The sequence below is a fragment of the Ruminiclostridium papyrosolvens DSM 2782 genome (genome assembly GCF_029318685.1).
GTDB lineage: Bacteria > Bacillota > Clostridia > Acetivibrionales > DSM-1351 > Ruminiclostridium > Ruminiclostridium papyrosolvens.
On the sequence record NZ_CP119677.1, the window covers coordinates 3,611,443 to 3,669,113 of the forward strand.

The following is a 57,671-nucleotide window of genomic DNA, read 5'->3' on the forward strand; positions in this document are numbered from 1 at the left end:
GCAATATGTGTTTTACCTACACCAGAGCTACCTACAAGTATTATGTTTTCCCTGTTCCCAATATACTCCCCCTGCATTAACTTCAATATTTTGGGCTTGCGTAGGGACGGGATTACTTTAAAATCAAAACTTTCAAGTGTTTTAATTACTGGAAAGCATGCCTGACGTATGCCTCTTTGAATACGGTTGTTTTCTCTCTGGTGAACTTCCTGTTCCAATACTCCTAACAAGTAACCCTCATAATCAAGATTGTTATCTGCGGCTTCTCTCGCTAAAGACTCGTAGATCTTGGCAGCCTGAGGCATTTTTAGTTTTTTAAAATATGCTTCTAGAAGCATTTTGTTAACGGCCATTAATGATCACCCCCTGTCATCAGTATGCTATATTTATCAAGATTAGGAGGTGTTACAATAACTTCCGGAATGCTCTGAAGCTTGTCCTTGTTAATGGGATCTGCTTTATGGCTTAAAACCAATGTCTGCCCCAGTATGTTAAGTACCCCGTCATATCCGTAAACATTGTATTCCATTGCTATTTCAATAGCTTCAGTTACCTGTGAAGGATGGTAATCTCTATGGAGCATAAGTATTTTTACAAATTCCCGGTTACCTCTGGGATTCCTTGCTAACAGGCAGCGGCGATATTGTTCATAGATAGGGGGAAGTGTCTGAGGGTTGTATACTTTTGTATTTCCTAATGCTCGAGATTTGAAAAGCAAAAGTTCCAGATAGTGATCCAGTATGATACTATCCTTATTGCGGCCATGTATTCTGAAATGTTCTGCGATTGTAGAGCCTTTTGAGATAATTTTAATCTCTTCAGCAGTTGCCCTAACTGTCACCTTTTCTCCAACATATGAAGTAGGGACGGAGTAGCGGTTGGTTTCAAATTGTATCATTGAATATCGGTTAACTTTAGCCTCTTTATACCTTGCTCCATCAAACCTTACTGTGGGCAATGGCCTTAATGCGGATTTTTCAGCTTCCCATTTTGAGTTTTTCTCTAATAGCTTAATACATTCATTATGTAAGTAATGATTTAATTCCTCAAAGGAATTTACATCCGGATAAGGTACAAAGAATCTTCTGACTACTTCTTTACCTGCATTTTCTACTCCGCCTTTTTCATTACCCCTAGCAGGTCTGCAGAATGTAGATTCATAAAGGTAATGAGTGCGAAGAGATATGAATTGCTCCTGTTCTTCCCGATTACTGCCCTGAAGTACCTTCTTAACTGCTGTTTTTAAATTGTCATAGGCTATCTTGTAGGGTACACCCTTCATAAACTCAAAACATTTAATATGTCCGTCAAAGAATGCCTCCTGCTTCTCAAAGGGATATGCCCTTACATAGAAGCCTCCAGAGCCTCTCAATTTCATAACAAAAATATGAGCCTTTGTTTCCTTACCGTTCAGATAGAAATATGCCTCTGTCCAATCTACTTCCGCATAAGTTCCGAGCTCAAATTCCAACGGAAGAAATGCTTCTTTTTGTTTTCTGTATTCCTGCCTGAGAAAGTCAGAAACAGTGTTGTAACCACCGCTAAAGCCTTCTTGCCTTAAAATTCCAAATATTTTTGTTCCGGTATGCCGTTGTTTACGATGCCTTTGCTTATCATCTTCGATAATTTGCCGAATCATTGGTATATATGGTCCTAAAACAGGATGGTTGCGTTCTTTGGTTAGCTTATATTTAGGAGGTTTTGTCTCCTCCAGAGATAAATACTTTGAAATTGTATCCCTGTGAATTCCGGTTCTGCGGCTTATTTCTCTGATACTTAGGTCTTCCATAAAGTACATTTTTCTGATATCTTCTAATTGTGCCATCTTAATCATACCTTTCCTCCTGTACGATAGTGTCTGGATAACAAAATCATACAGGAAAATTTGATTAAGGTGGCCTATTTTTTTACCGGTAAGTGGTACAATTTTAGAATAGCATTAACAACTTCTACCGTTTCGTAAAAGTTTTCTTCGGTAGCTATATAGAACAAATTTACCATATCAAAGTGAGAGCTTCAACTATCAAATTATGAACAATGGAAAATGGCAACGCTATAAACCAGTGCTACAATACTTCTAAAAAAAATCATTAGCACTGCTCCATTGAATTTCATGGAATTACGTTCACCCTGTGGTGGTTCAATAGGGCAATTATCATGTAATTATGATGGTCTTATATATTCTTGTGACGAAGGAAGGATGCTTGCAGAATTAGTAGATGCCGGCTTTAAACTTGGTAATGTTTTTGAAAACGGGTATAAGGATTTGATCAGTAGCCCAGTTACAAGGGCTATAATGTTTGGAAACTATCCACCTTGAATTATTATTTATTTGCTTAAATAAAAGATGTGTACCAATTTGATAATCACGTCAAAATCCGGTACACATCTTTATTATTCAGTACATTACTTTATTATCTAGTATACGACTTTATTAAACTCCAACAATCACTGTGGGTTCTCATAAAGTTTGAGAATGAAATGTCCTGAAAAGTTCATTTTACATTCTTAATCTCATTAAGTTTGAGACTCGTATATCTTGATTTTCGAAAATAAGATGCTTACAATTTAGGCTACTAACGTTGTTTACATGTAAACAACGTTAGTGTTTTTGTGTAACGAATACCACACGTTCTACGTGTGGTTCCGGAAAGCTTATAGCTTTGAGTGGAAAATAAAAAGCCTCCTTGTTAAAATAGTTGCAGGTTTGCCAACCGCAATTACAGTAATAAGGAGGTTATCCAAATGGATAGTGAAAGTTTAGCACACAGTAAATATAATTGCAAATATCATATAGTGTTTGCACCAAAGTATCGCAGACAAGTAATATACGGAAAAATAAAAGCAGATATAGGTCAAATATTGAGAAAGTTATGCGACCAAAAAGGAGTAGAAATAATAGAAGCAAATGCTTGTCCGGACCATATACATATGTTGGTGAGTATTCCACCTAAGATAAGTGTATCAAGTTTTATGGGATATTTAAAAGGGAAGAGTTCGTTAATGATATTTGACCGACATGCCAACTTAAAGTATAAATATGGGAATAGACATTTATGGTGCAAGGGATTTTATGTGGATACAGTAGGCAAAAATAAGAATGCAATTGCAAAGTATATACAAAACCAATTACAGAATGACATAGCAAGTGACCAAATGAGTCTGATAGAGCATATTGACCCGTTTACGGGCGAGCCAGTAAAGAAAGGCAAATAATAACAGCCCCTTAAGGGGCTGCCTGTGAAATAAACGCGGTTGGCGGACAATTCAATATGTCTTTAGACATAGCTAGTAAAATGCCCTTATAGGGCTAGAGCATGCCACACGTTCTACGTGTGGTCATGACTATGAGATGCCTTATATAGGGTAAATATTCACAGTCTCTAAAATTCCAATTTACTGATTAGATTTTATTACGGTCAAAATCCCCTCATTTGAACCATCTGTATTGTTAGATAAAATTTTGTATTTTATTTCTAGGTTGCTTTTTAATGAATGAAGTATAACAATCTTATTGAGAAATTTAAGTTCTTTGGGGCGTAAGCCTTTTTCTAGTTTAAGTTCAACAATATAAAAATCTTTGTCATCATAGGTGTTTTGTGCAACGTATTTGTCTAGTTCAGCATAAAAATCCTCAGATGTATATTCGTGAGTAGCATTTTGGTTTATAGTTACATACCTATTTTGATTTTCTGGTTCTACACCTATATTACTATCCGCTTTAAATCCAAATATACTGCTAATAATTCCGTTATCTTTGCAGAAAGGCTCTGCTATGTACTGACTATAATCATCATTAGGATACTGTTCTCCTTGAAATAGCCTTACAGAAGACTTGTCTATAAATAATTTTACAGTAATGTTTTCATCGGTGTTTTCACTTATGTTATGTATAGCTATAGGAAGAACGCAGTACATACTAATATTATTTATAAAATTTACGAATATTTTGTATACAGCAATTTTATACTGTAAATCAATTATCATATTATGTTTTTGTTCTTCAATATCACTACCGCTGTATTTATATGATGTGTTTCTATAACTACCATAGTTCATTTCTTTTTTAAAATTACCAACAAAGAAAAATTCTTTTTCTATATCAATATCAAACAATTCTTTAATTTCTCTAATAGATTCTTCTTTCTTTGTATCAGAAATTTCAGCATAGTTACTAAGAAATTCAAGCATATTTGGTATAAAACTTGAACTATCAATGGGAACCAAATTCTTAAGAATATCTGAACCGATAAGACTTTGAGGTTTAGGATTTATTTCATCTATAATTGTTGTTATATTATTTTCTTTCTCCTTTGGTTTCACAATATCGTGAGTCGGTAATTTAATGCTATCTATAGCCATAATTAATTTAATACAACTATTTGTATAATCCTGTAGGTATTTTCTATAACTGTAGTACTCCGTAATATAGCACTCAGACATAGTAGGTGAGTATTTATTTGTTTCTTGATTATAAAACACTAACTCATGTTTAGCATGTTGAAAAACACTTTTTAACATGCCCACACTTGTAAGGTCTATCCAATCAAAAATTATTTTATCAAAGTCTACCTTTGATATGCTATCTCCTTCTATTCCTAGTAACATTTGCTCAAAAGTTAAGGCTTTTGATATTAATTCTAACCTTTTGAATTCTAATTTAAATTCTTTAAAGGATATATATCTGTGTAGTGCATCTCTTGTTATGCTTTGTAAAATTGATTCATTAAAAGGTAGCACAGTAATTGTGATATTATGGGTATCAAAAATAGTTGTATTGAAGCCTTTTAAGGATTTTTTGGATTTTTTAGGAATCGTTCCTGTTTTATAGTATGATATAGCATTTATGAATGTAGTTGCATCCTCATCACATGAACCAATAAGAAAAATTGAGTATTCCTTGGATTTAGCTTCAGTAGTAAGCTCGTTAATCCATTCCGCTATGCTACTCTTACTAAATAAATTTATGGATGACTTTACTTGTATTGATTTTATCAAACAGCCATTTAGCTCCAATGCTATATCTATTTTATTTCCAACTGGGTATTCAACGTAAATCCTATCCCAATAATCCTGTGTTAACGCCTCTAATACAGATGCAAATCCTTGATAAATAAAACCGCGAATAGACTCTTTACCACCCATATAATCACCTTCACTTTCTTATAAAAAATTATATATCGTGCTTTTTACTTGTCCCAACATCAACGTATCATTAAGTTTTTTCCATATATGCATTATAATATTTAAAGTGGACTGCCATTAAAATCATATGAATTGACATAATAAATATAAAATTTGATTACTGATTCTTTGGAATCCATAGCATTTCCATACTTAAGTATTTTCTGATACCTTACTATTAATTTCTTTTAGCTTTTGTTTCAATAAAAGATCTAAACTATCCCGTTCTGATAACTCATTTTTAATTGTCTTATCAAAGGCTGAATCATCTTTATATAAAATTTTTTCTTTATAACCATTACTCCACCACATTGTCATTAGGTCATCTAAGGCTCTTGTTAGTTTCTCCTCAGTTAAGAATATATTAAAAACTTCTTTTTGGGTATCGTTTGCATTTTTTATCATTATCTCTTTTAGCTGTTTCCGTGAATGTATCCTCATAACCAAATGAGCAGGATAAAATCCAAATTCTCCATACTCGGGAAATTTATCAACAAGGTATTTTACTTTTAGTGTATTATAGCCTATCTTACTTGTAATAATTTCTTCAATTCTCCCTAAAGATCCGTCATTAGTATAAACATAGTCGTTAATTTCATATACGTTTTTAAACAAGGGAGCTATCCAAATATTACTCTTATCAAAACTTGCAACCAATTCAGGTATTTCCTTGTTTGCATCATGAGGGTAAAGATCCAATAGTATTTGACATTTATTTATTATCAAGGTTATTATCAACATTTCAATCTTTACAGCATTTTCAATCCAATCTTTATCAACCTCATTTAAATTTACTCCATTATGAATTGAATTACTAGCTTGAGAATACTTCTGGTAGGATAACCCCAACATAATTTTTTCATAGATATTTGCTTTTGGAATAGCTTTTAGAAGCATACCCCTTAGGCTATTTTCATTTGTTTTAATTAATAACCCATTAATATCATACGGCTTTATTTTTTGATTAATAAACCAACAATTATTCTCTTGTATCGTTATAAAACACTTTTTCAACTCTTCAGTAATTTCACTCAAATAAAAGAGCTCACTGTTAGGTGCTTCACTATAAAAGTCTTTATAGTCTTTTATAACTCGTTTTTGCCTATTGTAATCATAAAGAAGAACAAAATATTTATAATACTCTTCCTGATTTGTTTCCTGAAATAGAATAAGTTTTGTTAATATTTCAATGTTTTTCTTCTATACATCTGTATTTCATTATTAACAGCCTGAAGGATTGACGTTTCTACTTTTATTTCTACCTCATCAGTAATTTTGTTTTCTTGAATATCTTCAGATAGGAACTCACTCCACTTAAGAATAGAACTTTCCACATTTAATACTTCATCTAGAACTGAACCCATATAGAAATGTTTAAAAACCTGTTGTCTAAAGCTTACTACATATTCTTGAACAGTTAAAGCTTGTCTAAGCTCAACCGTCGCTTTCATAAGAGTTCCTAGCATTCTTTTATTATCCTGTGTAAATATAATCATTCAAATACCCCTTCAAACCTTACCATATTTTGTGCTGATTTTTATGTGTAATGGATTAAAGTATTTAATCCGCTATACACATTTTACAAGGTCTTAAGCCATTTAATATTGGAGTATCTTCATTCTCGTAAAAAATCATATTTTTTGTAAAATATCTCTTCTTTTTACTCGTACTGATAACAAAATACTCGCTTATATTACTTGGTTCAGTTTTTGCCTCGTCTCTACTAATAGGATGTACCATATTACATCCTGCTAAATGATATACATTACTTGAATTACATGAGAAGTATTGAAATTTTGATTGAATATAATCCAAAAATAAGATTAACTTTAACGAGTTTTCTTCTGTACCGTAATTTGTATCAGCTCCATGCAATATAGCATGCCTGCTTGTTTTAGATCCAACAGGTTCTCCATATGTAAAGTCTACCATCATTGAATTTACAAAAAAATCTGAAATGAGTATATTATAACCATTATGTGGGTTAAACGATAAAATTTCATTAATATATGCCTTATAACATGGCTCATGCATTTGTCCTTTGTGGCAAAAGCCTTTTGCAATTACCCCTTCTATCTGAGCTAATAATACTGGTACAGCTAAACTGTATTTACCGGAGATATGTGCATCGATAATATTCTTTAGAATATCCAATCTGTCTTGGAGTATTTTCCTCTTTGACCATTCATTAAGAACATCCTCAAGTAGTTCCTTTCTGTAAAAAGTTATTATTTTTTTATTAATCAATGCCTGTTTTCGATCTATATCTGAGTCATATAATTCAATTATTTTGTTGATTTCTGGTAGAGTTATATGCTTAGCCGGGGTCCACCCATATTTTAATAGTATTGCTGTGTATTTAATATATTTCTTCTCGATATCATTTACGATTTCTATAGAATCAAGAAAAGATTTAGTAAAATCATTTATTGATAAGGATAAATAAGCATATGATATTAAGTTTGATAAATAGTTAAGTTTAGTCGTATCCTTGATTTTATTACATGTGTTGCTGATTTCTTTTTTAGGATTAGTTTGTAGTATAGATATGCTGTCTATGATTTTTGAGAATTCTTCTATTTGCTTAGTATCAATTTTCAACTTTTGATTTGATAAACGAGTATTTAATTTAGAAATCGCTTCTTCTATAGATAGTCTATCAACCATTAGTGTATCTTTTAATAATGCTGATATTGATAAATTAACGTTATCGTTTCCACCCACATTTATCACCTTCAATTAAGTTATTATATTGGGAATTTTGCTATTACTTCATTATATTTCTCCTGGGCATCTGCCAAAGACAACTTTGAATAAACCTCTAGCGTCTGCCGACTCTCATGTCCTGAATATGGCTGAATCAATGAGTCATCAATACCCTGCTTTTTAAGCCATGTAAACAGAAAGTGCCTTAGTTTATGTGGCGATAATGATTTCTGTAAATTAGCCTTTTCTGAATATTTCGCCATTATTTTCCTAATTCCTCTGTCGGTATACTTTTTTTTCCATGAAGATTCAAATAAATATGATGCATTATTTTTTTTCATATTATTATGATGCATGGCCAGCAGCTCTTTGAATGAGTGAGGAAATGGAACTATCCTATCCTTGTTACCCTTGCCATTATTTATCCTGATTTGGCAGTCTTGAAAATCAACATTATCAAGTTTAATATTAATCAACTCACTTACTCTGACACCAGTATATAGTAAGGTTTTGATTATAAGCATGTCTTGAAAATTACTTGAGTTCCATACTTCATTATAGTATCGTTTTAACTCATCTTCTGTAGGAACATAAGGTAATTTTTTCGAATCCGCTTGTATCTCAACCTCAAGTTCTTTCCGCAATTCACGAAATACATTTTTTAAATAATAGTAATCTGGCCTTTCTTCTCTTAGGAACTTGGCAAGTTCCTTGGCCTTCTTCTTTACCGGCGTACGTTTACTCTCCATTTCATTGCTCCTAACTATTTTATCAAAAGTTCCTATAATCATTGGAGTAGGAACTTTATAATGATTTTTGATCTATTTATATACATATAATTAGTGATTGGATACTGAATTTGTTAGAAGTTCGTTTCCTTATAATTGAATCGGAACTTTTATCACTAAGGTTATTCTCTCAATAAAGCACTAATTACTGCATATCATACAATTTACCCCTGAGCTTCATCAGCTCGTCTTTTAACCTTTTATTTTCTTCTTCCAACTCTTTTATACGCTTATTCTTTGCAGCAATTAATATATCCTTACTATTATTAGTCATTTCTCTTTTAACCTGAGATGGGGAAGATAGACCCTCCTGCTGCTTTCGTAAAATATCGATTCTTTCACGTATTTCATCGTTATTGTAAAGGAATGCTTTTGATACTCCGGACTCCATTGAAACACTATTAAAATTGATTTTAGATTTGGATTTAATAAGCTTTTGTATTGCTTCATCAACTTTGGCTATGGTATTTTTGCTCTTCTGTTCAGCATAAGATCTTAATCCCTCAACATTTCTCTCAGAATGAATCATTTTTCCTTTCCTCCCCAACAAATTCTCTACCTTTTTTCCCAGCCTTGTGATATAAGCATCCTGTTTTAAGAACCTCAAGCACTGTCTCATATTTTTCCAGTAAGGCTTGGTTTTTCTCTACCCATACCGTTCTATTTTGCATTTTTCCTCGTTCAATTAAAGCTTTTGTTTCACATATTTCAAATTCATACTGAGGAATAAATTCTGCTGTTGTACACAAATTTCGGCAAGTTAGGCATGGATTTAATTGAGTATGACATTCCTGCTTTTTAGGCTTCATACAATATCCTAAAGGCATACGTACTGCATCAAGATTATACCTTATATACTCCCATTCAATAACATTTTCGTTTTCAATATCGCTTATATCAATCTTTTTTATGTTTCCTGTATCATCAATCTTAAAAATTCCTTGCCGAGCAACTTCCTCCCATGATTTTCTCATTGTTGTATCTAAGATTCTTGCGTATCGTAACGTCATTTCCGGAGATGCATGAGCCATCCACTTCTGAACATGTAGTAGATTCATCCCATTGTTGATCAATTCCATAGCTTTTGTATGCCTAAATGCATGATTTGCAAACTTAAATATTTTTCCTTGATCATCTACAATCTCATATTTATTCGCTAAGCGGTTTAGGGCATCAATTATGTATGATCTTATTGGAGGTTTACCAATTCTTCTTCCTTTGAGTCTGACAAATAACAGCTTATGAGGATTATTTTGCTTTGTACTTTTTTGTTTTACTTCTTCAATAAGTACTTTCACTATGGCTGCTACTTCATCAGTAATAGGTATTCTATGGCCCATTACCTCAGTTTTAACAATGTCACCACAAAGATACCATCCCTGTGAAGTTTTTTGTAAACATTCATTATATTTCAAATTTAATATGTCAGAAATTCTCCATCCTGATATTCTTAACAGTATAACTATTGGAATACAATCAGCTGGTTCAATTTTACTAAAATTTTTCTCTAATTGTATAATCACACCTTCTGGAATATATTTAATATTTTCATCTGCTTTAATTTTCTTTTTGGGGAAGTCCTCATCAAAAATTAATTTACTGATATCTTTAACTGGCGCCTCTGGGTAATCAGCCATTTGAATATAACTAATAAAAAGTTTAAGACTAACAAAATAAGCTATATGAGTTTTTTCCATGCCTTTTGTATAGTTCTTGAACCATGCCAAATAATTCTCAAAATCATTTCGGTTAAGGTCAGTTAAAGTAGTTATGCTTGGATAGTTTTTAACAAAAAATGTGAAAAACAATTTTAAAGACTGTAGGTCAATATAGCACTGATCCCATGAACGACTTACAATTCTAACTTTTAAATATCTTTTTGCTAAGTCACGGAATTGCATTGGTATTTTCAAAAAATCAAGTAAAAATCCTGTATTAGTAATTCCTATTCTAGCACCTGGTATCTTACGGCAGTCCCAAATATCTTTTTCGAACTCGTTTCTGGTATCATAAAAATCAAATACTATTTTAATAAGTTGATTTACCATTGATTCATAATAGCTGTTAGATAATTTACCAGCTTTATTTATTTTTGCACCCTCGCTTATAAGGTATGTAGTCCACTGCCGTTTTAATTTTTCGGGAGAAACTTCTGTCAATGAAAGCATTTTAGGATAATGAGTTTTCACAAATCTTGAAAACCTACTTAGGTGTAGCCCATAATGAATGGCAAGATTTAAACTCATTTTTTGTGAAGTAATATTTATCATAAGGAAATATTTTATTTCTTCTTTAACTCCAGAACTAAGTTTCGAAAAATTGATTACCGATGTTTTCTTATGTAGCTTTTCTGGTCTATACTTATCAAAAATAGGGGAGTTAATATCCCAAATATCATTTTCAAGCCAATACCCGTCTAATTCCGCAATAAGTTTATTTGCTTCTACTTCAATAGGTTGATAACTAATCTTCAACAAAAGTCACTCCTCATCTAATCTACATGTAAAATTTCTTTGGGCATTCTCCCATTCTTTCCTAATGTCATCATCACTGGGATGAACATACATCTGTAATGTCGTTTGTATATGGGCATGACCAGCACGTTTCATCAAATGCTCATCTTTCCATCCAGATCTTCTGAGTTCGGTTAATGAACTATGCCTTAAAACATGGGGCATTATTATAATACCTGTTTTTTCTCCTAACCGTTTAAATAATGATACAACATCTTGATACTCCATAGGCTTATATTTACTTCTACCAGATAGCTTTATAAATACATGATTTGTATCTACTTCATCCGTATGGCATTCAGCAATATAGTCAAAATAGAAATTTATTAAATCGTTAGAGACGTCTATATCTCTGGGGCTGCATACTGTTTTAATTTCTGCCATATTTTCTAGTTGTCCGCGATCTCTAATATGTATTTTATTACCATCTATTTCAAAGTCTTCAAGCCATAAAGCTAGGGCTTCTCCGATCCGGATAGAGCTTTCCCATAGAAGTTGGATTAAAAATTTATCCCGTATATTATTACAAGCATTTATAAGTGTCTCAATATCCTTTTTGGGAATAGTCTTTGGTTTTTGCTTTGGAACTTTGATTTTAAATAATTTTGCATTATATTTTTTATTTTTGCTTATGTGATATAAAAAATCTTTGAATCCTCTTCTTGAACCAGAAATTTGCCTAATCATCTGAACCGATAATTGATTGTTGTATTCTTCATGTCTCCTTATATAGTCATAAAACCCTAAAACAGTAGAAAGTACAGTATTAATAGTTCTCGGTGATCTACCCATTTCTGTTAAAGCTATAGGTGTTACATTTAATTTACCAAATGGACTCTGCAACCACCGAATAAATTCAGCAATATCATCTATCTGTATACTTAAGTAATCCAGATTCTTCTTTTCTAAATATTCAAAGAACAATTTTAAATGATAGCAATATGAACGCAGTGAGTTCCTTGCCGAACCACTATTATCCTTAAACTTAAGATATTTTAAAACAGGTACTACAAATTCACCACTCGTATCTACAAGAGCATAGCGTACTCTATTTTCTGATGTAATAATGGTTTCAACACGCATAAAAATCACATGCTTTCTATGGAAAATTTATCTAGTATCTTTCATTTGTGAAGTTTATAAAACAGAATGGAATTAACCCGCACTGAAAATATTGGAATGATGAAATAGTATTTTAGTAATAGAACGGAATCACTTTAACTTAGTATAAATATATGTATTTAAACATTTAACAGATTGAAATTTATTATATTAGCAGCGATGAATTTATGCGAAATCATTATTAACTGTTTTAAAAAATTTCAGCTTACTAAGAAGCTGGATAGCTTCATATTGGACAGATAGTTGACCAGCTTAATGTCTAGCATATGAGTCCGTTATTGACCATATTGTTTACTATCAAAATTTCTTTAGCAAAATTTTTTGAGCTAGAAAACAAGTATTTATGAGAGTATTTAAAAGTTTCAAAATTGATTTCTTTTACCTCATCCGCATTAACCTGTTCTATAATTCTTCTATATCTTCCCCACGACCCAAACAGGCAAATTTTTTGTGTTAGAGGAAAAGTAACTTCAACTTGTGGACTACTTGCAAACCCACATAACTCCATATTTAGATTATCAGGGTCTTTTATAACAACTGGGTTATCAGATGTTATAAAACTTGTTCCTTCCTGAGCAATAAGTAATGACCAACTCATTCTTAGAAGTAAATGACTTGCTACATGTGTCACTCTTACAACAGAATCCATCATAACTTTTGAAGATAGATTATCATAATCAATTCCCTTAATTGAAAGTTCCTTTATTCTCCCACTTTCAATTAAAACTTTGAATGTTTTACTAAACTTAGGCACTCTTTCAACCATAGAAAATACGAATTTACAAAGCATTAATCGTTCACTTCTTGAAATGTAGTTTAGTTTTACCAACTTTCTAAACACCCGAGATACAGGAGTTTCAATTTCTTTTTCAAATTGGTCTTCCACAATTGAAGAAATATTACCTTCAGAATCCTCAATGTCATTATATCCTTTTTCGTATGCTATATTTTTAGGTGCCTTATTCTTAATTGATTCATCTGCTTTATCATATACCCAAACGTAAGGAGAATATATAGAAGGAGTAGATGGATCAGTAAAATAGTTCAAGTAAAACTGCGGTACATAATGATGATTTCTTTTCTCCATATCATACCTCGCATTTTATAATTTAGCTAGATTAGAACCTTACTTATTGGAGTCAATTTGTGCATTCTTAGTTTAAGTTAATTAAATCTAGAAAATCGACTTCTTTTTTATATAAATACCTCTATTCAATTTATTAATCAATAAAAAACTTCATATCAACTTTATATTTTTCTAATACATCCTTGCTTAATTTTTTCATTAAATAGCCACAATCTAAACATAAATAAGTGTCTGGACAATAATAATTAGAACTTGCACGCATTTCAATCTCATTTCTATAATCTCTAATAATGCCATCCTTAGTTGTTGAATTTGGAAGTTTTTCAACACTATTGCCTTTACAAAATAAGCATTCATGCATATAGCCAATCCCCCTTCAAATTTAGCCCCTTATTAATATTCTACATTACAATTATATCCTTAGTCTACAATAATTCACATTAATTCAATACTACTTCTTATTTGTCACACTTTTAAATGTCTACCACCAATATTCCAATTAATTAGCTGCACCCCTATATGTAAAACAAAATGGACAAACTATATTTTAAATCCCATTCCACTTTAATAATTCCAATTTGTTTTATAAGTTCACAACGTATAATACTATATTTACTATGAATTATAAATATAGTTATATTATATTTAACGAAATAAAAAGACGGATAAACATATCATAGAATACTATGAAGTCTATCCATCTTATTAGTCAAGTTATATGATTCTCAAACTATTTGAGAACCAACAATCACTATTCCCACCCACCAAAGTCCTTCCCTGCCCCTATCCCCAAACCCCTGATTTTACTGGCTCCTGATTTTCCGTCCAAAAACACTTCTTCCGTAAAATCGCCGAAATCTTCTTTTTTCTTTTTCCCGTTCAACCTAATAAGGTTCTTCCGTGAAAAAGGCAGGATTTAGGGGTAAGGGTTAAGGTCCATGTCCCTAAAACCTTGCAACCATGCCCCTTTCAGGATGTCCTAAAATAGTCCTTCCCTCGGCTGTACCTAAAAAGGGACGGAAGAACTTTGGCTGGTCTGCCGTGGTCCTCTCGTCCCTTAATTCTACTGGGTTTTATCTATATTTTTTATCCGTTTTCTTTTTCCCTGGCACGGAAGGGGTTGGGGCGGCTGGGAAGAAGATGGAGGGCTGAAAATATAGTTAAAAGGTAAACAAAGGGATGAAAAGGGAACAAGTTCTCACTACCCCCGATTGGCAAACATAACCACTAAAGGCAGAGCAATCGATACCAACATGAGCAGTACCACCCCTATCGTTGCTGTTCTATTCTTTTTGCTCCAGTTATATTTTGCAAAGCTCATCAAATATATAGCAACTAATAGCAAAAAAACGATCACTATATATCTCATCTACTCTTTCCCCTCCGTTGATATTATAGGAGAGCTTTTCAGCATTGTTCCTGGCTTTCTTATTGTAAATTTTACTTCTGTATTAATCTGCGACTTTTCAAACTGCTTTTTCCAGTTGTATTTCTCCCATTCCTGTATAGTTCCAAACTGCATTATGGCAGTGTCTCCAAAGTTAAATACATCCACTTTCAGGTTTTTGCATTTTTCTATCAAACTATCTAACCCATTCTTTAAATACTGCTCAAAAGCACTCTCTAATAGCGGTTTTAGCTCTGTGCTTTCATAATTAACCCTGGACTGTATGGCGAGAATATCGCCTTCGAGTTGTAATTTTAGATTAATGACAGGCTTTCCTTCCTCAAACTTGATTTTTACATTTGGCTTTCTTGTTTGACGGACATCTAAAGCAATTGCCAGGCCAGGGTTTTTAGGGTCAGGTATAGTGAAAAAACCATTTTTAAAGTCCCCTTTGCCAATAAGCATAACCCTTGTTTCCTCACCGTTGAGTTCACCCACCATCCTATCTCCGTTAAAGAGAGCTGACCCCAAAAACTCAATTTTACTTCCTCCCCTTCTTGGAAGTTCCCCAGCATAGTAATCTACTCTACCTTGGGAATTTTGGGAATTATCTTGAAATTCAGAACTCTTTTCTTTATAATTGTTAAAATCGTTTATTGCTGCAAGGATAGCAATAGGCTGACGGTAAGTGGATTTCATTCCATCATAAAGGTTATTTAGGGTAACATGAGGGAAGAGGCTAATTTCATTTGCTTCCTGTGACATTGTCTCCATCCCCTTTGATAGTGTTGTTCCAAATAGAGGTTTGTTCTCTTTAATAAAATCCGTTGCAGGTTCTTTCGACACAATTACATGGAGAGACCTTCTTATCTCCCTGTATCTCGCCATAGGAGCAAGAAATTCTCCTATCAAGCCCTCTTTAGCCAGTTCCTCTGAAAAAACTAAAACCTGTGTGTGCATAAAGTTTAACCTTCTTGTTATTGTTGTATTTAACATATTGATCCCTGTAAAAAAAGAAGGAGTATCTATTGTGACAAATGTGTAACCATCCTGACTTTCCTCTTGCCCGCCTCCGCTTTTTTTATCTTGCTCCATTCCACCGCCGCCACCTCCCGAACTTTCCTTTGCAGTAGAAAATTGAACGGTTATTCTCCATTTATCCGACACTCCTTTGTCTATCCCTAACGTGACTACATGGGCTGAATCGTCTAACTCTCTTGCATCATAGCAGGCAGTAAGGCCTAACATAAGAATTACACAAGTTGAAATTAACAGGATTATCCTACGCATTCGGTATAGCCTCCTTTTTCCTTATCTTTGCAACGATTAATGCAATTATTGGAGGTATAAACAAGAATATACCGCCGTATTCACGCAATGCCTCAACGCTCCCATAAATAACACTAACCATATCTTTTTGTATCATGGAGCAAAAAAACAGAATGATAGCAGAGGGCATTACAATTGCTTTTCTATCCTGAATTCTGAACATTTTGCTGTATATACTTGTAAAGGTGTAAAAAACTGCTGTAACCGATATGAACGAGCTTATATTCCATATAAAAAGGAAAATAGGCTCAAGTCTTTGTAGGAATCTTCCGTAGTCAATCAAGGTGGCCATCTCATACATTGGAGCAGTCACTTCCGAGGCTACATAGTATGGAAATGTTAGTGTATAAGCAAGAATCGAAATAGATATTAACACTGCTGACATGGCAATACTTATATAACCTACCTTTTTTATATACTTCGTGCCTTGAAGTGAACCTGCAAATACTGCAATAATTATAACTTCACCATAAGCAGAGTTTCTAACAACCCCATTGAAGAATGTTTTATCAACTCCATATCCCCATATTGGAAACAACCGATGAACATCATAATTTTGCCAGCCTAATATAAGAATTGCAAAAAATGCAAATATCATTATGTATGCAGTTAGTTTAGCGCACCTTGCCAACGCCTCTAATCCTAATGAACAAGCTACTGCAACCCCTATAACAAATATTCCCAAGATAAAACTTGGAGGAGTTAGAGGCAATACATAAACCTTTAAGACTTCAGCAAATTCCCTCATTCTTACAGTGGCAATCATCATCATCATAAACGCAAGAATTCCAGAGAAAATAAAGCCTGCAAAACGCCCCAATGTAATATCAAATATCTCCACAAGCCCCTTGTTGGGAAAGCGTTTAAGCAAAAGATAAATAAAGGTAAATCCTAATGCTGCAATTGCAGCAGATATTAACGTCGTATACCAACCTGTGGTTCCAACAAGGGTTGCCAATACTGCAGAGCTTGTATAGAATACCTTTGCAGAGATTGTAATTGTTACAAGCCAAACCGCTTCAGAAACACCAAATTTCCCTTCCTTTATCATTTGTCTTCCCCCTTTTTCTTGGCCCATTTTCTTGTGGGTTCACCCTGCCTTTTTCTGTCAAGGGGGTTCACAAAATCAGGCCTCTCTTTCTGTTCAAAGATAGGACCTACTGCAATTAAGTCATTATTAGCTCTTGTCTTTGGGGCTACGGGTGTAAAATAAGGTACTCCGAAAGACTTAATTCCGCAAGTAATGCAGCCAAAAACAAATATTCCTGCGGAAATACCATAAAAGCCTGCAATTCCCCCAAGAAAAATAAATACAAACCTTAATGTTCTGGCAGTAAACGAAAGTGAAAATGATGGGATTGTAAAACTCCCAATTCCACCTACGGCAACAACAATAATAAGGATAGGGCTTACGATATTCGCTGCAACAGCGGCCTGTCCCAGAATTAATGCCCCTACTATACCCAGTGTGTTGCCTATAGCACCAGGTACTCTTATACCAGCTTCCCTTATAAGTTCAAATGATACTTCCATAAGCAGTATTTCTATGATAGTAGGGAATGGTACATTCTCCCTTGATTTTGCTATTGAAGTAAGGAGTTCAGTAGGTATCATTTCCTGGTGGTACAATGTGAGTGCTACATATAGCCCTGGCAGGAAGAGAGTCATTAATAACCCAAGATACCTTAAAAGCCTTAAGAACGTTCCAAATTGCCACTTCAAGAAGAAATCCTCGGGAGATTGCATTGCTTCAAAAAAACTGGTTGGCACTGTAGATGCAAAAGGGGTGCCTTCAGCAATAATTGCAACTTTCCCATCTAAAATATTTGCGGCTGTTTTATCAGGACGTTCAGTTGTTATAATCTGCGGGAAAAAGCTGTAAGGTTTATCTGCTATCAATTCCTCAAGTATTCCGTTTCCTACCACAAAGTCTGTATCAAGCCCATTGATCCTTCTTTTCACCTCATTGACAATGGCAGGATTTGCAATACCATCAATATAAAGCATTGCACAACTTGTATGATCAGTCTTTCCTACAGGAATTATTTCAGTAATAAGGTCTTTGTTTTTAATAACTCTTCTTATTAGTGTTATATTAGTCCGTAGATTCTCTGTAAAACCTTCCTGGGCACCTCTTATAACATTTTCAGTGACAGGCTTATCTACGTTTCTCTTTTCATAACCCCTGCTTTCTATTAATAGGGACTCCTCATAACCGTCAATAAAGAGGGCTGTAACACCAGATAAAATCTGCATGATTACTTTCTTAAAATACTTTTCTTTTGTAACCTCGTTAATTGATAGAACACTATCAGCAATATAATCCATAGGGCAGCGATCATTAAAGTCACTAAAATGTTCTGGATCCATAAGTTGCCTCAAGATAAAATTATTAATTGTAGTTTTATCTGCCATTCCATCAATATAAACAATAAAAGCATTCATCCTTCTTGCCACTTTAAGATTTCTAATTACAACATCCTGGTTTTTGCCAAAATTCAACTCTTGCTTTAGCCTTTCAAAGTTTGTCTTGAGTTCAGCCGCTATTGTTTCTCCCACCTGTAGATCTTTCTTTTTGTCCTGCTGACTTTTGTTTTTTTTATTTTTTACATTATTCCAACCATCTACAGATAAAGGAGTTTTCGCCTCATTTTTACTACTTTGTCCACTACTTTTCTGACTTTGGCTGGTCTGATTTACGTTATTTTGCTTATCAACTTTTGATTCTATTTTTTGATCTTTACCCTCACTCGTACCTTCTAAAAGCTCAAAGCCTTCAATACTCGTATTTTCTTTATATGATAGAAGGTTTTTAATAATCTTAAATAACGATCCCACTGTTACTTCACCACCGAATCTTATGTAATAACAAATCTCTTTGGGTATGTTCCGATGCCCTAAAAAGTTTACAATCTGCCATTTTAGTTATTCTTTTACCTAAATTATTGCCCATTTAATAATTGCTAAACATTCCCATAAATAAAAATTAGATATTATCAAAAAAAATTAAGTTTATTGATACTTGAAAATTGATTGGTATAAGATATATGTGTATATTTGTAAAAAATGGTGAGTAAAATTATTAAAATGCAAAAGCAAAGGGAGGATGAGATTAAATGATAGCAACACAATACAAGATTATATTACCAAGTGATTATGATATGATTATAATCACAGACAGAGTAAAGAATAATGGTTATATAACAGATGGGTTCGGTAATTTAAAGTTAAAATTGTATCTTATAACAGAAAAAAGGGGAAATAATAGTTTGTCAAATAGTTATTCCCCTTTTTTTCTCCTTTACAGTCCACCCTCTTTTAGTTGCTGTTTACCTTTAAAAATTCCGTTGCTTCTTCTGGTAAAAGAGGTTTACTGAAATAATAACCCTGGATTATATTGCAACCTTTCTCTTTCAGATACTCATACTGTTCTTTTGTTTCTACACCTTCTGCAATTATTTCTGCGTTAATCTTATGCCCGAGGGAAATTATCGCATCAATAATCACTTTGTTTATATCAGCTTTGATATTGAAAACAAATGTTCTTTCTATCTTTAAGCTGTTTGCTGCAAGTGTCTGGACATACTTTAAAGAGTTATAACCTGTTCCAAAATCATCAATAGAAATTTTAACTCCACTCTTGCTTAAACGGTTTAAGTTCCTTTTTACATTATAAACCGACTCTATAAGTACACTTTCAGTAATTTCAAGCATTAGATATTTCGGTAAAAGACCTGTTTCTAAAAGGATTCTGATTACTCCTTCTGCAAAATCAGGCTGCTGCAGTTGAATAGCGGAAACATTTATCGATAAACCACAGTCTGTGCGCCCTGTTTTATGCCATTCCTTCAATTGTTTGCAGGCATTTTTAAGGACCCACTCGCCTATCGATATAATATGCCTTGTCTCTTCTGCAATGGGGATGAATTCTACAGGGCCTATTATTCCTTTTCTGGGGTGTTTCCATCTTATTAGTGCCTCCAAGCATACCGTCTTTTTTGTCTTTGCGTCTATAAGCGGCTGATAGCATAAAAATAACTCGCCATTATGTATTGCATTTTTTAAATCCTTTTTTATATCATTACGCAGGTTTATCTCCCTGCTCAAGTAATTATTGAAATACTGCAGGTTACTTTTGCCTCCTTCTTTTGCCTTATACATGGCTATATCCGCTTTTTTTAGAAGGCTTTTTCCATCTCTTCCGTTATTGGGATATATAGCAATACCTGCACTGACTGTGCTGGAAAATTTGTGGCCACTAACAGTTAGAGGCTGTTTAAACGAATCTATAATTCTTCGCGCAATTTTATCTACGTCATTTAAATTAGTAATATCAGGTACTAACAGTGCAAACTCGTCCCCTCCTATTCGGCATAATATATCTGCATCTCTAATGCATGCTTTAAACCTATCTGCAATTTTCTTCAAAAATCTGTCGCCTATATTTTTTGGCATCCTTTGGATGAATAAGTTTCTTCCATTTCTCATAGTATCCGCAAATTTCTTCTTCCCCAAGGCCCAGCATGATGCTCCACTCTTTAGATATATAGACAGTATCGTTAACCAGGTCCCAATCCCATAACCCATCACTTGCACCTTCAACCACCAGTCTGTACCGTTCCTCACTCCTTTGTAAAGCCTCTTTCTGCTTCTTTAATTCGTATAGGTTGTATTTCAGCTCCTCTTCCTGTGCCATGAGTTCCTCATTCATAGCTGACAATTCTTCCTGCTGGGCCGTCAATTCCTCGTTGGCGGCAGCCAAATCGCTATTTGCCTTTTCAAGCCGCTCTTCAGCATTTTTCAGGTTTGTAATGTCAATTCCTACAGATACAATATGTTCTCTGCCTTCATCATCACTGATTATATAATTGTCCCATTCAATGCAAACCTCTCTGCCGTCTTTTGAAACTAATTGGCCACCGAATCTGTACTGCAGGTTCTTATCTTCAATACTCCTTAATTTCTTTTTAATATGGAAAGCAACATCCTGCGGAATAATTGAATTTATACTTGCTGTTCCATCCAAGCCGTTTTTACTAAAACCAGTTATCTGCCAAGCATGTTTATTAAACCAAATAATTTTGCCGTCTAAAGCCCATACCACTACAACCATCTGACTGTTTTGAAGAATTCTGTTCAAAAGCCCGCCCTTATCTTCAAAATATGTAAAGAATTGATTTGATACCTTATGATAATCTCCTGTATTTAAGTATGGAGATATATCTACATCCCTGTTCACAGCAGTCTTCCTCTCATACGATATTTTCCATATGTTCACTTTTAATATCAATTGCCAACATCTTTAAAAGCCTTTTTATATCTTAAACTTTGAGACAGTCGTTATAAGCAAATTTGACTTTTCGTTTGCTGATTCAGACAGTTTGATAACATCATTCGACATCTGTGTTACGGCTGATGCTTCCTGGGCTATGTTAGCAGCTCCCTGGGCTTCTTCGTTGGAAGCCCCCGCTATTACATTTATAGCTTTGACCATATTCTGGACTGAAGCTAAAAGCTCTTCGGAAGTTGCACCGAAATCAGTCACCATGTCATTTATGCTGGATGAATTCTGACTATATTGCTCACTGGATTCGACAAGGTTTTCATAGTCACTCAATACCTGTTTGTCAATGAACTCCAGGATCTCACTTGAGCTGGCTGAAAGGTTATTGACGGCTTCCAGTATTACTTTGGTGACTTCCTGTATCCTGGTTACCGTATTTTTAGAATCCTCTGCCAGCTTTCGGATTTCATCGGCGACAACTGCAAAACCTTTGCCTGCTTCACCAGCTCTGGCAGCTTCAATAGCCGCATTCAACGCAAGCAGATTGGTTTGCGAAGTTATTGCAAGGATAGCCTCGGATAATTCATTGATTTGGTTAACCGCTTTTGATTGTTCAATTGCTCTCTGCAGGCTGTTTTTTGTCTTTCCATAGATTCCGTCAGTATTTTCTTTTGATGCTATTGCGTTTTGTTTCATTTCTTCGGTCATCTTATTTAGATTGCTTACTGTGACAGCACTTTCCTGTGCTTTATATGCAATAGACTCCACAGCTTTTTCAATTTCCGTAGAAGTGGCATTCATTTCTTCTGTGGAGGAGGCGGTTTCCTCGGTTCCTGCCGATAGTTCTTCCGTTGTTGCAGAGATTCCTTCTATGCTTTTGTTAAGCTGCTCCATATTGGTATGAATATTGATAAGCATCTGGCTTACAATAGATGACTCGTCAACAACTTTTTTAATAATATCTTTTACTGATGTCTGCATGGTTTGCATTGCATTTGCAAGGGCCCCTGTTTCATCCTTCTTTTTAAGCAGCATTGCAGGGACTTCCTTTGTAAAATCCCCAGTTGCTACAATTGTAAGGTAATCTGAAGCTGTTTTGATAGGTTTTGATATGCCTGATGCTATCAGGAAGGTAATTACTATACTGGCTCCCAGAAAGATCAATGATACAATCAGCATGGTTTTCGCAAGGTTATTTACCTTTGCCATGGCTTCGGACTTTGGAGCTGTTATAGCCAATGACCAGTCGGTCCCTTTTACAGGGGCAAAACCCATATATTTGGTTATACCCTTGTAAGTATATTCACCTACTCCCTCTTTTCCTTCAACCATTTGCTTTTCCAACTCTACCAGAGATTTTAGTCCAGGGTCTTTTTTGACATTTTCAAAGTTATTATCCATTTTTATGACAAGATTCTTATCTTTATAGGCCACCATTGTTCCTTTACTATTAATCATAAAGGCTTCCCCACTTTTGCCAAAATGGATGTCATCTGTAAGCATACTCAATTCATTTCCATCACGGGTAGCGATAAGCATACCCTTGACTGTATTGCCATCTTTAATTGGGACTGCATAGCATATTACTACATTATTGTCAGTCTTGCTAACAATTGGGTCTGAAACTGTGCTTTCTCCATCCAATACTGTTTTAAAATAATCCCTATCGGAAATGTCAATAATTTCTCCGTCTGTATATTTAGCATTACCAGACATATCTGAAATGCCCATCCTCAAATGACCATTTCTTTTTACTTCATTTTTCAGCAATTCCAGCTTTTCATCTAACGTGGATTCATTATTTTTTATTAAGTCAATTTCAGCCAAAACCTCCAGAGCATTCAGCTGGATATTGACTCTTTCCTGCACAACCTTTGAAGCCTCTTTAGCCAATTGGGACAGCGATTCATCTATGCTGGAAGATAAGTCGTTTGCCGAAGCCATATACGATACAACTCCAAGTCCAGCACAGATTATAAGTAGTAATGCCCCAAAAAATAAAGATAGTTTTGTTTTAATACTCTTAAATTGCAATATATGCACCCTCTCTTATTAAAGATTATTAGTCGTAATTACATTTATTTTGTATATTTATGTCTTTTATATTTGTAATTGTATAATGAAAGATCCTCTTTTCATACTTTTTTGATAAAAATGTCCCAGCCACGGTTGTGACATTTTTATGTTTACCCATCGTACAATTTGGTTATATAATTATTACAACTCTGACTACATACTGATTTTATAGGGAGAAAAATAACGATATGGTAACAAACATGAAATTTGGTGAATGTCTTCATTTTTTACTTTCTACTTTGGATATTAGTATCAACCGATTATCCAAAGCTATAAATATAGATAGATCACTTGTTAACCGTTGGATTAATGAAAAAAGAACGCCTTCATATAACACAACCTACATTGAAAGTATTTCGGAATACCTTTCAAATAGTATTCTAAATTCTTTTCAAGAGCAGCATTTAAACGAGCTTTTCTTACGAGTATGTGGAGACAGTGAAAGAGAAATTAGCATAAAAGATAAAATAAAGAAGATATTATTGCAATCACAAGGTTATTCTATCGAATGTAAAAAGAAGGCAGTAAAAGAAAGTAAAGCTCACTCAATTAGCAAAAAAGAAATCTCCAATTTTTTGGATAACTATCAATTTGGTTTTGAAGTAGATGGTAATATTAGAAGTAGTAATCCTGCATTGACTACATATAATCCTAATTTCTGCATAAATATGTCAAGTGAAGATAAAGTAATTATTGGACGTAAAAATGTTTTATCTGCAGGTATTTCTTTGCTCGAAGCTGCTGCAAACCAGAAGTGCAATAATAACAATACGATCTATATTTCATTTAATAATGAGTTGGACATAAACTATGATAGTGGCTTAATTCATTTGAGAAATGCTGTATTAGAAGCTATAAATAACGGCTGGAATGTACTGTTTTTATTGAGATTGAATAATAATATTAATAGAACAATAAGATTTATCAATTTCTCAAAATTGCTTATAAATACTGGGAAATTCCACCCATATTATTTAAAGAAATATGACATTTTTACTACAGATAAAGAGTTCATTATCGTTCCAGAAATAGGAGCATTATTTTGCTTATCGGACAAATTATGTTCAGGAGTTGATACCGCTTTTTATTATAAAAACAATGTTGCTGTTAATATTTTCAGGAATTACTTTAATAATATTCTTACGACTTATGCCCATCCCCTCGCAAAGTATTATTCGCAGGATAATGCTATTGAATATGGTTATTGTATGGCTGAAAGCGAAGAGAGTATAGGTAATAGGGTTCTGTACAAATATGACTTTAGTATTTTGACGCTACCAGAAAATTTATATTCAAAACTCTTACAAAGAAAAAACCTTTCACATGATGAAATACTAACGTCATTGGAATTTTACACAAGACGATTGAAGGCATTTTTGTCAAATATTCATATTTATGAGTATACGGACATCTTCTCGATAGATTGTATTAATAATCTAATCAAATATAGAAAGTTTTACTTTTATTACCATAATGGGGTTGAGATAATTAATTTAGAAGTCCAAGACGTTATTGAACTTTTACAGAATATTATTAGACTACTTGAAAAGTATAATAATTATAATATTACATTTATGTCGCAAAATCCTGATAAAACTATACAATGCTTTAATTTCTGCTGCATAGTTAAAGAAAAGAAAGCCGTAACGCTGGAATCATACGAGCCTTCAAAAACCATGCCCAAAGTACGGTTATCTGTTGAAGAGCCTATGCTTGTTAAAGCCTTTGAAGAATATTTTAAGGAAATTTGGGATCAGATTGCCCCCATAAATAAAGATAAAAAGGAGATTATCAATTGGTTGCAATGCCAGCTTAATTTGCTTAAAAATAAAAATTGGTAAAGGAAATGACTTTCGTAGCTATTTTAATACATCCTTCTGCGTCTTCTTTACTGACAAAAGAGGATCCTCTGCGGGGTATTTGGCCTCAATATAATATGTATTTACAAAAGCCATGTCTTTAGTAAATTCACTTAAAGCCCTATCATAGGCTACAGCCTTTTTACAGAGCTTAACCAAATTGTGCCCTTCTTGTAACTCTCCAGTAGCATTTATAAGAAATCCTTTTAAGTATTTCTCGATAGCCTGCTGGCAATGAAAACACACTATCCCGTTGTCAGCATTATGCTCTAAAAGAATTTCAGCACTTCTCATATCTTTTTGGTCATTTCAAACCACTCTTTATGCTTAACTGTAACTGAATCAACCAACCAAGCTCACTCCAGTTCTCTTAATGATATTTGCAAAGTTTGCCTTATCGTCCTTATATCTCGACCACTCTGAAGGTGTGTATATAACTATATCTAAATCCACACCATATTCTATATTGACAAGCATCTCTCTTAATGTTTGTCTTTTATCTTGTGTCTCCAGAATTACGCAAATATCTATATCGCTTCCATGCTCAACTAAACCCTTTACATATGAGCCGAAAAGGATGACATCAGTAGGATGATATTTTTAATAATTTGATTTTTCATATTCTCAATCTCATCACCAAATTGACACATCTTATCACTATATTATTTCAAATTATTACCTATTCCACGCCCGTTATATCTTACCTACCTTTCATTGTCCAACTCAAGCAAATTCATATTTTTTAGTTCATATAAGTATTCTGTCCGAATTCCAGCTTTCTTTAGAATTCTCCATTCTGCTATGTCTTCTCCTTCTTTTTTCATTTTCCTTACCGCCCAACAAATCCTCCGCAGGCGGAATTCCGAATCTGCCTCGGCAACAGACTTGATATAAGCATTGGTTCTCGGGAGTTTCTCCATATGTTGTTGCAGGATCGCCCGAAGCCCCAACGATTTACCAATACTCGATGTGCATATCCGTATTGGTTTCTCCTCGGAATTCCTCATTTCTTCTACAAGTTCCTGCACCTGCTGGCATATATCCAAATCCCGCTTCTCCCAGTCCACCCGTGTATTGACATAAACCTTCTTCCGAGCTGGAGAATGTTCATCCATCCATTTCCGATCGTTGTGGTACAGCCAAGCATATGTTCCTCGATTCATAAGACGCAGTTCCTTTTTCCCTTTATGTGGATTCTCATGTTGGAGCTGTAACCACATTTCCCGATGCTGCTCACGGATTTTATTTTCTTCCATTTCCGTATTAAGCTTCTCTGCTTTGGCATCAATTCGATTTTCCTCCTCCTTTCTATTCTCCCAGAAGGTTTCAATACCCAGTCGTTTCGCATGTTTTTTCACAGTCGCAGGGTCTACACCCATCAGTCTGGCAGTTTCCCGTAAGCTGTGCTTTTCAGCTACAACCGCTTTAAGCTTCGATTCCCACACATGCCCAAATGTTCTGATCCTTCCAAACGTATATCGATCCGTATCGGCCTTATCTGGTCCACTACGGGTATAAACAAATCCGCAGCCACAGGCGAAAATGCCCAGCGGCCTCTTATTATCTGCATTGTATTGTACTTTCACCGTTCCAATTATGGGTTCAAGATAGTGATCTGCCGCCAGGTTTAGGCATGGCCATGGTCCCGAGCCAAACGGCGAATACTCAAACTTTCTAAAAAACAAGTCTTTCATTGATATGCCAAGAAAGCCTATGAACAGCAGATGTCTGATTGGATGGGCAGCTTTTTCCTTACTGTACAGCATATCGGTCAGCCAGTTGCTATCACCAAATATTTTGATCGGCGATTGAAGCAGTTGAAGAAATTCAGCTCCATAAAACTCCAGAAAATCTGATAATAGCTTCTTCTTCCTCAATGTTCCGTTCGCTGACGCATATCCTTTTGTTTTCAAAATCTCACGATATTGAAACTTGAACCATTCCAGTTCTCGGTTCGGTAACGACAGGTCTATCAAGCATTGTGACAAGTCCGTCAACGTCCTTAAATGCTGTTGGATTTCTGGCTTAAGGTCTTTGACCTCACTCTTGGGACAGTTTTCTGGAGATGCCGATATATATTCATGCTTGTTAATTCCTATACATGGGACTATACTGTCAAGAAGCTGGATTTTGTGGATAGGGCATAATAAAAATGGAACTTGGTGTATCCGATGCCAATACATCTCCCCATGTTGCTGTAGAGCTTCCGATGCACAAGCGGGGCAGAACTTCAAATATCGATTTGCAGAGATCCCGTTTGCCATGATGCCCGCTCTGGTGTAAATATCACCACCTCGGGAGCCAAGCATCGAATTATAAATCTGCTTTGCCCGTTCGGGAGGCAGAAATGCTGTGTAGAAAGGAAACAGCGTATGCTCCCGAATCAACTCTTCTGCATTATAAAGTGACTTGGGCGGCATATTACCGACCAGGTTACGAATATTACATGGCAGATCCACAATAGCTGAAGCTGTCTGGGAATTGAACAACTCCCCCATCGTCATCTTGTAGCTCTTATTCCCCGCCCTGACGTGATACCGAGCAAAAACACTATACAAAAGTTCATCGGGATACGGCGTTGGAAAAAATGAAAGCATGTATCAGATCACCTCCTTCCAGAAAGACTCTGTTTCGACTGTCCTAATCACACCATTTGCCTTCAAGGCTTCGTAGGCCGTCTGCTTACTTTTTCTACCGTCAGCCACGATCAGTCGAATATCCCCTACATCAACTTCTTCCTTGGCTTTGGGCTGCCGTGATACTTGATTATTTCCAGTCAACCGCTGTATCGACTGCACCACCACTTCTTGAACAGAACCTTGCCCAGGATTATCTCGGAGTACAGCATTAACAGCACGTTGTGCCTTTGCAGATGGAATATCCAGTTTAGCCACCTCCAAAATCGCCTGCTCCCGAACGGTATTCAACTCCTGATTTTGCTTCTCCGCTTTTTTTCGCTGCACAGCTTTGACCTTGGCATCCAGATCAATCCGTTGTTTACCCCTCTTTGCGAATTCATCAAAATCCACTTCGGAAATGATATCCTCAAAACTGGCCATCTTCCGAGGACTGCCTGATTTCATAGCATCCAGGACTGGTCTGCTCATTTTGAGGTTTTCAGCTGCAACTTGCTTTACCATCATCGGAGTGATATCTTCCCGCCCAGTCAAAATCGCCTGCATCTGTGCCATGGCATATAACTTTACCGCCAGATCAATGATTCCCTGGCTCTCGTCATAAAGCGTTTGACTTAACTCGCTGGTCAACGGAATCTCTTTCTTTGTCCATTGATACGGCCAGATTCCTGCCAGAAGGAGATCCCAGTCTTGATTCCGTTGCATCCGTTCCCAGAATAATGACCCCTGGGTACCGTCCGCTCTTCTGGCAAGTCGGAGTTGTCCTTGCAGGATGCTCAAAACCCTGGGTGTCCCCACCGTTATAAGCGGGATGCCAATGTTATTGTTGAGGCTGACAAAGAAATTAAGCATCTTTTCATCACCCCCACTTTTGGCAAGGCTTAAATTCTGAATTTCATCGATGATGAGCAGCCCGCATCCCAGGTGTTGGCATACCTGTCCCATCGTAGCTACCATACTGTCGGTACTCCGTCTGCTGGTGCCAAATTTTTTAAAATATTCCGTTCCGAGCAGGGAATCGACTTTGATAAAAAAATCTACACAAAGCCCCTTGATACTTCCATCCATCGGGCAATCAAGTTTCAGGTAAGTCAACTGGTAGGCTGAAAATTTTGTTCCGTGAAAGTTATTATGTAGTATCACCTGTGGTATATGCTTCAGGGAATGATGCAGTGCTGTTGACTTCCCGATGCCAGACACCCCAATCAGGCTAAAGCCAAGTGTTGTGGTCCGATAGCAACCCGAATATCCAGTCTCCCAGTTATCCGACTGAATCACTTGATAACCCTCTCGTATTGCCTTTGCAAACTGGGGCCGCAGCGGATTCCGAGCAGCATAACCCTCCCGCATTGCCATAGATATCCGAGACTCCAGTTCCAGATGGAATGGCAACGGCTGAAAAACCTGGAATAATCGACGGACAAAATGAACACGGTAATGACTTTCCTGTTTCCGTTCTTCTGGATTGTATGGAGGATATGCAGAAAGCCGCCTGGCAATCTCTTGCGGCGGCATGATTGGAGGCAAGGCCTCCGTGTATGGATTGTGTGCATATTCGTGAATGACCTGCGGTGAATACTCGGCCATCATCGCAGCTGTGCCATTGGGAATCATAATCATCTCACTCATAAACTCTTTTCATCGCCTCCTGCTGTAGCTGAACAAGTAAATCATACTGACTGGCTTCTACATTTGATTCCGCCTCATTCTGCATCTGAATTACAGTTCCAAGGGTTTCTTCAGATTGCTTTCCGAGTTCAAAACCTTCACGCTCCCGACCTTCTGCCTTTTCAAGGCTTTTGTTATCTCGAATGCCTTTCAGTCTGGCTGTTTTACTCTCATTCGTTTCAGACTCCGCCTGGTGAAGACTATCAGCCTTCTTAACAATATCCTGAATCTGGGATATCAATTCTACCTTTCCTTGGGTCTCCTGACGCTCAATCTTGTCCTTCTTCTGTTTTTCCTCCTCAAAATAATATTGGATTTCTTCAAGAGCTCGGTGTTTGAATGCCGTCTGATATTCCAGCATGGTGCATTTATCATACGCAGTTCCATCTTGATTCTTGATGTAGATGTAATCCATATTCCGAGGATCATATGCCACTTGGATTTTCCATGTCTTCTGCCTTGCCTTTTCAAACATCCTATCTTTCAGGCAAATTGATGATGAATAGAAAACCCCCTGGAAGCGTATCCCTCTGGCCGTCACTGTCGCTTCGTCCGTCGGCATCAGATGTAGCTTAACAACATCCTCATTGGCTGATCGTAGCTTGCCTGCCCGATTTACAACACCCCAATTCCAAATCTCTCTTGGGATCATTGGAATGCCATCCTGAATCATGCCAACATCTTTATGATACTGGGATAAGTGATGCTGGTTGTTATGGTAGAGTACGCAGCGTATCATAATCTGGGTAAATTGATGAATATCAAGCTTCGCATCCAGCCTATAATCTCGGCTGCCTCGTTCCCGAAAATTTGTTCCGTTTTGGACTGCTCCAGGCAAGAATGGCTTGGCCGCCAGGTTAGTCAGGCGGAAATTTTGTTCGACAATGCTCTTCCAATCGGCACGATACGGCGGAGTGTTCATAATTTTTATGCCAAGACCATCCACCAAATTCTCGGCATTCTTACCTTCCATCTCCCCACGGTCGGCCAGAATAGCTTCGGGTAAGTATGCCGTATCCCAATCTTCATTATTAATAGTGATTCCATACTCTGCACAATAGGCAACTTTATCTGCGGTGCTGTTAGCCAAGGCATTCATTGCTCCCAGCCAACTGCCCGACTCGAATCCGCAGTAGATACCGACAATCATACGGGAAAAAACATCTATTGCTACGTAAACGCAGGGCCTACCCACAATCCAATTACGGTTCATGGAGCTAACAAGATAAACATCCGCCACTGTACTGTCAAATTGGTAGATGCTGCCTGGACCGATTGCCTCACTCGTTGAATTTCCAATTATGGGACGAAATTGTTGAGCATATCGTTTGGCACTAATTCTGTATGTAATCTCATTTCGGATATCCTTCTCTTTGTTGTGCCAGTACAAAAATTGCTTATATGATGGTAGCTCTTCCTTCGGCTTGAGAATCGGCACTTTCACATCGTCGATGTATTTATAGCTTTCGGCAAAAAAGTCCTTAAGCATCAGATTATATGCCATCTTCAAAGAATGCTGGGCTGTTGTATAATAATATTTTTTAATAGCCACCCGAAAGATCTGTTTAATATCGTCCGTAACATTGATTCCTGTTCCGTTCTTCTGTTCACGAGGTCTACCACGCTTGAGCGATGATACATTTTTATCCACCCCCTTTTTTCCGCATAGATACAGATCTGGGAGTAAGGCATTAGGATTTTGCCCTCGGACCCAGTATCGCTTAAGATAGTGGTATATGGATTTTTCACTCACGCCATTCCTATTCGCTGCCTCCTTGACCAGACGGCTGCGTTCCTTGGGCATATAGATTTCAGGTTCTTGCATCACGATCCCCTGGATAGTATCCCAGGCCTTTTGCCTTCCTGCTCTCTCTTTCTCGGTCAACTGGCTATCATGTACTATCCTTATATAAGGGTCATTTGAGAGTTCTTCTGCTCTCCCTTCTTCCAGAGCAGTCACTAAATCCGACCAACGCCTGACATAAGGCATTTCCTGGGTATCCGTATTTATAGCAAAGGCTCTATTTTCGTACTTTGAGAACCAAAGAATCCTTTCTGTCATTGGATTTTCCGTTGCTTTCCAGATGAGCAGCATATTCACAGTTATAAACATTTCATCACCTTCCTTTGGGAACTGTCTGCTATACCAAGAATAATGTGATTGGCTGGCAGATTAAGATTGATAGCCTCTGTAATGTTTATCTTTAATCTTTTGTTTGCCAGCAAATACTTAAAAACCGCCAAAGCTGTGCCAGCTTCCAGCAGATTCTCTTTTTCAAAATCTTGGAGCACTTTTCTCAATTGCATTGGATTTTGATATATCTCTTCCTGAAGCAGTGCCCCTATCTGTTCGGCAGCATCCGTATCCAAGCCTCTGTCCTCGAGGTTCTTGGAGGAATGGAGCCATTCAATGTTCTTGGCTGCAGATACAGGAATGTCCTTGTTGGTAATCACACCCCAGTCTATTCCTTTAGCATCCCAGTATCTTCTCTGAATTTCCAAGCTTTCAAGAGTAAGCCGTTTTTCCAGTTCCGATTGTGCCTTAACAGTCCGAGCAATGATTTGCTCTTTTCCATTTATGGTACGAAGGGTTATAAGAAATGTCGTCTGCAGTACATAGGGTGTGCCTGTCTTTTTATCACAGAAGCACTGGAAGTCCAGCCCTGCCTTGTTCTGTATAACCTCATCAGCATTTAGTAGCGGAAAGCATTCCCGAATGTCCATCACTTGATCTGCCCATTCCAGCAGGTAAAAGTATCGGGCCTGTAGATCCGTAAAAAGATGATGCACTCTTCCTGTTTTCCAACCAAGAATCCGACTGACCCTTCCCATGCTCGGATAGTCGTTTATCGTCAGCCATGGTTTATACTCTGCACCAGTTCCCTGCCCTCTTCCTTCATTTATAAATCTTTGATATTTGTCCTCCGTCCATTCGGAGTTATATCTGCCCACATTTTTCACCCCCGAAGGCACTGAAGGGGTTAAGCATATAGCTCAACCCCACTCGTTGCCATTATCCTCGGTATTTGTCACGGAGTTGCTCATGGATAAAGAACCATTCAAGTTCTTGATGTTCCATAAAACCCTGAATCGCAAGTTCTTCAAAGGATTGATTTTTCTTCAGTAGATATTTTTCTCTTACTTCTTGAATGATGCTCTCATCGTTACCCTTTCTGATTTCAGCATACTGTTCTGCTGTGATTAGTCCTCCTATCAGCATGTCGTATTGGTCAAGCACAAAATCCCAGTCCAGAACGTTTGTATCAGCTGATATACTGTACACGACGATTTCATGTGCAGCTGCACACTCCCTTTCACTGCCAATGCTCACACTTTTTGAAAGCAACTCTCCAGTTCGCAGATCTAAAAGAGCTACACCCGTCTTCTCCCCGTATCTCCAGCCTGCAAAAGCAGTCCGAAATATTGGATCGATACTCATAGCGAGCAGTTTATCGAACAATTCGTCATAATCAACGAATCCTTGTTTGTTATACTTTTTCACCATCCATACATTCCCCCTTTGAGACGGCTCCTATGGAATGGACCGTCCATGATATATTGTTTGTTGTTTTATCTTGCTGAATCTTTTATTTGGGATAAATCCCATTGCCTTGATGATTTCTTCGGTAGTTGTCAGTGGTATGAGTTATAATATTGATAAATGTAATCGAGCTCGTTCTCTATCTTTTGTTTATCAAGTTCAACCCAGTCAAACATCTCTTCAAGGACATAATCATCAAATTCGTCTGCTTTATCTTCAGTGACAACATCAGTTGTACTGTCAATCTTATACAGAACAACATATACATAATCGTCCGATGCATAAAACCCACCCGTATCAAGGCTACCTGTCTCAAGTTCCCCTGTCTTTAAATTAAGTTCCGCATACCCAGTCTTCGCCCCATATATCCATCCATCATATGCGGTCAAAACGATCTCCTCAATCGTCAGTTCTTCGATAATTCTATCTATTTCATCCCGAGGCAATAGATCTTCTATCCGTTTAGATGCATTTCCCATCGCTTATCCCTCCATCCGTTCATCCTGATTTGATGTGTTCTCATTTCTCGAACATGTATAAATTATAAAATCTATTATGTCCATTCCAAGCACTGCGGCAATTCTACCTACGGTCTGTGGTCTTGGTCGGACTTGATTTTGCTCAATCCTGGCTATTGTCTTAACATCCAACTTTGCCTGTTCAGCAAGTTGTCTCATGCTGATTCCACGTCTTGCCCGCTCTACCGATATCCGTTCACCGTCATAGAGATAATCAAGACTTTTGTAGATATTCATGGTCATCACACCCCTTCGCTTACTTTTTAGATGACTTTATTGTAACATCTATTTTTACCACAATGCAAGTTTTACTTGTTACTATTTTTGCTTACTTTTTAGCAGTTATATGATATACTCTTATCAGAGGAGTGAGACTATGATTGGTGAACGTTTAGCTATGTTGAGAAATGAGAAAAAATTGACAATGCGTGCAATAGGAAAACTTGTTGGTGTTTCGGATGCGGCCTGGGTTAAATATGAAAAAAATCGTGCAGAGCCATCCATTGCAACCCTATGCAAAGCGGCAGAGCTATTTAATGTGTCTCTTGATTATTTAATGGGGCGGACAAACATACGAGATCCCAAGCTTGTCGATACAGCTAATATCCAAAATGTTTTTCTAAAAGAATTTGAAGAATCCACCATCGGCGATACCAGTAAGTTTTTCTACCTTTTTGAAACTCTATCTGGTGCTATAGGCTTAATCAAAAATGAAAAGGTTACAGAAGCAGAATTCCAGCTCCTGTTAAAAATGTTGAGTGACCTGATTATCTATTTCAACGATATTCATTCAATGAAAGAGGAAACGTCTGTGCTCAACAAGCGTGTGTTTGATTACCATGCTACCACTGCCGCAGATATGCTCCACGATCTACATAGACTTTTGGAGTTAACATTTATAACTGATGACTCTGAAAAACAGCCTTGAATACTTATGTGACCAGATATCTGAATCTTATTTTTATTTTGAAGCACGGAAAACCGCATGCTTTCGTTTCGGGAAATCGTCAACTGGCGACATAATGTAAATTTATGAAGCCAGATTATAAGGCCAGTATGCTTAATCATTCCTATTACGTAGAAAGGGGAAATCGAATTGAATTGGATAACCGAATATGAAAACCACCTGAAGACGGCACAGAAAAGTCCAAACACCATCAGCAGTTTTGTCTCGGACGTGCATGAATTTGTAGAATGGTTCGCAATTACATACGGCAAGAAATTTGATTGTCAAGTCCTGGAGCAGGATGCTCGGGAGTTCCGTGGCTTCTTGTTAAATATTTTGAGAAGGAAGCCAGCCACTATTAACAGGAAAATGGCAGCGTTAAAAAGCTTCAACCAGTTCTTGGTTGAAAAAGGGTTGAGCAAGGATATACCTATCGCTGGGCTTCTTCTCGCCGACCCTTCTGACCGAGAAATAAAGACCCTGGAACGCACAGAGCAAAACAAACTCAAACGTGCCATCTATGCAAAGGGAAACAAGCGAGATATCGCCATCTATGAATTGCTTTATAATATCGGCGTAAGAGTAAGCGAACTTGTTTCGCTTTCCCTCGAGGATGTCCACTTGACGGAACGGAATGGCAATATCAATTATAGCTACGTCATCATCCGCCAAGGAAAAGGCAGTAAATATAGAGAATGCCCGCTCAACGCCCAGGCTCGTTCGGCATTGGATGAATACCTGAAAATACGAGTTTCATCCTCTGACAATATTTTCATCGGGCAGCGTGGTCCGCTTGGCAGAGAAGCTGTCGACAAAATTCTCAAAAAGTATTGTGCCGATGCAGGAATTGATAGAATCAGCAGCCATGTTATCCGACATACTTTTTGCACCAGGCTTATCCAGGAAGGCGTTCCACTGCCGACAGTATCAAGGCTGGCTGGGCATAGCTCGGTAGAAACCACCACACGCTTCTATGTGCATACCCCTCGGGCTGACAAGATAGCGGCAGTGGAAAAGTTATTATAAGACGCACTTTCAGCTTGTTTCTGTTTTCTTGATTCTTGCTGCATTTGCAGAAACATTCTATCTGACTGTTGAGGAATAAACATACGGACTACGCTGGTATGCTTAAGCTTTAACTTTAGCCATATCTTAAGCCTTATCTCAAGCATATCCTTAAGCCCAGCATAAATGATGTGACCGTAGCTTGCCCATTCATCCCATAAAAGGACGATGCTTCAGCATATCTGGAGTAATCCCATTACTGTTCCAAACTCCCGCATTTCTTATATATATAAAGAGAATTCGGGAGTTCCACAAATATCCATTATGCTGTGATAAAGTTATGGCTTAAGGATAAATCCGTTGCTTGAGTATATGGCTATTGATATGGCTTTAGCATATGATTAAGCTTATGCTCTCATTAATATTCCTGTTAACCATTCAACCGTAGGAGTCCGCATCCTTCGCTATATTCATCCAGTACTTAAATTAACAGACAACCTTACCGTCACCAATGCAGCAGCTCCAATAAAACAAAAAATCCCGATGCCTTAATCGCCAAGCATCGAGATTTTTTCATTTAACATAGGTTAAAATAAGTTTCAGCATTTCTTCTGCCAATTTCATTTCCCGCTCATTACATTTTTCAAGCAACGCTTGAACCACGCTTTTATCAAGCTTTTGCTCCTCTTGTTCTCCATAAATAATCACATTTGGATCTACATGCAAACACTCCAGAATGCGAACAAACGTATTTAAACTCATCGTTCTCTGTCCACGTTCAATTTGGCCGATATACAGAGCACTCAAGTCCACAGCTTCGGCAAACTGTTCACGGGTCAATCCAATTTTTTCTCTTGCTGTCCTAATTCGTATTCCTATTCCTGGTAAATCCAGCACCTTTTCATTCACTTTATATCCACTCTTTCTTCATAAAAAGTGATGCAAATAGCATCATCCTTACTTTATATGGATATCAGTGAATGATAAATCTGCCATTAGCGTCTTTATTTTATATGCTTACAGCATATTCAATAGCTAAATTATATTTCTCCTTTGTTTTTCATATCAGAATATAATTTTTCAGCATCTTTATTTCCGAAATTTGCAGCCCGCTCAAGAAGATTACTCGACTTTATAACATCCTTCTCAACTCCTACGCCATAATAATATGCCTGTCCGAGATTATATAAAGCATTTGCGTCACTTGCATCCGTAGCTTTACTTATCCACTTAATAAATTCAGCAGTATTACTTTCTGTTCCTTCTCCTTTGTAATTCAATACACCAAATCTATTCATTGCATCGGCATTCCCACACTCTGCCGCATACTTCATTAACTTGAAACCCAAAGTAGGATTATAGAATTTGCTGCCAGCATCCGTATATTTATACGCAAGGTTTTTCGATGCAATATAATGTCCTTTATCTGCTGCTTGTTTATAATAAACTACAGCTTTTTGTATATCAGCCGTAGTACCCAAGCCTTTATCATAAATAACTGCCATCTTGTTTATTGCTTCAACAGATCCTTTCTGTATCTGCATATTACATTGTTCAGTATATTTCTTGTAGTATTCCGCTGATTTTTTTGAATCATAGAGTAAATTTTCTTTTGTGCCATAAAAAATACCCAACTGATACATTGAATCTGCGTTCCCCTGCTCTGCTGACCTCGTATAAAAATCAACAACTTGCTTTTCATACTTCTCCGCCAGGGTTGAATCTTTCACCACACCTTCACCCTTCAAATAGATAGCCGCCAACTTTTTACATGCTAAAACATTATAATTATCAGCTGCCTTTTTATAGAAATCAATCGCTTTATTAATGTCTTTTTCAATACCCTTTCCATCAAAAAGTACATTTGCCATACTATATTGTGCTTCACTGTCTCCCTTGTCTGCAGCAGCAGTATACAATTCTACTGCTTTTTGGAGATCAACATTACCGCCTCTACCTTGGTAATTGTAAAATGCCAGCCCTTTGTACCCAGCAGGAATTCCCATTTTCATTAATTCATCAAAATATCCTTTAGCTTTCGCATTGTCAATATCAACACCATTGCCCCCCAAATAAATATTTGATAAATTTATTTCTGCTTCTACATCACCGTCCGAAACTTGTTTTTCATATATTTTAATTGCTTCCGAATAATATTCTCGATATTTCTTTAAGTCAATTTGAACTCCTCTGCCCTCAAGATACATATCCCCTAACTGACAATATGCCGCAGCACTTCCCTTTTTCGCAGCCTGCTCAAATAATTCTTTTGCTTTATTGTAATCCAAGTCAACCGAATATCCATTTAAATACATCCAACCAAGATTCATTATCGCATCAGGATAATTTCTATCTGCAGCCTTTGAGAACAGTTGGAATGCTTTTTTATAATCAACTGGATATCCTTCGTAACCATCGTAAATATCTCCGAGTCTATTTTGTGCTTCTGCATCGCCTTTATTTGCTGCTTCAGTATAAAATTTAAGTGTTTTCTCAATGTCAACATCGACACCTGCACCAAGTTCGTAAAGCATACCTAATCTTGTCTGTGCCTTACTATTGCCCAAGCTGGCAGCTTTCTCATAATAAAGTACTGACTCTGGAAACTTATGTGCTTTAGAATATCCATCTGCAATGAACATAAAAGCTTTACCAGTAAAGAAAAGGAATCCCAAAGCAATAATTATTAATACCAGAGCAGTCCCAATGATAAACTTTCCCATGCTGCGTTTTTTCTTGTTTTCTACAATTGAAGTTTCAGCTATCCCATTATTAATCATGTGTGTCTCCTTATTATTTGTTATTTATAACTATTTCTTGGGATTCTGCGTTCCACTGTACCGAATACCCCATGTTTTCACTAACAAACCGCAGAGGAACCATGGTTCTTCCATTGATGGTCTGTGCTGCTTCCAGCATTTCCACAGCTTTCCCGTTAACATAGGCTGTTTTAGAGCCAATCTTAAGTTTAATGGTGGTATTGTCTTTTGTGATAAGCACTTCCTGGGTAGTACCGTTCCACTCCACTGTAGAGCCAAAGGCCTCGGTAATAGCTCTGACAGGAACCAGAGTTGTACCCTTTGGAGCTACTGGAGCTGTATCCAGTATCACATTTGAAGATATTCCCGCTTGGTTAATTACCATTTGCTTGCTTTGAAGTTGCAAAGTAACTGTAACTTTCGATTTTTCATTAATGTATTTTTTAAGATCATCTAAAGAAGCAAACTTGTCTTCGGTATTTTTAAACTCAATCTTTTCACCATCTGTTAGCTTATAATATTCTTGATAATTTTTAAGCAAGAAGCTTTTGAATACATAAACAGGCATTCTATCAATGTTATATTTGGCTTTGGCATCCTCAAAGCTCAATTTATCCTCAAAGATTCCTGCAGATAATCCGTTATAGTTCTTATCTTCACCAATTACATTAAGGTATTCTTGCTTTCCGTTATCCTTCATAGCCTGTATGTAATGGTCCTTATAAATACAATCTTGCCATGGCATCCAATTGAGATAAATAACTTCCTTTTTAGGATAGAAAAAAGCAGCCGAACCAAATTCAAATTTGCCCATGTCAGCCTTCTCTCTCTCATAGTATTCATCTACTGTATACTTCTTTTGCAGAAATGGTGTCGTTAAATAATCAGTCCATGTACTTGAGAGCCGCAAATTGCCATTAGTTTCTCCAGTATTGTAAATACTTTCATCCTCACGGGTAATTGTTATATAGTTCGGATACCATTTCCCAGCAATATTGACTTTTGTAAAATCCTCATTGAAGAACCAATCGGTATACTTTAGAGTCATCTGTTCATCTGCTGCACTGGCAACCGTAATATTAGCAGCCGAAAACATCATCGTAAAGACCATAAATATGGCCAGAATCTTTCTCGTAATTTTCTTTTTCATAAATACACACTCCGTTATTATTTGGTAGTGTAAAGATTTACACCCCGTTTTTTTTATTAAACCTTGTATTTTCAAGGGATACACCATCTTTTTTTCAAAAAAAACAATGACCCCCTGATTTTTTGTCAATAATTGAATTACCACCAACAATTATGGTACAAAAACTCATGAAAGGAAGTCATTGTTTATGGTTACAATTATATACCAATTGCTGTTAATTATTCAATACCAGTACAAACAAATTTGCTGGCTAATTCTTTTTATTGCAAGATACATTCCGCTAAGGCAATGGGCACACGATGAACTTCATAGCCCAAAGTATCAGAAGTTTCTAACTGACAAGCTCCCCATCATTATACCCTTTGCCAAGCAGGACTGGCAGCTCTGGAATGAGTACTATCGTCTTCGCTATGGAAAGGCCACAAAGCCTGTGAAACCCCAAAAGGGTAAACCCCATAGTGTTCCAAGTGATACCATTTGCCCTCTCTGCGGAGCTCCGCATGAATACATCTACGACAACAACGGCGGTCGTGGTCAGTTAAAATGCAAGGTTTGCGGTCAGACATTCGTCAATGGCAAAAGGGTCGTTTCCCCATTAAAACTCCAGTGTCCCTACTGTGGTCATGCTCTCCAACCGGTCAAGAATCGTAAGCATTTCCGTGTCCACAAATGCATCAATAGCAACTGCTCATATTACAAGCGAAACACCAAGAAGATACCCAAGGATACTCCGCCATCTGACTACTGGAAGTACAAGCTCCACTACCTCTATCGGGAGTTCTCTGTCAACTTCTTCGACATGGACTTGAGCCAGCTCCCTAAGTGGGCAACTTCCTTCAAGTATAAGAAGAACAGCGCCTATATCATGGGGTTGTGCCTAACATATCGAGTAAACTTAAAGCTATCCCTTCGCCAGACCGTACAGGCCTTAAAGGATATACACAACATTGAGATATCCCATACCATGGTTAACTCCTATGCTAAAACTGCTGCCGTTATCATAAAGCCTTTTGTGGACTCATATGACTACAAACCTTCAAACGAACTGGCTGCTGACGAAACCTATATCAAAATCCGAGGCACAAAAGCCTACATATGGCTTATCATGGATAAAGTATCACGCTCCATACTTGGCTACTGGGTGTCGATGTCCCGTGATGCCGGTCCCTGCATCCTTGCCATGCGCATGGCCTTTGAGAAGTTCAAAGAGTTTCCAGGCAAGGCTTTGAAATTTATAGCCGATGGCTACAGCGCCTATCCTTTAGCCGCACAGCAGTTCAAGATCGAAAAGGACTGGGACGTGTCCGTCACCCAGGTCATAGGGCTTACCAATGACGATGAGGTTTCCAAGGAACACCGCCCATTCAAGCAGATCATTGAACGCCTGAATCGCACCTTTAAGGAATCCTACCGTGTCACTTGTGGCTACAAGGCTGACGATGGCGCTGTATACAGCACCACTCTTTGGGTTGCCTACTACAATTTCCTACGCCCCCATGAGAAATCCTGTGGTAAGAAGCCGCTCAATCAGGTGGAGCTTCTGGAAGGCGCAGATAACATGCCTGGCAAGTGGCAACTTCTTATTTACCTTGGACAACAGGTAATTCTTAAACAACAAACATCCGTAGTCTCCGCTGTTCAGGTGGAATAATATAACATGATTTTGTCCATAACTTTACTGTAGCATAATTAGGGCAACGCTGAGGAGCGACCCAAAGCTTGCTGCAGCTTATACGGTGAAGCGGTGGACTATGAGTCTGCCGTTTTCCTTTTTACCGGTAAGCCTTAAGCAAATAAACCTCGGGAGTTTGAGGGCAGAGCCCTCAAGGTTTTGTGCTGCAATTATATAAACTATAATCTGACTGTATGCATCCCTATAAACTAAGATATTTACTGAACGTATCTGCAATTTTCAAGGTTCACCGGAGCATATTTTTTTAACTCTGATTTTTCATAGGATACTTTACACTACCTATTATTTTATAAATAGCACTTCTTTGAAATAATGTTTTAAGAGGTTTCAGCCTTCCCTCCTTTACACGAATAAAAAGCCGCAGCAACTATGCCACAGCTTTCGCAATCAATCTGCAACCCGACTGTCATAGCATCATGCTTTAGACTCGTAGCTTTGTGTCTCTGCCTTTCGACAGATTTACTAAAAATCCATATTCAATTTGATGGCAATCTTGTCGCCATTCACATCATGGTATTATATTACAATATTTAAAAGCCAATAGCAATATAATTTCGTATGCCATCAGCTTACTTTGTGCCCAGTCAGTAGCCAAGACAAAGATACATATCCAACTGATTAGAATAACAAATATTCAAATATCCATTGGACAACTCCTATATGCTTAAGCATATCCGAGCCATATCTGAAGCATATCCCAAGCCCAGCATATTGAATAAAACCGCTGTTCACTTCAATCAACCCTAATGGGAAGATAAAGCATATCTGTACAATCCCTTTACGGTCACAAACTCCCGAGTTCTCTTTATATATATAAGAAATGCGGGAGTTCAACAAATATTTTTTATGCTGACATTAAGATATGGCTTAAGCATACAACTTCACAATTTTCTTGAGCGTATAGATTTAGATATGGCTTAAGCTTATACTTTGTTCTGCTTATCCATCCAGACTGGCGGAGTCCGCTAATATCACTCCATACCGACAGAAGTTATTTGATAATCTGCTTCTCTTTTAGAAATGTATATAGCAAATCTCTTGCTAAAGAGCTGGTACTCCGACCATACTTTTTTTCAAGCCTCTCAATGAACGTAATATCAGAGTCTCGTAATTTTACGCAAATCATTTTTCTTCTGGCATGTTGATAAGTATAGTCTGGCATTATTTCATCAGGTGAAAAATTATGCATTACATACATGATGAATTTTCCTCGTACTTTGGGCATATTCTTCCCGACCGAATAATATGCTTTCATCCCATCATATACGCACTCCGAAAGAGCAAACCAAACCTTCTGCTTATCCATTTTTTCACCTCGATTCTGATAATCATTGTTTATATAATAATCTACATTCAAATAAACAGTCAAACTTTTTGTTGCTGAAGGATAATTTTTATTGTATGCTAATAGCATAACAACTTACCTTTGGAGGTGAAACTATGATCCAGCTTGTACCCAGCGAAACTCCTGAAACTGCAGCATATTATAACAGGTGCCTGGAAGCCGTCCGAATCGTACTGATGGATGAACAGGATGAAGCAGTGAATTATCGAGCCATTACCCGAATGGGCAAATATGTCTTACTGCCTATAGACAACTACTACAATGTTATCGGCGGACTTGACTCGGATACAGAAAAGTTGGCAGATACAGCAAAAATACTGCGTGCAAAATTACAATACCTGTTAGGATTTCTGATTGAATCGCCAGAACCAGAGCTGCGTTTCAGCCTCTATCCAACCGCCCCTACACTGGAAGCCTACTATCTCAAGTACCGTTACTTAATAATGAAGATTGGCCCATTTGACTGGGCAACATATAACCGCTTTGAGTCTCAAATATCAAAATAATATCTATGGGTAAGACACCCAGCAAGGAGGTTTTCCAATGAAAACAGAAGTAATCGACACCAAAATAGTATGGACAGGTAATAATCGCATATATCATCTATATCGCACCCGTTGCGGGTTCTTGGATAGTTTAACGCTCCGCTATCCAATCAAATCTGGAATTCGCACGATTACACGAAAGGTGCCCTTCTTTATGGGGCTCCCACTGCAAAAAGTAGTAGAACTTGCAGCGGACAGGATTTAACAGCCTATAGATTATGAAGTGTTGACAGATGAAATAGCAATCCTTAATTATGCCCAGTTATCACGAATTATCCGTAATACGAGATAAATAAATACGTTTTTAGCACCGTGACCGCAGGTAAGCTCTCTTTTCTGCGGTCTTTCTCATTTCTCAACAAAAGCTATCTATAAGACTGTTGCGTTTTTAAAAACCTAATCGAAGAAATGCCCACCAAGTCCCATACCAATTTGGGTCATTTGTAGCCTTTTTAAGTAGATTGAACGAAAAGATTAATTTATATTAGTTTGTCGTAATTTGAATTAATTTATTTTAATTCATCTTAATCTGAATGTTGCAATATTTTCCATACAAACATTCCTCACTACTATTAACACAGCAGAATTGACAATCTATCACATTTCATTCCTAAATTACTTACGTTTTTAAAAACGCATTTCAGCAAACTCCTATAAATGGGCATAAAAAAACCATGCTCCATCTCGGGAACATGGCAAATATGTAGTACAAGCCTTGATAGGCTTGCACGTCAGATCTTACAGAAGAAGAAGGATCTATATAAAGCTGGCATTCCAGCATTATATTAAAAAATTCAAGGGGTATGGGAAGACACCCCTTGTTGACAAAGGATTTTTATTATGATGATCAATAGCTCCAGTTCATCTTGTAAGATTATCTTGGATGAATAAAGCATATCTAATGACTCTCTCCAATGTCAAATATTTTTCTGCACGGAGGGATTACTTCCGAATGCTGAATTCATTAGCCAGCAGTTTGACTGCGGTAAGCCCCAACAATCGCTTCACATGCCGCTCTTCAGGAAGTCCTTTCACTATCACTTCCCTATCACCATTCCAAGTTCGGTGAGCATCCAACTCATACCGTACACATTGAGAAGTTTCGCACAGAAGTATCAAAATTTGCTCGGAAGGAACAATCGATGCAATAATATCTTTCAGAAACGGCATCTGATGTTGTTCAATCAAAATTATGCTTTCAGACTGCATGAATTGGCAGACTGTAAGTAAATCCGCCTTTACTGTAACCACGATGCAGAATTTGGCTTCTTTTTTGATTTCACAGTACTCCAGCGGAATAGTTGTAATTATGCTGGATTCATTTTCCTTCGTTTCTCCAGTTATCTGCTGTAGTATATCAGTAAGAGATAAAACTGCCTCCTTGTATCCTACACCATCATTCTTTTGAACAAATGTGATAATATCCATAACATAGTGCATCTTACAGACTGGATCATAACATCCCGCAAATATGTTTTGTCGCACCTGATCCCAAGAGAAGTAAAACCGTCTGGCTCCACATAAAGGACAGTTGGTGTAGGCATACACCCGCCCCTTCTCCTCGTCAGTTTCCTGGTCCGCAACTTCTATGCCGAGCTGCTCAAGCATATCGAAGAATACCTTTTCCGACAGTTTATCTTTCAAAAGCCGCTTAAATCGGTCCAAACGTGCAATCGGCAGATATAGCTGCAATGCAAAATTAATAACATCGGTCTCATCAATGCCTCCTACTGCATACTGTTCGACTCCATGAACTACAATAGGTACATCGATACAGCTTTCCCGATTACAGTCATGCATAATGGTGTAGTTCTTTCGATGATCCAACTTTTTGAGGTTCTGTATTGCTCCGCTCACAGCCTCCTCCAGCGACATTCCAATGGCTTGGTATGCTTCAACATACTTGTTTTTGATTTGTGTTATCTTTGTCATGTGACCAACCCCTTTCATTTTTTATAAGCTTGCGATGCCCGACGGACACGCCAAGTCGTTTGAGAACTGAAAGCACAAATTCATTCTTCAAGTCGGCTCCGAGCGTATCCTGGTCTTTGTACTTCAACGCTTGAAATATTTGCTCTTTGGAAATACATGTTCCAATTTCCGCTATTTGAAAAGTCCTCTCCAAATACGTCACCAGTTCACAGATCCGTTTTTCTCTGTTCTTTCCGTTGCCCATATATTTCATACAGAATGACAATGGATACCACTCCACTTTTGTACACTCACTGAAATATTCCTGTAGAATAATCATCACTCGCCGATACTGGATGAAGCTGTATACCTTGGCGGGCTCCATTGTATTCCGTCGCAGTTTTATACGCATAATACCCTGGATTAAGTCAGTAGCCATCTCACTTTCAAAAATTGCCTGAAGTCCTTGATGCTGATATACTCTCCCGTATTTCTTTGTGGGAGGTGCTTTGACAAAATCAACCCGAATGCCATGTGATAATGCCTTTGCCACATAATAGACATCCGATTTATGATTAAGCCCGTACAGCAGAATTTGATCCGCATTAGCATATAGATATTTGCCTTTAATATTGCCATAATGGTCAACATGAAGTTTTATATCTGCATTAAATCTTTTGTCTTCCAAAATGGCACGGAACCTTCCTTCTTGACCTTTATAAGTCAAAATAAGCATTTCACCGTGATTATCATTGATGATATCTTTGATCAAGGTCTCTGGATCAATTTGATTCTTTTTGCTTGCAAGTTTTGATCGGCTTAAGTTAGCATCTGGGCAGTTATAAAATGCAAGGTTTGAGAAACTTCGGATTCTCGGAACATCCAGTATCCGATATCGTTCATCCTGGTAATCCAGATCAATTCCCGCTGTGGCATCAAATATGACCGTTTTCATGTCAAAATCAGGATGTAAGATGTCGGCTGTAAATATCTTTCCTGGTCCATGCCATCTGGAACTAAATTCCTTGTATTGTACAACACCGCCCTTTCTGATAAAGCTGGCCAATAACCCCAGAACTGCGAAGTCATCACCATCGTATGTTTGAAAGTAGTATTTTTTCATCTCGTCTGACAGTTGAAACGATGGGTCGAAAGAATCTATAATCTTGTAATCATCCTTCAAATCGCCGACAGCAAAATTAGCCTCATAAATATATCGCTCGATTTGTTTTGCCTCTCCGTAAAGAGGTGATTCTGGACCTATCTTCATCAAAAATTGCCGAAGCGTATAAAGCTCCTTTTCAGACAGGTTTTGGTTCAAGGAAATCTGCGGCTTTTCGTCGATCAGCAATAACGAACGCTTTTGCCTGACTCCATTTCCATCCGTAAAGTATGCAAGTTCCCCAAAACCATCTCCATACAACGCTCGCATCAGCAGGTGCTCATGGCTAACAAGCAGTACCTGGTATTTGGAATGTTCTTTCCTTGCTCGCTTCTTCTCGCAAAAATATTTGCATTCACTACATGCATGACGATTATATTCTGGCAATCCCTGCAGGCATGAGTCTGCATAGAAGCTGAAAAATGAGATCGCTCTCCCCTCCAGCTCCTGTTCCACTCGCTTCATATCCGAAATCCGCTCGACGGCAATCACAATTCCAACTTCTGGGGAGGCATCTGCAATCACTTTAACTATTTCAATCATTGCGGTAGTTTTGCCAAAACCACATTCGCCAGGATGAACAACAATACAATGTTCATCTTTCCAGTTGTTCATCACCACTCTACATAAGTCTCCGATGAGCTGTTCATGCTTCTCTCCCACAAACACGTTTCTCGTTCGCAGACGTTTCACAATATTTTGCGTTGCTTTGTACACCAAATCCTGGTAAAGATTAGACTCAATAATTTGATCCAACATGTATTTTACAGGCAGATTTATTTGTTTATCTTTGTATTTGCCATTCACATCTGATACCTCCATTAAAAATTTTATGTGAATGTCCTCAAACGCCTTCAAACTCCCATATGCTGAAACGAACCAAATTGTTATAATCAATACATGCTGAAAAGGAGGTGCTGCCATGAGGACGGATGATTTTCAAAGTAAAAATCTTGCTGTTCTTGACGAAATCGTAGCAATAGCCAACCGCTCAAATGATCCCGTCGTTTTCGCAAGTGAAGTTGCAGAGTTCCTGCTGATAAACGGCTTGATTTCCGAGGCCGTTTACGACATCCTTATGGGTGTCAATTAAGTCACATCCCAGCTTGAGCCATCAATCGGCCAAGCTGGCTTGGCTTAAGGAGATTGTCAGCATATCTGATTCATCAGATGCTTCAGATATTTCCAAAACAAGTCCTGGAAGAATATCTTTAATTCGCTGTCCTGGATTGATCTCCACCCCTTGGTCCATCAGCTCAACCAGTTCATGCAGAATCGCCTCTGCCATAAATGGATCAATAGGCTCTCTGATTTGAAGATTAGGCTTTCCTCTGCTATGCAGGAGCCCAGAGGTAAAATAGTTAGCCACCGTAGGGTTCTCACGGTTCAACTTTGTACGGACGTAGTATCCATACCGTTCCCAGTTCTGCCGATCATTAAAAAAAACACATTTGTCCAATTTCACCATTCCTTCCCGATGTATAAGGGAGAAGTCCGAATCCATACGTTTCAGACCTCTCATTGATGCAACTTGAACCTTACATTTTGGGGCTGAATTGCATCGCCTTTGCTGCTGCATTCTCATGCAATCCTAATGCATTCCAAACATCTTGTATGTGTGTAGTCTCAAAGCACTTGAGTATGGTAGGAAGGCTTGGCAGGTTACGGTTGCTATTGACTTCTTTTGTTGTAAGCAAGTGTCCCGTTTTCTTCACTTCTTCGTTCAATAGACAAGCAACTTCCTCCTTGGTATATCTTCTTCTATCAACAATTGGCGGGTATCCTGCTGCTATCTTGAGCCCCCGCATCCCAACGAATTTCATGCAGTATGTCGATCCACTTGGCATACCACTGGCTGCATTGAGTTCACGGTAGGTTGCAGGTCTGCCAAGAGCTTCTGAATATTCTTTGTATTGGCGGAGCATGGTCTCTTTGTCTGAAGACCCACGAGCCCATTCCCGTCTAATTTTCAGTCCAGCAGCTGCAAGTGCTTTGTTATAACTTCCAAAAGCTTTCCGTATTGAGTAGACTGGGAGTCTTGCTTTAAGGCTTTCATTTACAGACGGTGTATGCTTCAACTCCTGGGCCAAATCCTGAAGTAAAGCTTTGTAATAATCCTTGTTATTGGTGTTTGAGTATTTATATGTCATATTCATCATCCTTCCTTTTATGGTCATTAATTGTATTTGTTGCGTATTGTCGCCAAAAGCAAAGTTGTGACTAATGAATTCTCCTCTGTAGGGAGAGGCTTTTAAGCCTCCTCCACCAGATCGGAAAAGTATTCATCAATGGCTTCGGTGCAGTCACGCTTTTGGCACCATTCAAATGCCTCTTGCTTTGTCATTGGAATTATAGCTTCACCGCTGCAATAAGTGTACCTGCTTACCTGCTCGGCATAGCAGGTATATGGCCCGCCCTTCCCTGCAAGGAAATACTTTCCTTTCTTCGTTAAATAAAGCTCCTCGGAAATATAAGAGAAATCCGAGCTGTATCCATAACTGTATTCCGCCAACTTTGTTGCGGTTGCTGTGTTGTATACCTTACCTTCGATCACTTTTTTCATATCGATCACTCTCCTTTTATATTTTTAGGCTAAACTTAAATACACTACCGAAAAAAGGTTGCACTTAAGAAAGCCTATGTATTTCAGGCTTTTTTTGAATTTTGGCAATAGGAAAGAAAGGCCTCCTATGTTGCCGAATTCATATGTTTTCAGTTGTTACTGCTTTTTAGGAAATTTTATCGTCGTCGATCGTCGGCATTTTGAATTACTGACTTTTTCTTCACTCTTTTTTCACGGTTTCTTCACTTGGTTACTTTGTTTATACTGCTGACATTTTCACATTAGATTCATCCCCTTTTCAAGTATTTTATAAACTTTATTTCCCTTTGCTTGGAGTTTAACACCTCTCCCTGCCGATTTCAAATTCTACTCGATCTTTCTTCTGTAGTTTGTTCAGCAGGTCTGTTTGTTGGTGATGATTGAATTATATTCCGTTTTATTTTTTAATTCCGATTTCACTCATCAGAAATTTTCAACTCCTTGCCTTTTTCCTTTTCATGGGTTTTTTCCTCTTTTGTGGATTTGCTCCGTCCATGATTTCATAATACATAATTTTATTATTAAAGGCAAATTTCACTCGCACTTATTTATAAAGTTTTTTCAAACGCAAAATAACCCAGCCACTACAAAGTCCTGAAAGCCTTAAAGCAACTGGGTTCCACCAAATATCAACTTTTTCTTACGGAGCAACAACCTCTATGCTCCCATCTGCTGAAACAAAAAGCCAATATAAATTCAATGCTTTCCGCGCCCATGCCTGCACTTGATCGGTCTGCTGACGATATGCTGGCATATCAGGTACTGCTACTCCATAACATACTTCTTCCGTGCTCATCCGCTGGAGCAACTGACCCAGACAGGTCCGAAAATCCAAGCCGATTGCTTTTGTTTCCCCTTTGGCCTCTATGGACCACTTTACCCCAGTTTCTGGATGAACGCAAACCAAATCCGTATACTTTTCATTCAATATACTATAACCATGATTCTTGAAGTATTCTTCTATAGCCTTCTGGATAAATCCCTCATTTGGGAAATCATAACCTCTCTTAAATCCACCATCAACCATTCCGCTATCACCACCTTCGGTTATAAATCCATTTTGATCCCGTTATTTTTTAGCCATTCTTTCCTGCTTCTGTAATCGGGTAACACCGCAGCAACAATATCCCAGAACTTCTGTGAATGGCCATACTCCAGCAAGTGGGCCATCTCGTGAACCACAATGTAATCCAAAACAGGCGATGGAGCCATAATGCTCTTCCAGTTGAATAGCAGTTCACCCTTGCTTGTACAACTGGCCCAACGCTTTTGCTGATCTTTGACCCGTATTTGCGTCGGCTTAACATGAAATTTGCTCTGATAAAGCTTCACTCTTTCCCTGATTTTCTCCAAGGCTTTTTGCTTATACCAGTCTTCCAGAGCCTTGTGTATTTCGGCTTCATCCCTGGTTGCCACCGCAACTTGGAACTTTCCATTTATGAGCCCTACTCGTGGCCGTTCAATCCCTGGCTCAACCATTACCTGCATGGAGTAATTCCGCCCCAGATACATGAGCGACTCCCCATTGACCATTTCTCTCCTAATAGGAATATACGCCATATCCCGCATAGCAAAAAGCCGCTGGACAATCCAGCTGGCTCTGCTCCTGACCTTATTCAGGATTGCTTCCTCGGTTGCACCTTCAGGAGCCACAACATGCACCAGGTCAGGAGGCTCTACACTGATTTCCATAGTCCTGCGTCTGGAGGAATATGTCACATCATATATAATTGTCTTTGTCCCATACTGAAAGGACATCTGCATCATCTATCTACCTCAATTCAAGACAGCATAGTGCTTCTTTGCCAGCATTAAAAGCGGCTGCACCAGCTGTTTCCTGACATTTATCTTTATTTGTTTAAAGTATTGCGTATTTAGCAGCATATAGATTGCCCGCTCTATATCCCCTGTCTTTGTCAGGTTAGTCGTCCAGTCTACAACATAGTTTTGTTGGATAATATCGGCTACATCCTTTGCAATGCCTTTCGAGAGCTCAATCACATCTTGGCTGATGTATTCTGCTGCATCTTCCTTTACACTGCTTGCTGATGTTTCTTCCGTATCAGTCAAATACTTCTTCACGGTTTCAAAGAAAGCATATTCTTCCACAGACAATCCCAGAGCTTTCGCTTCATACTGCTCGCCCTTTTCCATGTGCCCATTCACAAATTCCTCAAGCTGCTTCTTTCGTTCTACCCAGTTGTTCTTGGTTTCCTCCAGAAGCTGCTGCAGCTTTTCCAATAGACTTGTATAATAAACAGGGTTGTCGTCCATCTTGACATGGATGACATTTTTGATGGCATGTTCCATAGCAGAGGCTACGGCTTCATCGGACTTAAGCGTTTTCATTTTGGAAGAGAAGTCTGAATCGAACAGCGTCACAGGGGCAATCCACTGTCGGACTCCCAGAGATTCAAGGTGCTCCGAAATAATCTTCCTGACCTTTTCCCCACAATCGGCAATGTCAAGTTCCTTCCCTGGCTCAAAGCGGGCTTTCGCCGCTGCTCTGATATATCCCAACCAACGCAGGTCGTTAATGTGCTCGGTCGGAACATGGGCAGGCAGGATCTGCTCCATGGCTGAAGCAAATCGCTTATAAGCAAGCTCGAACTCGGCACGTTTGTCCTCGGGCTCGATTTTTCTGACCAAGGCATCCAGATCATCTTTCTCTACGCCAACAAACATAGCCATAACAGCTTCACGGTACGACAACATTTGTTTATATATAGAATCCAACGACTCCATAGGCTGACCCAGCTCTTCACGATCAAAAATGGCCAGAGCTTCTTCCAGGAAATCCGTTACGCCGAAATAATCCACCACATAGCCACATTTTTTGTTATCCCCACAGGTTCGGTTCACTCGGGCAATAGCCTGAAGTAATCCATGCTCCTTAAGGGGCCTGTCCAGATACATGACCTGCTCGATAGGGGCATCAAAACCCGTCAGCAGCATGTCCTTGACAATCAGGAAGGCCAGCTTGTCCTTATCCAAAGGCTTGGTGAACCGCTTGATAATTCCGTCCTGCTCTTCCTTGGTCGTAAAATGTTCCTTCAAATGCGGCTGGTCATTTAGGTTCCCCGAGAAAATAACCTTTACCTCCAAGTCCACACCTATGATTTCCTTCATATTCTTGTTCAGGGCATTATAATATTTCACGCAAGCGTCACGGGACACGCAGACCACCTGGGCTTTGAAACCGTTTGGGAAAATCTGATCCTTATAATGCTGAAGCATATCTTTGGCAATATCCTCCACCCTGCTGTCGGCTTCCACGATGGTCCGTTTGTTGGCGTATTTCTGTTTGATGGCTTCTTTTTCATCATCGGACTTATCTTCAAACGCCTGATCAAACAGCCCTTCCAGCGTATCTGCTTTAATATGCAGGTCAGGTCGTCTGCCTTCGTAAACGATTTTGACGGTTGCCCCATCATCAACCGCCTGCTGGATAGTGTATTTATCGATATAACTCCCGAAGGTACGGGGGGTCGATTTGTCTTCTTTGTCAATCGGAGTTCCAGTAAAACCGACAAAAGCGGCATTCGGCAGAGCATCCCTCATATTTTTAGCCATACCTGTATACTGGCTGCGATGGGCTTCATCCGCCAGGACAATCACATTAGACTTTGTGGTGAGTACAGGAAATTCCTTCTCAAACACCAGAGCGGCTCTCTGCCTGCTGTCGTTCATAATTTCCGAAGTTTCCTTTTCGGACTGGAACTTATGAATGGTTGTCATTATAATCTGCGGTTGTGCCTTGGACAGCAGCTCCTTCATCTCGCTGACACATTCAGCTCGGACAGGGGTCGTGATGCTGGAAAGTGTTCGCACAAAGGTATTGTAAATCTGCTTGTCCAAGTCGATACGGTCAGTAACTACAACAATGGTGGCATCCATCAGTTCAGCAACTCTGCGGATTTTTCGTGCAAGAAACACCATAGTCAGCGATTTACCAGAGCCCTGTGTGTGCCATACTACGCCGCCACGGCTGACAGAATCCTTTCCATGAACCAACCGTTCAAGTGCCTTGTTAACCGCCCGATACTGCTGATAACGGCAGAGCTTCTTGACCTTTGTGCCCGTTTCGCTGTCGGCTTCAAAAAGCAGAAAGTTCCGCATTACATCCAGGAGATTCTTCTTTTCCAGCAATCCCTGTAGGAACAGGTTCTGCCCATTGTTTCCGACATCCTCAATGGATTCCTTCTTAAACGGATATGGATCTTTCCATTCCACATAATGACCATACTTGGAGCTAATCGTTCCCGCATAGGCATGGTATTTGTTCAAAATTCCAGTAAAAAAATTGGTATAGAACAGCCTTGGTACGCCTTCGACCTTCTCTGAACCACGGGCATCCATATATCGGCGGAGCTGCTCATAGGCCTCATGCTTGCCCATTTTTTCATTTTTACTCTGTTCAAGAAATGGTGATTTGCACTCAAGAACCACCACTGGAATACCGTTGACGAACAACACAATGTCAGGAATAGCCTTTTCATTTGGCCCCTGAATCCTGAATTGCCGTGTCAATAGAAATTCATTATTACTCGGATTCTCCCAGTCAATGAACGTCACGGTGTGATACTTCTTCTGTCCACTCCCATCCAGATCCTGATCCAGAGCGAAGGTCAGGTTCACAAGGGCATCATAGATCTTTTCGTTGATTTCCAGGAGATTGGTTCCCAGATTTTCAGGGCGTGCCAAAAGTCTAACTGCTTTGTTGATATTGCCTTCATCCATCCATGGATTAAGGCGTTTCAAAGAACGCTCCAGCCGTTTGACAAGAATGACTTCTGTCATAGAATCCCGCTCTCCCTGTTCAGGGTTCAGCTTGTCTCCATGCACAAATTCATAGCCCAGTTTATCTTTTATGTATTGTATTGCTGGTAGCTCCACCAGCATTTCTTCGTTGCCTAAATAAGTTTTCAATATTTCTCACCACCGAAATCATAATCCTTGTTATCTATCATTCAGCCGTTTAACAATCACATCAAGTATGGATTTTGCACCTTTGCGGAGTTTTTCTTTGTTTTTTATATAATCTGCGAGCGGTGGGCTTAAGCGGTAGTAAATCCTGATAAACAGCCTTCCTAAAGGATTTTTATTTAGTGTCTTGTCCCTGAACTTACGAAGGGTCATCACTTCTGGCAAGTCATATCCGCCATATACAGCAGTAGCAATAAAACATCCAGATTTTTTTTGAGGCTTTGGTACAACCCTGCTATTTGACAGGTATCTATCCATTTTCTGCTCTTCTTTTATATCCCGAATGGCCTCATTAATCTCTTTTCTACTCATCTTGCATACACCAATCATAGCAGCAATCCCAGGGAAGTTAGTGTTTCCCCATGTTGTATACCATTTACCGTTATGATTGAACCACTCATTATGCTCACTTGATATGTATGCCCAGTCTTTATCCCTAATTGGATTTATTCTTTCAGGTATTTTTTCAAACACCTTCTCTACCTTTTTAGGATCAAAAAGCGGACAATAGCTTATATTTTGAAGTATGCTGTCTTTGTACTCCTCCAGTTCTTTTTTATCAAAAATCCAATCGCCCGAATCGGTACTGATATACCCGTATTCAGTCCAACGGTCTATATCCAAGGAAACCATCCTACAACTGAAATTGTTTTTATCACCATCGTACCTGCCCTGTTTGCAATAATCCAGAGAAGCTCCTTGTTTGTTCTTTTCTCTAAAGCACCACAGCACGCTTCTCAACTCGGTTGATTTTACTTCTTTGCCGTCAATTTCAATCCTTTGGCTCTTCCAACCACTTGTCAGGTCCAACATGGTATAAAGAGTTTCTATATCATTAACATCAAATATCGCACCGTGAATTTGTTCTTTTCCTTCACCAGAAGTAAAATATGTAGGCTGGTTTTTTACAAACTCAATAGCTTCATCCCTCTTCTTGCTTGTTGAGTTACCAAAGGATACAGTTACCAGTTTCTTGCTTTCCTGCTCCTTCTTTTTGAGATTAGCGATCTGGCGTTCAGTATGGTTTATAAGGCACAATTCCACTCTAATACCCGTTGATTCCAGAAAGTCTATCCAATTCTTTTGTCCTTCTGACAATTTATCTTTTTCACTCTTTACTTCCGACATAAAAAGGATGGAGTCATTATATACTAACAAATCAGGCAAGCCTGACCGATTTTCGCTAATATTCCGTAGAATTCTATCCAAAATTTTAATTACTGCCTCACCTGGCAATATTCTTGGTACTATACATAGTTCTTCTATGCTGAACCTGTTCCAGTTTTCAATCATTCTGAAATTCTGGCCATGATGCTTTTGATAAGATTGTCGTAGCACCGACTCAACATTTGAGTTCGACAGCTCCTTTATGCGGTTATTTATCATTGCTTCTCTATTTTTATAGAAATCAACTGTGAAGTAGTCTGCTGGCATACCATTTGTGCTTATTGTCCATTGAAAAAGTTCGTTGAATTTTGGTGAGTCAACATATAATTCTTCGTCAATTCCGCCTCTGCTGATTTGAACGGCTCCTCTAACTTTTGCAAAAATAACATCCCAAAAAAGCAAACCGAGGAGGCACCACCAGTAGTTGTTTTCACTCCAGATGGCATTATATCCATTCTGCTTATAGTGGTACATGACGGTTTCCTCTGCAAACAGTTCTCTGCCGTCTACTTTATACTTCGCTTTACCATTCTGTTCTTCTTCAGTCCTGTCGAATTTAATATTTATAAGTTCCATGGTGTATCCCCCCTCAATGTCTCCACGGTTGTTCATACTTTCACATTCCTGAATTTACGACTTCATAGCTGTTTTACGAAAAATTAAAATTGAATAGCAGTAACCCTGAACCCTTCACTTTCAATGTCTTCAGTTATTAGATTTAAAGTATCATTGCCATCATATCCTGTGTTTTCTGTCCATTTTTTATCGGAAATTAGCAAACACTGCTTATCTGTATGAATAACTCTCCCGTGGTCTTTTTTGTGGAATTCGAGAAGCTTCCCAAACGCCCCTTTTTTATAATGAACTCCATCGTCACACATATTTACCACATACTTATCTCCCTGCATCCATACTGGGCAGGGCTGATAAGCTAATTGATAAGATACCTGGTATCCATTTTCACATTTGATTACAATCGTAAAACATAAATCCATTACTATATCCTCCATCTGTTTTTTATCTTACTGCACCAAAACTCGGATTTTCCCAGTTAGCAAGTGATTCATCAGAGCTTTTTTTGCATTTTCCAATTTATTCTTTTTGCTTTCGTATACATCTATATCACTATCAACAGCAGATAGAATTTTTGATATTTTTTGTTGTTCTTTAAATGGAGGCACTAATATTAATATTGTATTTAGAACAGCAACACTCAAGCTTGGAACACCAGTAGCTTCATTATATTTTTTTAAATCTATTTTATTTAAATAATAATAAAGCCACTTGGCTACATAGCCTTCATCCACTTTCGTATAAAATAGCGTGTCAACAGTCCAAAATGGTTCCTCAATATACATTGGTTTATCAATGGTTCCTTTTCTTCCAATAAGAACCGAAGGTTTATCCCAAAGATAGTCGTTTGTATTACCTATGACTCCACCTGTACCCAGTATCTTGTATATTCCGCCTTCAATTTCTACTTCTTTTTGATTTTTTCCGTAACATATTTGAACAATCTCTTCTAATTTTTTCACTTCCCACCCTTTAGGAATCCGCCCTATCTCCGTATCCCTAAACTCGGTATGCCCAATCCCCTTTATCAGAAGCTTCTGCATCAATCCTTTTTTGAGTTCCCTTGTTTTTTCAATCAATGCATCGGTTTTGTCAATCTGCTCGTCAATAGTAGAAAGGATATCGGCAATTTTGTATTGTTCTGAAAGAGGCGGTACTATGATATTAAACTTTTCTACATCTCCTTTAGTTATATTTGGATCCTTTCTTGTACTGGCGGCAACGTTCCTCCATACATTCCTATTTTTAATTAGAAAATAATTTAAATACTCTGGATATATCTCTTCTATAAGTGGTAGCGAACAAATAGCCTGATTTGTAGCAGCTTTGGTCTTTAAAATCCCAGTTCTTCCTATCTGATTGAAGCCACCATACATTGCAATTAGTACTGTCCCCTCATCTTGGACTTTGCAACTCGTTTCTTTTAAAGCTAAATCAGTAATCTTTTCTTGAGTATCGTAAATGTACCTATCATTTAAGTCCAATGTTTTTACCCATGCTACATTCCCATTTAAGTAATACTCTTGTTTACCTCTTAATGGAGTAGCCCCTGTTAAAACACTATATAAATCTTCTATTTTCCTTACTTCCCACTCCTGCGGTATCTCCCCGAGTTCGGTCATTTTATATCCTTCTCTAATCATTTTCATCCACCCACTCTATGCCCGTAGTCTCCTTCAAGATCTGCCGTGCTGCTTCTTCCTTGTCCTCAACTTTACTGGTTCCTCCAAAAAAACATGCTCCCTTGCTTTCAAGCCACTGAAGCATTTCGTCAAGGAATTCTTCCCAGTCAGCACCTTGTGGTATTGTTATAGCCCCGTTTATATAAAAAGAGTTATCTCCTACTACATCATTGTCTTCTTCAAGAGTTTCTCCCTCAAAGTTCTCTTCAAATTTATCTTTATCCATATATTATCAAATCCCCTCAAATCCCAGTTCTTCAAGATATTCATTGAGTTTTTCTTCCGTATCCGCAATATCCATCTTCAAATCCCGAATATCCTGCAGCACCTGTTCAATGTCAATTTCCTCTTCCTCCTCTGATGTATCCACATATCGGCTGATGTTGAGGTTATAATCATTTTCCTTGATGGTATTCAGACTCACCACTGCAGAGAACTTCTCTTGGT

55 protein-coding genes and 1 riboswitch (2 of these 56 only partly in view) are annotated in these 57,671 nt (G+C 37.9%); of the genes, 10 read left to right on the forward strand and 45 right to left on the reverse strand.

Annotation, left to right across the window (positions count from 1 at the left end):
* On the reverse strand, window positions 1-353 hold the start of the coding sequence (istB, locus tag P0092_RS16125) for an IS21-like element helper ATPase IstB (RefSeq protein WP_004616432.1). Its footprint begins 406 nt before the window's first position; 353 of the gene's 759 nt are visible here — the first part of the coding sequence; the start codon lies at window positions 351-353; its stop codon lies off the left edge, out of view.
* Complete coding sequence (gene istA / locus P0092_RS16130) at window positions 353-1,834, reverse strand: IS21 family transposase (RefSeq protein ID WP_004616428.1); 1,482 nt, start codon at window positions 1,832-1,834, stop codon at window positions 353-355. Before istA ends, istB begins: the two co-directional genes overlap by 1 nt.
* Before the next feature lie 279 nt (window positions 1,835-2,113).
* Here istA and P0092_RS16135 point away from each other — a divergent pair, with 279 nt between their 5' ends.
* Both P0092_RS16135 and tnpA read left to right on the forward strand, forming a co-directional pair.
* Window positions 2,114-2,320 (forward strand): SPASM domain-containing protein, encoded by a 207-nt coding sequence (locus P0092_RS16135; protein WP_276186971.1) that lies wholly within the window; start codon window positions 2,114-2,116, stop codon window positions 2,318-2,320.
* Window positions 2,321-2,745: 425 nt separating this feature from the next.
* Window positions 2,746-3,216, forward strand: a complete 471-nt coding sequence (gene tnpA / locus P0092_RS16140; RefSeq protein ID WP_004616426.1) for an IS200/IS605 family transposase — start codon at window positions 2,746-2,748, stop codon at window positions 3,214-3,216.
* 180 nt (window positions 3,217-3,396) lie between these two features.
* Here tnpA and P0092_RS16145 read toward each other — a convergent pair whose 3' ends face one another.
* The 14 genes from P0092_RS16145 to P0092_RS16210 all read right to left on the reverse strand — a co-directional run bounded on the left by P0092_RS16145 (window position 3,397) and on the right by P0092_RS16210 (window position 18,954).
* Complete coding sequence (locus P0092_RS16145) at window positions 3,397-5,145, reverse strand: hypothetical protein (protein WP_004616425.1); 1,749 nt, start codon at window positions 5,143-5,145, stop codon at window positions 3,397-3,399.
* Window positions 5,146-5,337: 192 nt separating this feature from the next.
* A complete protein-coding gene (locus tag P0092_RS16150) occupies window positions 5,338-6,219 on the reverse strand; it encodes a hypothetical protein (protein WP_004616424.1) in 882 nt (293 codons plus the stop codon).
* A 143-nt stretch (window positions 6,220-6,362) separates the two neighbouring features.
* A complete protein-coding gene (locus P0092_RS16155; protein WP_004616423.1) occupies window positions 6,363-6,680 on the reverse strand; it encodes a hypothetical protein in 318 nt (105 codons plus the stop codon).
* A gap of 64 nt (window positions 6,681-6,744) precedes the next feature.
* Window positions 6,745-7,908, reverse strand: coding sequence for a hypothetical protein (locus P0092_RS16160; protein WP_004616422.1), 1,164 nt, complete (start codon window positions 7,906-7,908; stop codon window positions 6,745-6,747).
* 23 nt (window positions 7,909-7,931) lie between these two features.
* Window positions 7,932-8,639 (reverse strand): tyrosine-type recombinase/integrase, encoded by a 708-nt coding sequence (locus P0092_RS16165; protein ID WP_004616421.1) that lies wholly within the window; start codon window positions 8,637-8,639, stop codon window positions 7,932-7,934.
* Window positions 8,640-8,823: 184 nt separating this feature from the next.
* Window positions 8,824-9,207, reverse strand: a complete 384-nt coding sequence (locus P0092_RS16170) for a DUF6262 family protein (RefSeq protein ID WP_004616419.1) — start codon at window positions 9,205-9,207, stop codon at window positions 8,824-8,826.
* Window positions 9,194-11,152 carry a site-specific integrase gene (locus P0092_RS16175; protein WP_276186972.1) on the reverse strand — a complete coding sequence of 653 codons (1,959 nt, stop codon included), beginning with the start codon at window positions 11,150-11,152 and terminating at the stop codon, window positions 9,194-9,196. Before P0092_RS16175 ends, P0092_RS16170 begins: the two co-directional genes overlap by 14 nt.
* Window positions 11,153-11,158: 6 nt before the next feature.
* Window positions 11,159-12,274, reverse strand: coding sequence for a tyrosine-type recombinase/integrase (locus P0092_RS16180; protein WP_004616415.1), 1,116 nt, complete (start codon window positions 12,272-12,274; stop codon window positions 11,159-11,161).
* 298 nt (window positions 12,275-12,572) lie between these two features.
* The gene (locus P0092_RS16185; protein ID WP_004616413.1) at window positions 12,573-13,400 is read right to left on the reverse strand and encodes a DUF4238 domain-containing protein; all 828 of its coding nucleotides are present in this window, start codon (window positions 13,398-13,400) and stop codon (window positions 12,573-12,575) included.
* Window positions 13,401-13,533: 133 nt separating this feature from the next.
* Entirely contained in the window at window positions 13,534-13,761 is a 228-nt protein-coding gene (locus tag P0092_RS16190; RefSeq protein ID WP_004616411.1) for a hypothetical protein, read from the reverse strand.
* A 390-nt stretch (window positions 13,762-14,151) separates the two neighbouring features.
* Window positions 14,152-14,283, reverse strand: coding sequence for a hypothetical protein (locus tag P0092_RS16195; protein ID WP_276186973.1), 132 nt, complete (start codon window positions 14,281-14,283; stop codon window positions 14,152-14,154).
* Window positions 14,284-14,769: 486 nt separating this feature from the next.
* Window positions 14,770-16,077 carry a Ger(x)C family spore germination protein gene (locus tag P0092_RS16200; RefSeq protein ID WP_004616408.1) on the reverse strand — a complete coding sequence of 436 codons (1,308 nt, stop codon included), beginning with the start codon at window positions 16,075-16,077 and terminating at the stop codon, window positions 14,770-14,772.
* Window positions 16,070-17,167 (reverse strand): GerAB/ArcD/ProY family transporter, encoded by a 1,098-nt coding sequence (locus P0092_RS16205; RefSeq protein ID WP_004616407.1) that lies wholly within the window; start codon window positions 17,165-17,167, stop codon window positions 16,070-16,072. The genes P0092_RS16200 and P0092_RS16205 overlap by 8 nt, the downstream gene beginning before the upstream one ends.
* Entirely contained in the window at window positions 17,164-18,954 is a 1,791-nt protein-coding gene (locus P0092_RS16210) for a spore germination protein (RefSeq protein ID WP_004616405.1), read from the reverse strand. The genes P0092_RS16205 and P0092_RS16210 overlap by 4 nt, the downstream gene beginning before the upstream one ends.
* A gap of 278 nt (window positions 18,955-19,232) precedes the next feature.
* Here P0092_RS16210 and P0092_RS16215 point away from each other — a divergent pair, with 278 nt between their 5' ends.
* The gene (locus P0092_RS16215; RefSeq protein WP_004616402.1) at window positions 19,233-19,493 is read left to right on the forward strand and encodes a DUF4865 family protein; all 261 of its coding nucleotides are present in this window, start codon (window positions 19,233-19,235) and stop codon (window positions 19,491-19,493) included.
* Here the strand turns inward: P0092_RS16215 and P0092_RS16220 are convergent.
* From P0092_RS16220 to P0092_RS16230, 3 genes are read right to left on the reverse strand one after another with little or no spacing between them, the layout of a single operon-like run.
* On the reverse strand, window positions 19,435-20,571 hold the full coding sequence (locus tag P0092_RS16220) for a putative bifunctional diguanylate cyclase/phosphodiesterase (RefSeq protein ID WP_051131977.1): 1,137 nt from the start codon (window positions 20,569-20,571) through the stop codon (window positions 19,435-19,437). The genes P0092_RS16215 and P0092_RS16220 overlap by 59 nt on opposite strands.
* On the reverse strand, window positions 20,525-21,394 hold the full coding sequence (locus P0092_RS16225) for a PAS domain S-box protein (protein WP_276186974.1): 870 nt from the start codon (window positions 21,392-21,394) through the stop codon (window positions 20,525-20,527). Before P0092_RS16225 ends, P0092_RS16220 begins: the two co-directional genes overlap by 47 nt.
* 36 nt (window positions 21,395-21,430) lie before the next feature.
* Entirely contained in the window at window positions 21,431-23,344 is a 1,914-nt protein-coding gene (locus P0092_RS16230; protein WP_081580209.1) for a methyl-accepting chemotaxis protein, read from the reverse strand.
* A gap of 320 nt (window positions 23,345-23,664) precedes the next feature.
* On the opposite strand from P0092_RS16230, the gene P0092_RS16235 reads away from it, so the two are divergent.
* A complete protein-coding gene (locus P0092_RS16235; RefSeq protein WP_004616398.1) occupies window positions 23,665-25,317 on the forward strand; it encodes a helix-turn-helix domain-containing protein in 1,653 nt (550 codons plus the stop codon).
* Window positions 25,318-25,335: 18 nt separating this feature from the next.
* On the opposite strand, the gene P0092_RS16240 is transcribed toward P0092_RS16235, so the two are convergent.
* From P0092_RS16240 to P0092_RS16280, 9 genes are all read right to left on the reverse strand, one after another.
* The gene (locus P0092_RS16240; protein ID WP_004616397.1) at window positions 25,336-25,629 is read right to left on the reverse strand and encodes a HEPN domain-containing protein; all 294 of its coding nucleotides are present in this window, start codon (window positions 25,627-25,629) and stop codon (window positions 25,336-25,338) included.
* Between the two features lie 48 nt (window positions 25,630-25,677).
* Complete coding sequence (locus P0092_RS16245) at window positions 25,678-25,914, reverse strand: nucleotidyltransferase domain-containing protein (protein WP_338054768.1); 237 nt, start codon at window positions 25,912-25,914, stop codon at window positions 25,678-25,680.
* Between the two features lie 125 nt (window positions 25,915-26,039).
* Entirely contained in the window at window positions 26,040-27,932 is a 1,893-nt protein-coding gene (locus P0092_RS16250; protein WP_004616395.1) for a TnsD family Tn7-like transposition protein, read from the reverse strand.
* 3 nt (window positions 27,933-27,935) lie between these two features.
* Window positions 27,936-29,600, reverse strand: coding sequence for an ATP-binding protein (locus tag P0092_RS16255; RefSeq protein ID WP_040758158.1), 1,665 nt, complete (start codon window positions 29,598-29,600; stop codon window positions 27,936-27,938).
* A complete protein-coding gene (locus tag P0092_RS16260) occupies window positions 29,593-31,752 on the reverse strand; it encodes a Mu transposase C-terminal domain-containing protein (RefSeq protein ID WP_004616391.1) in 2,160 nt (719 codons plus the stop codon). Before P0092_RS16260 ends, P0092_RS16255 begins: the two co-directional genes overlap by 8 nt.
* On the reverse strand, window positions 31,743-32,591 hold the full coding sequence (locus P0092_RS16265) for a heteromeric transposase endonuclease subunit TnsA (RefSeq protein ID WP_004616389.1): 849 nt from the start codon (window positions 32,589-32,591) through the stop codon (window positions 31,743-31,745). Before P0092_RS16265 ends, P0092_RS16260 begins: the two co-directional genes overlap by 10 nt.
* Window positions 32,592-32,652: 61 nt before the next feature.
* Window positions 32,653-33,144 (reverse strand): hypothetical protein, encoded by a 492-nt coding sequence (locus P0092_RS16270; protein WP_004616387.1) that lies wholly within the window; start codon window positions 33,142-33,144, stop codon window positions 32,653-32,655.
* A 128-nt stretch (window positions 33,145-33,272) separates the two neighbouring features.
* Complete coding sequence (locus tag P0092_RS16275) at window positions 33,273-33,659, reverse strand: hypothetical protein (protein ID WP_004616385.1); 387 nt, start codon at window positions 33,657-33,659, stop codon at window positions 33,273-33,275.
* Window positions 33,660-33,662: 3 nt separating this feature from the next.
* On the reverse strand, window positions 33,663-33,935 hold the full coding sequence (locus P0092_RS16280; protein ID WP_051131975.1) for a helix-turn-helix domain-containing protein: 273 nt from the start codon (window positions 33,933-33,935) through the stop codon (window positions 33,663-33,665).
* A gap of 139 nt (window positions 33,936-34,074) precedes the next feature.
* On the opposite strand from P0092_RS16280, the gene P0092_RS16285 reads away from it, so the two are divergent.
* Together P0092_RS16285 and P0092_RS16290 are read left to right on the forward strand one after the other, a co-directional pair.
* Window positions 34,075-34,626, forward strand: a complete 552-nt coding sequence (locus P0092_RS16285; RefSeq protein ID WP_004616381.1) for a helix-turn-helix domain-containing protein — start codon at window positions 34,075-34,077, stop codon at window positions 34,624-34,626.
* A 168-nt stretch (window positions 34,627-34,794) separates the two neighbouring features.
* Entirely contained in the window at window positions 34,795-35,670 is an 876-nt protein-coding gene (locus P0092_RS16290) for a tyrosine-type recombinase/integrase (RefSeq protein ID WP_004616379.1), read from the forward strand.
* 552 nt (window positions 35,671-36,222) lie between these two features.
* Here P0092_RS16290 and P0092_RS16295 read toward each other — a convergent pair.
* The 3 genes from P0092_RS16295 to P0092_RS16305 all read right to left on the reverse strand — a co-directional run bounded on the left by P0092_RS16295 (window position 36,223) and on the right by P0092_RS16305 (window position 39,558).
* A complete protein-coding gene (locus P0092_RS16295) occupies window positions 36,223-36,558 on the reverse strand; it encodes a helix-turn-helix domain-containing protein (RefSeq protein WP_004616377.1) in 336 nt (111 codons plus the stop codon).
* A gap of 131 nt (window positions 36,559-36,689) precedes the next feature.
* Window positions 36,690-38,429: a tetratricopeptide repeat protein gene (locus P0092_RS16300; protein WP_004616375.1), complete on the reverse strand. Its 1,740-nt coding sequence runs from the start codon at window positions 38,427-38,429 to the stop codon at window positions 36,690-36,692.
* Window positions 38,430-38,442: 13 nt separating this feature from the next.
* Window positions 38,443-39,558, reverse strand: coding sequence for a stalk domain-containing protein (locus P0092_RS16305; RefSeq protein ID WP_004616373.1), 1,116 nt, complete (start codon window positions 39,556-39,558; stop codon window positions 38,443-38,445).
* Between the two features lie 187 nt (window positions 39,559-39,745).
* Here P0092_RS16305 and P0092_RS16310 point away from each other — a divergent pair, with 187 nt between their 5' ends.
* Complete coding sequence (locus P0092_RS16310) at window positions 39,746-41,209, forward strand: DDE-type integrase/transposase/recombinase (RefSeq protein ID WP_004616371.1); 1,464 nt, start codon at window positions 39,746-39,748, stop codon at window positions 41,207-41,209.
* A 432-nt stretch (window positions 41,210-41,641) separates the two neighbouring features.
* Window positions 41,642-41,725, reverse strand: a riboswitch (cyclic di-GMP riboswitch).
* A 517-nt stretch (window positions 41,726-42,242) separates the two neighbouring features.
* On the opposite strand, the gene P0092_RS16315 is transcribed toward P0092_RS16310, so the two are convergent.
* Entirely contained in the window at window positions 42,243-42,557 is a 315-nt protein-coding gene (locus P0092_RS16315) for a hypothetical protein (protein ID WP_131451599.1), read from the reverse strand.
* Between the two features lie 134 nt (window positions 42,558-42,691).
* Between P0092_RS16315 and P0092_RS16320 the strand changes: the two genes are divergently transcribed.
* Both P0092_RS16320 and P0092_RS16325 read left to right on the forward strand, forming a co-directional pair.
* A complete protein-coding gene (locus P0092_RS16320; RefSeq protein WP_004616366.1) occupies window positions 42,692-43,102 on the forward strand; it encodes a hypothetical protein in 411 nt (136 codons plus the stop codon).
* Between the two features lie 37 nt (window positions 43,103-43,139).
* Complete coding sequence (locus P0092_RS16325) at window positions 43,140-43,346, forward strand: hypothetical protein (RefSeq protein WP_004616364.1); 207 nt, start codon at window positions 43,140-43,142, stop codon at window positions 43,344-43,346.
* 737 nt (window positions 43,347-44,083) lie between these two features.
* Here the strand turns inward: P0092_RS16325 and P0092_RS16330 are convergent.
* Both P0092_RS16330 and P0092_RS16335 read right to left on the reverse strand, forming a co-directional pair.
* Window positions 44,084-44,968: a hypothetical protein gene (locus P0092_RS16330; RefSeq protein ID WP_276186975.1), complete on the reverse strand. Its 885-nt coding sequence runs from the start codon at window positions 44,966-44,968 to the stop codon at window positions 44,084-44,086.
* A gap of 67 nt (window positions 44,969-45,035) precedes the next feature.
* Complete coding sequence (locus P0092_RS16335) at window positions 45,036-47,138, reverse strand: hypothetical protein (RefSeq protein WP_276186976.1); 2,103 nt, start codon at window positions 47,136-47,138, stop codon at window positions 45,036-45,038.
* On the opposite strand from P0092_RS16335, the gene P0092_RS16340 reads away from it, so the two are divergent.
* A complete protein-coding gene (locus P0092_RS16340) occupies window positions 47,137-47,307 on the forward strand; it encodes a hypothetical protein (protein ID WP_004616359.1) in 171 nt (56 codons plus the stop codon). The genes P0092_RS16335 and P0092_RS16340 overlap by 2 nt on opposite strands.
* A 21-nt stretch (window positions 47,308-47,328) precedes the next feature.
* Here P0092_RS16340 and P0092_RS16345 read toward each other — a convergent pair whose 3' ends face one another.
* The 11 genes from P0092_RS16345 to P0092_RS16395 all read right to left on the reverse strand — a co-directional run.
* Window positions 47,329-47,718 carry a DUF4262 domain-containing protein gene (locus P0092_RS16345; protein WP_004616357.1) on the reverse strand — a complete coding sequence of 130 codons (390 nt, stop codon included), beginning with the start codon at window positions 47,716-47,718 and terminating at the stop codon, window positions 47,329-47,331.
* Window positions 47,719-47,752: 34 nt separating this feature from the next.
* Window positions 47,753-48,364 carry a homing endonuclease associated repeat-containing protein gene (locus P0092_RS16350; RefSeq protein ID WP_004616355.1) on the reverse strand — a complete coding sequence of 204 codons (612 nt, stop codon included), beginning with the start codon at window positions 48,362-48,364 and terminating at the stop codon, window positions 47,753-47,755.
* A gap of 101 nt (window positions 48,365-48,465) precedes the next feature.
* Window positions 48,466-48,777: a hypothetical protein gene (locus tag P0092_RS16355; RefSeq protein WP_004616353.1), complete on the reverse strand. Its 312-nt coding sequence runs from the start codon at window positions 48,775-48,777 to the stop codon at window positions 48,466-48,468.
* 679 nt (window positions 48,778-49,456) lie between these two features.
* Window positions 49,457-49,843, reverse strand: coding sequence for a hypothetical protein (locus P0092_RS16360; RefSeq protein WP_004616351.1), 387 nt, complete (start codon window positions 49,841-49,843; stop codon window positions 49,457-49,459).
* A gap of 20 nt (window positions 49,844-49,863) precedes the next feature.
* A complete protein-coding gene (locus P0092_RS16365) occupies window positions 49,864-50,583 on the reverse strand; it encodes a M48 family metallopeptidase (protein ID WP_004616349.1) in 720 nt (239 codons plus the stop codon).
* A 9-nt stretch (window positions 50,584-50,592) separates the two neighbouring features.
* Window positions 50,593-53,745 (reverse strand): type I restriction endonuclease subunit R, encoded by a 3,153-nt coding sequence (locus P0092_RS16370; RefSeq protein WP_004616347.1) that lies wholly within the window; start codon window positions 53,743-53,745, stop codon window positions 50,593-50,595.
* 30 nt (window positions 53,746-53,775) lie between these two features.
* A complete protein-coding gene (locus P0092_RS16375; protein ID WP_040758155.1) occupies window positions 53,776-55,545 on the reverse strand; it encodes a CFI-box-CTERM domain-containing protein in 1,770 nt (589 codons plus the stop codon).
* A gap of 83 nt (window positions 55,546-55,628) precedes the next feature.
* Window positions 55,629-55,964 (reverse strand): hypothetical protein, encoded by a 336-nt coding sequence (locus tag P0092_RS16380; RefSeq protein ID WP_004616342.1) that lies wholly within the window; start codon window positions 55,962-55,964, stop codon window positions 55,629-55,631.
* A 27-nt stretch (window positions 55,965-55,991) separates the two neighbouring features.
* Window positions 55,992-57,185 (reverse strand): restriction endonuclease subunit S, encoded by a 1,194-nt coding sequence (locus tag P0092_RS16385; RefSeq protein WP_004616339.1) that lies wholly within the window; start codon window positions 57,183-57,185, stop codon window positions 55,992-55,994.
* Window positions 57,178-57,450 carry a hypothetical protein gene (locus P0092_RS16390; protein ID WP_004616337.1) on the reverse strand — a complete coding sequence of 91 codons (273 nt, stop codon included), beginning with the start codon at window positions 57,448-57,450 and terminating at the stop codon, window positions 57,178-57,180. Before P0092_RS16390 ends, P0092_RS16385 begins: the two co-directional genes overlap by 8 nt.
* Before the next feature lie 6 nt (window positions 57,451-57,456).
* Window positions 57,457-57,671: the final stretch of a type I restriction-modification system subunit M gene (locus P0092_RS16395; RefSeq protein ID WP_040758213.1), read on the reverse strand. 1,303 nt of this gene lie beyond the right edge of the window; the window shows 215 of its 1,518 coding nt (coding positions 1,304-1,518); its start codon lies off the right edge, out of view; its stop codon occupies window positions 57,457-57,459.

Coding starts and splice junctions, on each gene's coding strand:
- P0092_RS16280 (WP_051131975.1), bottom strand. CDS start 33,935: ATGAATATCTACAAAAGTCTTGATTATCTCTATGACGGTGAACGGATA.
- P0092_RS16270 (WP_004616387.1), bottom strand. CDS start 33,144: ATGGTGAAAAAGTATAACAAACAAGGATTCGTTGATTATGACGAATTG.
- P0092_RS16165 (WP_004616421.1), bottom strand. CDS start 8,639: ATGGAGAGTAAACGTACGCCGGTAAAGAAGAAGGCCAAGGAACTTGCC.
- P0092_RS16255 (WP_040758158.1), bottom strand. CDS start 29,600: ATGAGTGAGATGATTATGATTCCCAATGGCACAGCTGCGATGATGGCC.
- P0092_RS16185 (WP_004616413.1), bottom strand. CDS start 13,400: ATGGAGAAAAGAAATCATCATTATGTACCGCAGTTTTACTTGAACTAT.
- P0092_RS16350 (WP_004616355.1), bottom strand. CDS start 48,364: ATGACATATAAATACTCAAACACCAATAACAAGGATTATTACAAAGCT.
- P0092_RS16235 (WP_004616398.1), top strand. CDS start 23,665: ATGGTAACAAACATGAAATTTGGTGAATGTCTTCATTTTTTACTTTCT.
- P0092_RS16180 (WP_004616415.1), bottom strand. CDS start 12,274: ATGCGTGTTGAAACCATTATTACATCAGAAAATAGAGTACGCTATGCT.
- P0092_RS16325 (WP_004616364.1), top strand. CDS start 43,140: ATGAAAACAGAAGTAATCGACACCAAAATAGTATGGACAGGTAATAAT.
- P0092_RS16375 (WP_040758155.1), bottom strand. CDS start 55,545: ATGGAACTTATAAATATTAAATTCGACAGGACTGAAGAAGAACAGAAT.
- P0092_RS16340 (WP_004616359.1), top strand. CDS start 47,137: ATGAGGACGGATGATTTTCAAAGTAAAAATCTTGCTGTTCTTGACGAA.
- P0092_RS16215 (WP_004616402.1), top strand. CDS start 19,233: ATGATAGCAACACAATACAAGATTATATTACCAAGTGATTATGATATG.
- P0092_RS16300 (WP_004616375.1), bottom strand. CDS start 38,429: ATGATTAATAATGGGATAGCTGAAACTTCAATTGTAGAAAACAAGAAA.
- P0092_RS16305 (WP_004616373.1), bottom strand. CDS start 39,558: ATGAAAAAGAAAATTACGAGAAAGATTCTGGCCATATTTATGGTCTTT.
- P0092_RS16220 (WP_051131977.1), bottom strand. CDS start 20,571: ATGCCAAAAAATATAGGCGACAGATTTTTGAAGAAAATTGCAGATAGG.
- P0092_RS16355 (WP_004616353.1), bottom strand. CDS start 48,777: ATGAAAAAAGTGATCGAAGGTAAGGTATACAACACAGCAACCGCAACA.
- P0092_RS16360 (WP_004616351.1), bottom strand. CDS start 49,843: ATGGTTGATGGTGGATTTAAGAGAGGTTATGATTTCCCAAATGAGGGA.
- P0092_RS16275 (WP_004616385.1), bottom strand. CDS start 33,659: ATGGGAAATGCATCTAAACGGATAGAAGATCTATTGCCTCGGGATGAA.
- P0092_RS16135 (WP_276186971.1), top strand. CDS start 2,114: ATGGAATTACGTTCACCCTGTGGTGGTTCAATAGGGCAATTATCATGT.
- P0092_RS16310 (WP_004616371.1), top strand. CDS start 39,746: ATGGTTACAATTATATACCAATTGCTGTTAATTATTCAATACCAGTAC.
- tnpA (WP_004616426.1), top strand. CDS start 2,746: ATGGATAGTGAAAGTTTAGCACACAGTAAATATAATTGCAAATATCAT.
- P0092_RS16190 (WP_004616411.1), bottom strand. CDS start 13,761: ATGCATGAATGCTTATTTTGTAAAGGCAATAGTGTTGAAAAACTTCCA.
- P0092_RS16205 (WP_004616407.1), bottom strand. CDS start 17,167: ATGATAAAGGAAGGGAAATTTGGTGTTTCTGAAGCGGTTTGGCTTGTA.
- P0092_RS16200 (WP_004616408.1), bottom strand. CDS start 16,077: ATGCGTAGGATAATCCTGTTAATTTCAACTTGTGTAATTCTTATGTTA.
- P0092_RS16315 (WP_131451599.1), bottom strand. CDS start 42,557: ATGGATAAGCAGAAGGTTTGGTTTGCTCTTTCGGAGTGCGTATATGAT.
- P0092_RS16145 (WP_004616425.1), bottom strand. CDS start 5,145: ATGGGTGGTAAAGAGTCTATTCGCGGTTTTATTTATCAAGGATTTGCA.
- P0092_RS16170 (WP_004616419.1), bottom strand. CDS start 9,207: ATGATTCATTCTGAGAGAAATGTTGAGGGATTAAGATCTTATGCTGAA.
- P0092_RS16335 (WP_276186976.1), bottom strand. CDS start 47,138: ATGGCAGCACCTCCTTTTCAGCATGTATTGATTATAACAATTTGGTTC.
- P0092_RS16240 (WP_004616397.1), bottom strand. CDS start 25,629: ATGAGAAGTGCTGAAATTCTTTTAGAGCATAATGCTGACAACGGGATA.
- P0092_RS16260 (WP_004616391.1), bottom strand. CDS start 31,752: ATGTTTATAACTGTGAATATGCTGCTCATCTGGAAAGCAACGGAAAAT.
- P0092_RS16250 (WP_004616395.1), bottom strand. CDS start 27,932: ATGCTTTCATTTTTTCCAACGCCGTATCCCGATGAACTTTTGTATAGT.
- P0092_RS16365 (WP_004616349.1), bottom strand. CDS start 50,583: ATGATGCAGATGTCCTTTCAGTATGGGACAAAGACAATTATATATGAT.
- P0092_RS16155 (WP_004616423.1), bottom strand. CDS start 6,680: ATGATTATATTTACACAGGATAATAAAAGAATGCTAGGAACTCTTATG.
- P0092_RS16230 (WP_081580209.1), bottom strand. CDS start 23,344: ATGGCTTCGGCAAACGACTTATCTTCCAGCATAGATGAATCGCTGTCC.
- P0092_RS16345 (WP_004616357.1), bottom strand. CDS start 47,718: ATGGATTCGGACTTCTCCCTTATACATCGGGAAGGAATGGTGAAATTG.
- P0092_RS16380 (WP_004616342.1), bottom strand. CDS start 55,964: ATGGATTTATGTTTTACGATTGTAATCAAATGTGAAAATGGATACCAG.
- istA (WP_004616428.1), bottom strand. CDS start 1,834: ATGATTAAGATGGCACAATTAGAAGATATCAGAAAAATGTACTTTATG.
- P0092_RS16390 (WP_004616337.1), bottom strand. CDS start 57,450: ATGGATAAAGATAAATTTGAAGAGAACTTTGAGGGAGAAACTCTTGAA.
- P0092_RS16320 (WP_004616366.1), top strand. CDS start 42,692: ATGATCCAGCTTGTACCCAGCGAAACTCCTGAAACTGCAGCATATTAT.
- P0092_RS16285 (WP_004616381.1), top strand. CDS start 34,075: ATGATTGGTGAACGTTTAGCTATGTTGAGAAATGAGAAAAAATTGACA.
- P0092_RS16385 (WP_004616339.1), bottom strand. CDS start 57,185: ATGATTAGAGAAGGATATAAAATGACCGAACTCGGGGAGATACCGCAG.